At 59.3% G+C, this 57645-nt stretch carries 47 protein-coding genes and 1 pseudogene; 36 read left to right on the top strand and 12 right to left on the bottom strand.

Going from position 1 to position 57645, the window contains the following annotated elements:
• Position 1: 1 nt before the first annotated feature.
• From GTU70_RS00695 to GTU70_RS00680, 4 genes and pseudogenes are all read left to right on the top strand, one after another.
• A complete protein-coding gene (locus tag GTU70_RS00695; protein ID WP_166096824.1) occupies positions 2-634 on the top strand; it encodes a DUF2460 domain-containing protein in 633 nt (210 codons plus the stop codon).
• Positions 631-1515 (top strand): DUF2163 domain-containing protein, encoded by an 885-nt coding sequence (locus GTU70_RS00690; protein ID WP_166096823.1) that lies wholly within the window; start codon positions 631-633, stop codon positions 1513-1515. Before GTU70_RS00695 ends, GTU70_RS00690 begins: the two co-directional genes overlap by 4 nt.
• A complete protein-coding gene (locus tag GTU70_RS00685; protein WP_166096822.1) occupies positions 1512-1937 on the top strand; it encodes an NlpC/P60 family protein in 426 nt (141 codons plus the stop codon). Before GTU70_RS00690 ends, GTU70_RS00685 begins: the two co-directional genes overlap by 4 nt.
• Positions 1938-1946: 9 nt before the next feature.
• A pseudogene (locus GTU70_RS00680) lies at positions 1947-3734 on the top strand (baseplate multidomain protein megatron); the annotation flags it as partial.
• A 432-nt stretch (positions 3735-4166) separates the two neighbouring features.
• Here the strand turns inward: GTU70_RS00680 and GTU70_RS00675 are convergent.
• Complete coding sequence (locus GTU70_RS00675; protein WP_166096819.1) at positions 4167-6113, bottom strand: AAA family ATPase; 1947 nt, start codon at positions 6111-6113, stop codon at positions 4167-4169.
• Between the two features lie 40 nt (positions 6114-6153).
• Entirely contained in the window at positions 6154-6771 is a 618-nt protein-coding gene (locus GTU70_RS00670; RefSeq protein WP_166096818.1) for a hypothetical protein, read from the bottom strand.
• A 923-nt stretch (positions 6772-7694) separates the two neighbouring features.
• Between GTU70_RS00670 and GTU70_RS00665 the strand changes: the two genes are divergently transcribed.
• The 16 genes from GTU70_RS00665 (at position 7695) to GTU70_RS00590 (ending at position 23753) form a co-directional block, all read left to right on the top strand.
• Positions 7695-7889: a hypothetical protein gene (locus GTU70_RS00665; RefSeq protein WP_166096816.1), complete on the top strand. Its 195-nt coding sequence runs from the start codon at positions 7695-7697 to the stop codon at positions 7887-7889.
• Between the two features lie 144 nt (positions 7890-8033).
• The gene (locus tag GTU70_RS00660) at positions 8034-8231 is read left to right on the top strand and encodes a hypothetical protein (RefSeq protein ID WP_166096815.1); all 198 of its coding nucleotides are present in this window, start codon (positions 8034-8036) and stop codon (positions 8229-8231) included.
• Positions 8228-8974: a hypothetical protein gene (locus GTU70_RS00655; RefSeq protein WP_166096814.1), complete on the top strand. Its 747-nt coding sequence runs from the start codon at positions 8228-8230 to the stop codon at positions 8972-8974. The genes GTU70_RS00660 and GTU70_RS00655 overlap by 4 nt, the downstream gene beginning before the upstream one ends.
• Positions 8974-11358, top strand: coding sequence for a DDE-type integrase/transposase/recombinase (locus GTU70_RS00650; RefSeq protein WP_166096812.1), 2385 nt, complete (start codon positions 8974-8976; stop codon positions 11356-11358). Before GTU70_RS00655 ends, GTU70_RS00650 begins: the two co-directional genes overlap by 1 nt.
• 2 nt (positions 11359-11360) lie before the next feature.
• Entirely contained in the window at positions 11361-12293 is a 933-nt protein-coding gene (locus GTU70_RS00645; protein WP_166096811.1) for an ATP-binding protein, read from the top strand.
• Positions 12294-12295: 2 nt separating this feature from the next.
• A complete protein-coding gene (locus GTU70_RS00640; RefSeq protein ID WP_166096809.1) occupies positions 12296-14443 on the top strand; it encodes a TniQ family protein in 2148 nt (715 codons plus the stop codon).
• Between the two features lie 180 nt (positions 14444-14623).
• Entirely contained in the window at positions 14624-15055 is a 432-nt protein-coding gene (locus GTU70_RS00635; protein WP_166096807.1) for a hypothetical protein, read from the top strand.
• A 253-nt stretch (positions 15056-15308) separates the two neighbouring features.
• Entirely contained in the window at positions 15309-16124 is an 816-nt protein-coding gene (locus tag GTU70_RS00630; protein ID WP_235914663.1) for a hypothetical protein, read from the top strand.
• A gap of 165 nt (positions 16125-16289) precedes the next feature.
• Complete coding sequence (locus tag GTU70_RS00625; RefSeq protein WP_322101069.1) at positions 16290-16958, top strand: hypothetical protein; 669 nt, start codon at positions 16290-16292, stop codon at positions 16956-16958.
• 44 nt (positions 16959-17002) lie between these two features.
• The gene (locus GTU70_RS00620) at positions 17003-17149 is read left to right on the top strand and encodes a hypothetical protein (RefSeq protein WP_166096772.1); all 147 of its coding nucleotides are present in this window, start codon (positions 17003-17005) and stop codon (positions 17147-17149) included.
• Between the two features lie 344 nt (positions 17150-17493).
• The gene (locus tag GTU70_RS00615) at positions 17494-18261 is read left to right on the top strand and encodes a metallophosphoesterase (RefSeq protein ID WP_166096806.1); all 768 of its coding nucleotides are present in this window, start codon (positions 17494-17496) and stop codon (positions 18259-18261) included.
• Between the two features lie 74 nt (positions 18262-18335).
• A complete protein-coding gene (locus tag GTU70_RS00610; protein WP_166096805.1) occupies positions 18336-19307 on the top strand; it encodes a hypothetical protein in 972 nt (323 codons plus the stop codon).
• Positions 19222-19524: an OST-HTH/LOTUS domain-containing protein gene (locus tag GTU70_RS00605; RefSeq protein WP_166096803.1), complete on the top strand. Its 303-nt coding sequence runs from the start codon at positions 19222-19224 to the stop codon at positions 19522-19524. The genes GTU70_RS00610 and GTU70_RS00605 overlap by 86 nt, the downstream gene beginning before the upstream one ends.
• A gap of 96 nt (positions 19525-19620) precedes the next feature.
• Positions 19621-22008 (top strand): hypothetical protein, encoded by a 2388-nt coding sequence (locus tag GTU70_RS00600; protein WP_235914662.1) that lies wholly within the window; start codon positions 19621-19623, stop codon positions 22006-22008.
• Positions 22009-22020: 12 nt separating this feature from the next.
• Positions 22021-22527: a hypothetical protein gene (locus GTU70_RS00595; protein WP_235914661.1), complete on the top strand. Its 507-nt coding sequence runs from the start codon at positions 22021-22023 to the stop codon at positions 22525-22527.
• The gene (locus GTU70_RS00590; RefSeq protein ID WP_235914660.1) at positions 22527-23753 is read left to right on the top strand and encodes a COG3904 family protein; all 1227 of its coding nucleotides are present in this window, start codon (positions 22527-22529) and stop codon (positions 23751-23753) included. The genes GTU70_RS00595 and GTU70_RS00590 overlap by 1 nt, the downstream gene beginning before the upstream one ends.
• Positions 23754-23784: 31 nt before the next feature.
• On the opposite strand, the gene GTU70_RS00585 is transcribed toward GTU70_RS00590, so the two are convergent.
• The 3 genes from GTU70_RS00585 to GTU70_RS00575 all read right to left on the bottom strand — a co-directional run bounded on the left by GTU70_RS00585 (position 23785) and on the right by GTU70_RS00575 (position 25915).
• Positions 23785-25173 carry a COG3904 family protein gene (locus GTU70_RS00585; protein WP_197738782.1) on the bottom strand — a complete coding sequence of 463 codons (1389 nt, stop codon included), beginning with the start codon at positions 25171-25173 and terminating at the stop codon, positions 23785-23787.
• Between the two features lie 138 nt (positions 25174-25311).
• A complete protein-coding gene (locus GTU70_RS00580; protein WP_235914659.1) occupies positions 25312-25635 on the bottom strand; it encodes a hypothetical protein in 324 nt (107 codons plus the stop codon).
• Positions 25636-25705: 70 nt separating this feature from the next.
• Positions 25706-25915, bottom strand: coding sequence for a hypothetical protein (locus GTU70_RS00575; protein WP_166096800.1), 210 nt, complete (start codon positions 25913-25915; stop codon positions 25706-25708).
• 280 nt (positions 25916-26195) lie between these two features.
• Here GTU70_RS00575 and GTU70_RS00570 point away from each other — a divergent pair, with 280 nt between their 5' ends.
• Genes GTU70_RS00570 through GTU70_RS00560 form a run of 3 tightly spaced genes read left to right on the top strand, consistent with a single transcriptional unit; the run spans position 26196 to position 31646 of the window.
• Positions 26196-26954 carry an ImuA family protein gene (locus tag GTU70_RS00570; RefSeq protein WP_166096798.1) on the top strand — a complete coding sequence of 253 codons (759 nt, stop codon included), beginning with the start codon at positions 26196-26198 and terminating at the stop codon, positions 26952-26954.
• Entirely contained in the window at positions 26872-28386 is a 1515-nt protein-coding gene (locus GTU70_RS00565; RefSeq protein ID WP_197738781.1) for a Y-family DNA polymerase, read from the top strand. The genes GTU70_RS00570 and GTU70_RS00565 overlap by 83 nt, the downstream gene beginning before the upstream one ends.
• Positions 28383-31646 (top strand): error-prone DNA polymerase, encoded by a 3264-nt coding sequence (locus GTU70_RS00560; RefSeq protein WP_166096797.1) that lies wholly within the window; start codon positions 28383-28385, stop codon positions 31644-31646. Before GTU70_RS00565 ends, GTU70_RS00560 begins: the two co-directional genes overlap by 4 nt.
• A gap of 49 nt (positions 31647-31695) precedes the next feature.
• Here the strand turns inward: GTU70_RS00560 and GTU70_RS00555 are convergent, their stop codons facing one another.
• The 3 genes from GTU70_RS00555 to GTU70_RS00545 all read right to left on the bottom strand — a co-directional run bounded on the left by GTU70_RS00555 (position 31696) and on the right by GTU70_RS00545 (position 33851).
• Positions 31696-32517 (bottom strand): hypothetical protein, encoded by an 822-nt coding sequence (locus GTU70_RS00555; RefSeq protein ID WP_166096796.1) that lies wholly within the window; start codon positions 32515-32517, stop codon positions 31696-31698.
• 355 nt (positions 32518-32872) lie between these two features.
• Entirely contained in the window at positions 32873-33499 is a 627-nt protein-coding gene (locus tag GTU70_RS00550) for a hypothetical protein (RefSeq protein WP_166096795.1), read from the bottom strand.
• A 31-nt stretch (positions 33500-33530) separates the two neighbouring features.
• The gene (locus tag GTU70_RS00545; RefSeq protein ID WP_166096827.1) at positions 33531-33851 is read right to left on the bottom strand and encodes a hypothetical protein; all 321 of its coding nucleotides are present in this window, start codon (positions 33849-33851) and stop codon (positions 33531-33533) included.
• Positions 33852-34077: 226 nt separating this feature from the next.
• On the opposite strand from GTU70_RS00545, the gene GTU70_RS00540 reads away from it, so the two are divergent.
• The 3 genes from GTU70_RS00540 (at position 34078) to GTU70_RS00530 (ending at position 36679) form a co-directional block, all read left to right on the top strand.
• On the top strand, positions 34078-34887 hold the full coding sequence (locus GTU70_RS00540) for a hypothetical protein (RefSeq protein WP_166096794.1): 810 nt from the start codon (positions 34078-34080) through the stop codon (positions 34885-34887).
• Positions 34888-35512: 625 nt separating this feature from the next.
• The gene (locus GTU70_RS00535; RefSeq protein WP_166096793.1) at positions 35513-36085 is read left to right on the top strand and encodes a hypothetical protein; all 573 of its coding nucleotides are present in this window, start codon (positions 35513-35515) and stop codon (positions 36083-36085) included.
• A 336-nt stretch (positions 36086-36421) separates the two neighbouring features.
• Positions 36422-36679, top strand: a complete 258-nt coding sequence (locus GTU70_RS00530; protein ID WP_166096791.1) for a hypothetical protein — start codon at positions 36422-36424, stop codon at positions 36677-36679.
• Between the two features lie 61 nt (positions 36680-36740).
• On the opposite strand, the gene GTU70_RS00525 is transcribed toward GTU70_RS00530, so the two are convergent.
• From GTU70_RS00525 to GTU70_RS00515, 3 genes are all read right to left on the bottom strand, one after another.
• Positions 36741-36923 (bottom strand): hypothetical protein, encoded by a 183-nt coding sequence (locus tag GTU70_RS00525; RefSeq protein WP_166096790.1) that lies wholly within the window; start codon positions 36921-36923, stop codon positions 36741-36743.
• Positions 36924-37502: 579 nt separating this feature from the next.
• Positions 37503-43472 (bottom strand): putative Ig domain-containing protein, encoded by a 5970-nt coding sequence (locus GTU70_RS00520; RefSeq protein WP_166096788.1) that lies wholly within the window; start codon positions 43470-43472, stop codon positions 37503-37505.
• Between the two features lie 393 nt (positions 43473-43865).
• Positions 43866-44180, bottom strand: a complete 315-nt coding sequence (locus GTU70_RS00515; RefSeq protein WP_166096787.1) for a hypothetical protein — start codon at positions 44178-44180, stop codon at positions 43866-43868.
• A 672-nt stretch (positions 44181-44852) separates the two neighbouring features.
• On the opposite strand from GTU70_RS00515, the gene GTU70_RS00510 reads away from it, so the two are divergent.
• The 7 genes from GTU70_RS00510 to hxsA all read left to right on the top strand — a co-directional run bounded on the left by GTU70_RS00510 (position 44853) and on the right by hxsA (position 50763).
• Positions 44853-45359 (top strand): hypothetical protein, encoded by a 507-nt coding sequence (locus GTU70_RS00510; RefSeq protein WP_235914658.1) that lies wholly within the window; start codon positions 44853-44855, stop codon positions 45357-45359.
• A gap of 48 nt (positions 45360-45407) precedes the next feature.
• Positions 45408-45656, top strand: coding sequence for a hypothetical protein (locus GTU70_RS00505; RefSeq protein WP_166096786.1), 249 nt, complete (start codon positions 45408-45410; stop codon positions 45654-45656).
• Positions 45657-46309: 653 nt separating this feature from the next.
• The gene (locus GTU70_RS00500; RefSeq protein WP_166096784.1) at positions 46310-47392 is read left to right on the top strand and encodes a hypothetical protein; all 1083 of its coding nucleotides are present in this window, start codon (positions 46310-46312) and stop codon (positions 47390-47392) included.
• Positions 47389-47694 (top strand): hypothetical protein, encoded by a 306-nt coding sequence (locus GTU70_RS00495; protein ID WP_166096782.1) that lies wholly within the window; start codon positions 47389-47391, stop codon positions 47692-47694. The genes GTU70_RS00500 and GTU70_RS00495 overlap by 4 nt, the downstream gene beginning before the upstream one ends.
• A complete protein-coding gene (gene hxsB, locus GTU70_RS00490; RefSeq protein ID WP_166096780.1) occupies positions 47691-49100 on the top strand; it encodes a His-Xaa-Ser system radical SAM maturase HxsB in 1410 nt (469 codons plus the stop codon). Before GTU70_RS00495 ends, hxsB begins: the two co-directional genes overlap by 4 nt.
• A complete protein-coding gene (hxsC, locus tag GTU70_RS00485; RefSeq protein WP_166096778.1) occupies positions 49097-50179 on the top strand; it encodes a His-Xaa-Ser system radical SAM maturase HxsC in 1083 nt (360 codons plus the stop codon). The genes hxsB and hxsC overlap by 4 nt, the downstream gene beginning before the upstream one ends.
• Entirely contained in the window at positions 50176-50763 is a 588-nt protein-coding gene (gene hxsA, locus GTU70_RS00480) for a His-Xaa-Ser repeat protein HxsA (RefSeq protein WP_166096777.1), read from the top strand. Before hxsC ends, hxsA begins: the two co-directional genes overlap by 4 nt.
• A gap of 567 nt (positions 50764-51330) precedes the next feature.
• Here hxsA and GTU70_RS00475 read toward each other — a convergent pair.
• Positions 51331-54630 carry a DEAD/DEAH box helicase gene (locus GTU70_RS00475; protein WP_166096775.1) on the bottom strand — a complete coding sequence of 1100 codons (3300 nt, stop codon included), beginning with the start codon at positions 54628-54630 and terminating at the stop codon, positions 51331-51333.
• A 221-nt stretch (positions 54631-54851) separates the two neighbouring features.
• On the opposite strand from GTU70_RS00475, the gene GTU70_RS00470 reads away from it, so the two are divergent.
• The 3 genes from GTU70_RS00470 to GTU70_RS00460 all read left to right on the top strand — a co-directional run.
• Positions 54852-56957 carry a baseplate megatron protein TIM-barrel domain-containing protein gene (locus GTU70_RS00470; RefSeq protein WP_166096826.1) on the top strand — a complete coding sequence of 702 codons (2106 nt, stop codon included), beginning with the start codon at positions 54852-54854 and terminating at the stop codon, positions 56955-56957.
• Between the two features lie 18 nt (positions 56958-56975).
• Entirely contained in the window at positions 56976-57197 is a 222-nt protein-coding gene (locus tag GTU70_RS00465) for a hypothetical protein (RefSeq protein WP_166096773.1), read from the top strand.
• 200 nt (positions 57198-57397) lie between these two features.
• The coding region (locus tag GTU70_RS00460; protein WP_166096825.1) for a hypothetical protein at positions 57398-57645 on the top strand (248 nt) is incomplete at its 3' end.

The raw sequence follows: 57645 nt of genomic DNA, 5'->3' as shown, positions 1-57645 counted from the left end.
CATGCCGGGATTTCATGAAGTGCGGTTTCCGCTGCGGCTGTCGCTATCGACCAGCGGCGGACCGGAGCGGCGGACGGATATCGTCAATCTGACCAATGGGCGTGAAAGCCGCAACCGGCGCTGGCGTGCGGCGCGGCGCTCCTACGACGCGGGATCGGGGGTGCGCTCCATCGACGATCTCTATGAGGTCGCGGCGTTTTTCGAGGCGAGGAGCGGGGCGCTCTACGGGTTTCGGTTTCGCGATCCGTTCGATGACAAGTCGTGTCCGCCGGGGGAGAGCGTTTCGGCGATGGACCAGCTTCTGGGAACCGGGGATGGGACGCGGACGGACTTTCAGCTCCTCAAGACCTATGCGGATGCCGGCGGCGGGGTCGAGCGGGTGATCGCCAAGCCGGTGGCGGGGACGGTGGTGGTTTCCGTCGCGGGCAGTCTGACGCCGCCCTGGGATTTTGCCTGCGATCCGGCGACTGGGGTTGTCGTCTTCTCCACGCCTCCGGCGGCGGGGGCGGCGGTGCGGGCGGGGTTCGTCTTCGACGTGCCGGTGCGCTTTGCGACCGACCGCATCGATATCAGCCTGCAATCCTTCAAGGCCGGCCGCATCCCTTCCATTCTCCTGATCGAGATCACGCCATGAGAGAGATCCCGGCCCCGCTTGCCGCCCATATCGCCGAGGGCGCGACCACGCTCGGCCATGCCTGGCGGGTGATCCGCCGCGACGGCACCGTCTTCGGCTTCACCGGGCATGACGGAGACCTGATGTTTGCCGCCACGCATTTCGCCGCCGCCAGCGGCTTTTCCGCCAGCGATGCGGAGACCGAAGCCGGCCTGGCCGCGACGACCGCGGACGTCGCCGGCGGTTTTTCCAGCGAGGCCATCACCGAAGCCGACCTGACGGACGGGCGTTACGACGGGGCGCGGGTGGAGGTCTATCTCGTCAACTGGGCAAAGCCTGAGCAGCACATGCTGCTGCGGGTGCAGGAGATTGGCGAGGTGACCCGAAGCGACGGCGATTTTCGCGCCGAATTGCGCAGTTTTACGCATAAGCTCGGACGCGATCAGGGCCGCATCTATGGGCGACGTTGCGACGCGACGCTGGGCGACCGGCGCTGCGGCGTCGATCTCCCGGCCTATCGCGGCAGCGGCGTGGTGACGGCTGTCATTGACGGCCAGACGGTGAAGGTTTCGGGGATTTCCGGTTTTGCGGCCGGCTTCTTCCGCTACGGCGTTTTGAAATTCACGGGCGGTCCACTCTCGGGCTTGTCCTTCGATATCGACGACCACAGGCTGGAGGAAGGGGCGGTGGCGCTGACCTTCTGGCTGCCGCTGCCGCGCCCGGTGACGTCAGGGGCGGCGTTCGAGGTCACGGCGGGCTGCGACAAGGCGTTTTCCACCTGCTGGGCGAAATTTGCCAACCAGCTCAATTTCCAAGGATTTCCGCATATTCCAGGCTCGGATTTCGCCTACTCCTATGCGGATGGCGAGACCGTGCATGACGGGCGGGCGCTGTTCGAATGAGCAGCGTCGGCGAAAAAGTTTTGGCGGCGGCCGAAATGTGGATCGGCACGCCCTATCGCCATCAGGGATCGCGGCGCGGCATCGGCTGCGATTGCCTGGGCCTCGTGCGCGGCATCTGGCGGGATTTGTATGGCAGCGAGCCGGAACCGCCCACGCCTTACGCGCCCGATTGGGCGGAACGCTGCGGCGAGGAGCGGCTGCTGGAAGCGGCCGGGCGGCATTTCCTGCCTGTCGATGCGATGCGGCCCGGCGATCTGCTGATCTTCCGCTGGCAGGCGGCTTATGCGGCAAAGCATGCCGGCATCTTCTGCGGCGAGGCGCATTTCATCCATGCCTATGAGCAGGCGGCGGTGATCCGCTCGCCGCTGACGCCTTCCTGGCGCCGGCGCATCGCCGGCATCTTCCGCTTTCCCGAACTTTGAGGTGATCCAATGGCGACCATTCTGTTTCAGGCGGCGGGTGCGGCGCTGGGCGGCGTCTTCGGGCCGGTCGGCGCGATCATCGGCCGTGCCGCCGGGGCGCTCGCCGGCAATGTCGTCGACCGGGCGCTGATCAACGGCACCCGCACCATCTCCGGCCAGCGCCTGGCGACGGCGCGCATTCCCGGCGCCGATGACGGCACCTCCATCAACCGTCTCTACGGCACCGCCCGCATCGGCGGCACGCTGATCTGGGCGACGCGGTTCGAGGAAGAGGTGTCCGTCGAGCGCGCCGGCGGCAAGGCGACGGGGCCGCGCGTCGAAAATTTCCGCTATTACGCCAATCTCGCCGTCGGCCTGTGCGAAGGCGAGATCGCCAGCGTTCGCCGCGTCTGGGCAGACGGGCGCGAGATCGACCTGACGAATATCGAGATGCGGGTGCATAACGGCAGCCGCGACCAGCTGCCCGATCCGCTGATCGAGGCGAAGCAGGGGACAGGCAAGGCGCCGGCCTATCGCGGGCTGGCCTACGTCGTCTTCGAGCGGCTGCCGCTCGACACCTTCGGAAACCGCATTCCGCTGTTCCAGTTCGAGGTGCTGCGCACCGTCGGTCGGCTCGAAAGCCAGATCCGGGCGATCACCGTTATTCCGGGATCGACCGAGCATGGCTATTCCACCGTGCCTGTGACCGAAAGCCTCGGGCCGGGCAGCGTTCGCACCATGAACCGCCATAACCTTACGCATGCGACGGACTGGGCCGCCTCCATCGAAGAATTGACGGCCGTCTGCCCAAATCTGGAAAGCGTGGCGTTGGTCGTCTCCTGGTTCGGCACGGATTTGCGGGCGGGACATTGCCGCATCCTGCCGGGCGTCGAGACACTGGGGCGCGAGGACGAAAGCATTCCGTGGATCGTCTCCGGCATTCCGCGCAGCGATGCGCATCTGATCAGCACCAGCAATGGCGGGCCAGCCTATGGCGGCACGCCGAACGACGCCAGCGTCGTGACGGCCATCGCCGATCTCAAGGCGCGCGGCCTGAAGGTGTTTCTCTATCCCTTCCTGATGATGGACGTGCCGCTCGGCAATGGCCTGCCCGATCCGCATGGCGGGGCGGAGCAGGCGGTCTATCCCTGGCGCGGGCGCATCACCTGTCATCCCGCGCCAGGCCGGCCGGGCTCGCCGGATCGAAGTGCGGCCATCCGCACGGCGGTTTCCGCCTTTTGCGGCGATACGGCGGTCGGGGATTTCACGGTCATGGGGACGGAAGTCACCCATACCGGGACGGCGCAAGGCTATCGCCGGCTGGTGCTGCATTATGCCCACCTGGCAAAAGCGGTCGGCGGGGTCGATGGTTTCATCATCGGCTCGGAATTGCGCGGGCTGACGCAATTGCGCGACGAGACCAATGCCTTTCCTTTCGTGCAGGCGCTGGTGACGCTGGCCGGCGAAGTGCGCGGCCTGCTGGGGCCGGCGGCGAAGCTGACCTACGGCGCCGACTGGACCGAATATTTCGGTTATCACCCGCAGGATGGCAGCGGCGACGTTTATTTCCATCTCGATCCGCTCTGGGCCTCGCCGGCCATCGATGCGGTCGGGATCGACAATTACATGCCGCTCTCCGATTGGCGCGATGCCGATCTCTTGGCGGAAAACCCGGATGGCGCGCGCACGGCCGACGATCCGGTGTCGCTGAAGGCGGCGGTGGCCTCGGGCGAGGGGTTCGACTGGTACTACGCCAGCGACGCCGACCGCAAGGCCAGGCTGCGCAGCCCGATCACCGATGGTCTCGCGGCAAAGCCCTGTGCGGCCTGGCAACTACCCTTGTGAAAATGGCAACTGAACTTGAGAGGAGTGCGTATAATACGTCACAATGGCGCTATGTCAATTTTTTATATTTTGCAGAAAACGCGGCTCGAACGCCAAAAACTGCCCATCATGGTCTGCTGAGTAGGGCTATCCAATTCGCCTCTGATTCGCGAATTTTCGCGGATCGTTGGAAGGAAGGGCACAAAAAAACCGCCAGAAAGGCGGTTTTCCAGATCGGTTCAAAATAATTTTGGTGCGGTTTCTTTTTGGTTTTTGGCGGGCTCTTGACTATCATCCCTCTTGCTCTGACCGATGAGGCCTCGATCGGCGTTAACTATTTACCCGGAGTTGGTGGCCAAGAATCCGGGGTTGTCGCCACAGATTCAAGCACTGAATGGAGCTTCTCTAAGTAAAATTGAAGTCGCTCTAATTGAAGACTTCGTTGGAGCGATCAATGGCGAGTTCTTTAATTGAACGGTGTGATCCGAATACGATCTGACGGACATCGTCGCCGGTTAGCGATCGTTGCCTGACCAAGGCGTCGGAAACCTTTCGCAAGACCCCGATGCGCTCGCTGAGCATCTTCTCAACTCGCGTGTACTGCGCCTTCAATCTAGCCTCGACGTCTTGTGCCAACCTCGGTCTTACATCACGAAGTCGCTCAAGTTCGCCGGTCCGTTCGGCCGCTTGTGCGGAAAGCATAGACCCGAAGCCCCATTTGACTTCCATCATTGTCGCCAGTTCGGTAGCCCTAACGAGGTCGGATTCCATATGACCACCGGACCCGTTCGTATGTTCTCCGAAAACGAGTCGCTCCGCAGCCATGCCTGCCAACAGAACCGCGATCTTGTTGTCGAAGAAGGTTGAAGTCCGTCTTTCGAACAAACGCTCTTCGAACAGAGTTCCGCCAAGGCTTTGCGTTCTGATCGCGCTCGATACCGCCTCGGAAATTGTTACTGACTGCAGTCGGTCCGCGTCCACCATGACACCCACAATCGCATGGCCGGCCTCGTGGACTGCAGCGATTTTCAAGACATCGAGTGGGATCAGTTTCCTCTCCGGCATCGCGGCCATTAGGTCCGCCACGGTCAAAGGACGCTTACCGCGGCGCGCCGCTCGACGGGCCGACCTTACACACTTGGCAATGTCCGCGCCCGACCAACCCTCGGACCATTTGGCGGGTTCACCCAGGTCGGCATCGAGGAGGTCGATACCGAGATGAAATCTAAAGATTTCAGCGCGGGTCACCGCGTCTGGCATTTGGATTTCGAACTGCCTCTCGAGCCGGCCCGATCTCAATAGTGCCGGATCAATCAGCTCTGGGAAGTTGGTTGCCCCGACAACCACCACGCCTTCCAATTCCTGCGCGCCATCCACGCACTCCAGCAGGGCGTTGATGACTTGCCGTTGATAAGACGCGTTGTCGCCCGACGCCGAAGCCCTGTCGCCGATACTGTCGAACTCATCGATGAAGAGGATCGTCGGCGATTCCTTCCTAGCCTCGTTGAATGAGCGTCTCATCGCCTTCAACATGTCGCCGAGATGACCGTGGCTCTGCCACTGAGCTGCCGAGGTCGCGACAAACGCCGCGCCACAGGATCGCGCGAGAGCTGAGGCGAATTGTGTCTTTCCTGAACCTGGTTGCCCAGAAATCAAGACCCCGCGATCAATCGCGCTCCAGTCAAGTTTTCCCGTCCTCCAGTCGGCGAGGTCTTGTGCCAAGCCCATTCCCCATACCATCGCCTCGCCGTAGCCGGAGAGTTCCTCCAACCTCGGGCCAGCCGTGTCCGGTGTTGAATTGGACTTTTCGCCCAGAGTGTTCAGATGACGAAGTCTTCCGATAACCGCATTTGCCGATCGCCCAATCCGGAATGCCAAGGACACCCTGTCGAGGTCCTGAGTTGCAAGGAATGCCGCATCTTCTCTGCTGATCCTCCCGAAGCCCATACGCCAAGCCGCAATCATGAAATCCGCGCCTGTCGGAGGAGGAATGGCGACGACGACGTCAGATGCTGCGACAAGTTCGTCCGTCATCAGGTCCTTATGCTTCAACAGGACGATGGCTCGTTCGCAATACCTAAGCTTGCCAAGTTGGGAAGCTGCATCTTCAACGGTGTCGATACTGACGACGTCGAAGCTGTTGCCGAAATCCAATTCATCTGCCGCCTTGGGCTTGTCCAAGGCACGGAGGCCTGCGACGCGAAAGGCTCCGTGGTTGGCATCGTCGTCGAGTACGAGACACGCGACGAACCGACGTGACCGCTTGAGCATTGGCCTGACCGCACGTGAAATGATTGCTAGGGCGACATGCGACGAAAGAGTGAGTTCCTCGTCGATACGGGAACGACGACGAGCATTCGAAGAGTTTTGCATTGTTAGACCTCGAGCAGGATTCAGGAATGGCGTGCAGCTGTCACCCAGCTATTCGCCGCACCGCCGTCCGAGGTCCGATAAGCTCGTCATCCAATTCCACTTGCACGAACTCCCGAAGGATCATCGAGGCAAGTCCCGCCATGGGTTTGACCTCTTGGAAAGCGCCCAGGCATTCGGCGACCGTGAGGGTGGTGTGCTCGTCAAGGGCCGCCAATAACCGCACACGATCGTTAAGGCCGACTTCGTAGTTGCCGTAGCGCAGGAGATCACGGGCGTTCTTCAATCGAAAGCCCGAATAGACTTCGTTCGCCAAATAGCCCCGATATCCGCATCCCATTTTCTCGGCCGCTCGGATAGCCACGAAGGCATCGCGGCGACGCGCACGGTCAGGCGCATCCACCACTTTTGTGTTGCCGAACCGGTCTCTGATGATGAAGTCGAAAGGAGGCTCGTCGAGGTCCTCATCATCGACCGGCGTCGCGGAAGTCCAAGAAGCAATGTCCGGATCAACGTCAAGCAGGCAGGCGAGGTCTCGGGTAACTTGCGATCTGAAAGAGATGTTACCCTCCGCCTTCACAGTGGCCCGAGGATAGAAATCAGTGATCGCCCGACCTCGCTGGGGAGCTACGATTCCATTCACGCGATATAAGGTTCCCATCGGATTACTCGCATTTGACATTGACGACGATCTGCGGCCCACCTTGGGCGGTAAGATCAATTTATTCGCCGAGCGATGTCTGTCCGGGTCCTGAGCATGGGGCATTCGTACCGGGCTCGGAGAACTTACGTCAACGCGGGCGTTCCATTTTCACACGCGGATACCTTTGGGAGTCGAGGCATCAGGAATTCCAGACTTCGCGAGGAAGACCCGGCTAGGACGCTCAAGACGCGTGTACGACCTTTTCGGGGAGACGCGTTAACCTTTTGGTCGGGCAGGCGGTCGCAAATCGCCAAGTTGCATCAAAACGTAAAACCACCTTTACGCGCAGAAGCAGCCTTTGGAATATACGCTTTGTTAACCAGCTCCGGCTTCACTCGGCTTATCCGCTACTCTAGGCGGGTGCCGAAAAGGGGCGGCGAGACACCCGAAATAGGAGTAAATGATTGCGGCACCCGAAAATGAGAAAGGGGCCACCTTCAGAATGGCCCCTTTCTAGTCGGTGTGGCTGACCTCTCTGCAAATCGGTCGAGACACAAACAAAGACAGTTGGACGGTAATCCAGAACGGTTAGCACCGCGTTAACGCGTGCAATCTGCGCGCCGTTGGCTGCTGACAATTTATCCGGGAGCCCGGTTGACTGCAGGTTGCGTTCTTCTTATGTTCCACCTTCGTCGGAGCGAAGAACCTATACCGCCCGACCGAGAGAGACCACGATGACGAAAGTTTGGACAGCCCGGCACCGAATATGATCAGCGTTCGTTGATCCTAGTGGTGGCCGTGCGATCATCGTCGATCCCGACCTTCATATACTTGCAGTAATTCAGAGTACCCCGCCGAGTGCGGGTGCCTAGCCGCATGCCAGATTTCCGATTTCACTCATCCGCGATGGCCCTGCGCCCGCGGAACAGGAGACGTATGTCATGTTCGTTCCCAAGGACGCCTTCAAACCTGCCGAGGAATTGTCCACCGACCTTTGGGCCAACTACGGCATCCCGGAGGTTCTTCTAGTTGATAATTCGGGCGGTCTCATCCGCGCGATGTTCACAAACGGCGATGTCCGGCTCGAGACTGACCTTTGTCGCCGAGAGGAAGCGGAGGAGGACGTGTCCTGGTGAATAATTCCTCCGCCTGCGGTCGCGGACAGTCGTTGGCCCATCTCGCTCGGCCGCCGCCTTAGTCCGTCAGGCCCCCAACCGCAACCATTCTCAAGATCATTCAGCAGCGACGCAAAGCGTCTGCGGCATAGGAGAGTCATCGGCATGAAAACGAAAACCACCGCTCTTTTCACGGACCAGCAACTCGACATCGACAGCACGTCAGTTCTTGGGTGGCAGGTCACCTACGCAATCGATCCCGCCACTCGGTGCGTTGTCGCCTGCCATGTGGGGAGGCCCAGCGAGAAGGACTGCATCGAGCGTTTCTTCGCGAGTCTCGCATGCACGAGGAGCGGTCGATGAGGACAGGCTTCGAACCCGACCACGTTCCCGTACACACAGTCCCTGCCGTGGTGCACAACGGGGCTATGCCCGTGAACGTACCGAGCTCCAAATGCCGCGGCACGTCGATCCGGGTCCGCCAGCCTCTTTCCGAGGATGCTGTCATTTTCTGGGAGACCGATCCTCGCGTGGATGCGATCTCGCACTATCCCGTCGAAATTAAATGGTCCCGGACGCGGCGCGACGGCTCGATCAAGGAGATGAAGCATAACATCGAGTTCGCCATCCGGTGGAAGGGCGGCAAACGCACCTACATCGATGTCGAAAAGGCCTCCCATCACGGCGAAACATGGTTCCAGCTTCGGACGCAGGCCATGAAGTACCGTGTCCCGTGTCAACTCGACGCCATGTACACGGTGGTCAGCGAGAAAGTGCTGCACGGCCGACCACTGCTCTACAATCGTCGGCACATTTACAGTCACCTCCATGTCCGCGACGAGCGTGCCAAGGCGCGCATTCGATGGCTGATGACGGAGCTGACCCCTCCCATGACCATCGCCGCTCTGTCTGAAGCCGCAGTCCTCAGGCGAGTCGGATACCGGATGCTCGACCCCGGAGGTCGACCATTCACCGAGCTGCTTCCCGACGTTGATCGGGCCTACACCGCCATCATGCAACTCGCCGCCGCCGGAGAACTCCGGATCGATCAACGCCGCGAGATCACCGACCAATCCCTCGTTACCTGGAAGCAAAGGAGCATCTGATGTCCAGATTCGAACCCGCCGCCTCGTTTGTGAACTTCGAGGTGCTCCGCCCTGCCATGACGGCAAAGGAGCTGAAGATTCCCACCGACGACGGCCAGCACGCCGACGTACAGCCAATCGATCTCCAAAAGAACGAAGTCATCAGCATCCTCGGCGAGAAGAAGCTTAACGCCGCCGCCTTCCAAGTCCGGTCGATCGACTACGATGAAATCCTCGGGCGAGTGTTCACGATTCAGCATGTGAAGACCGACAACCAGACCCGGGTAACGGATTGGCAACTCGCGGTGCTAGAAAAAGCGGGACGTCTGGTCGTCAACGGGCAACAGAAACCAGGGCGGCGTCCGCCCCCCGACATGGGGCTAACTCCGGAGCAGACCGCTTCCGCGAACAGGATGCTGGATTACCTCAACGCCGTCCACGAAGCCTCGGATAGCGGCAACATCCGCATGACGGAAGCCAAGATCAGGGCGGCATTGGAGGACCATGCTCGCAAGACCGGCGACAAGCCGATCTGCGTGACCACATACAAAAAGTACCGAGACATCTACGAGGCCGCACCGTTCGACCTGCAATCTTCACTGGTGCCTCCGACCTCCAGCGGGAACACGACCAAGGCATACGGCGAGGCTTTCGAGCGTCTTGTGACGAAATGCGTCATGGCGACATGGAGCCAACCCAAGGGGAGTTATCGCACGCTCAAGCGGCTTGTACGGAAGGAACTCAAGAAACCCAAGTACGAGGAGCTGCGCAAGCATGTCCTCAAGCCTTCGGGCGAATTGAAGCCCCATGACAGCTGGTTTTCCAGAAGGCTCGCAGCGCCGGATCGCTTCACCAAGGATGAAATGCGCTACGGCTCGAAGGTCGCCCGCCGGAACAATCCTATGACGACGAGGCGTCCGCTGCCCGACGCCATCCTGGACGAAGTCGAGGCGGATTACACGACCCTGAACATCTTCGTCATCGATGACAAGAGGCCACTTCTGTACGGTCGCCCGAAGATCATCCTGTTCCGGGATCGCAAGTCGGGAGCCATCCTCGGCTTCTCGATTTTCTTCGGAAACCCGTCTTACGAGGCTTTCATCCACGGCCTGAGGCACGCGATCTACCCGAAGAACATGTCGAGGTACCCGGGCTTGTCGTGGCCGATGTACGGAAAGCCTCAAAGGCTGCTGATCGATAACGATCCTCATTTGCGCGCCGCCGACGTCAAGCACGCCTGCGATGTACTGGGCATCAGGCTCGTACAGACACGCCCAGGCGAACCCAACACCAAGGGCGGCGTCGAGCGAATGATGCTGACCCTCGAGAACCTGGTCAACAACATTCGCGGGTCGGTCCAGCACAATCCGACAAGGCGCAAGGACTTCGAAGACAAGGAGGCAGGAAAGCCGATCCTGACGCTTTCCGAGCTGGAGCACTTCATCACCGTCTTCATCTGCGCTGACTATCACGTAAACCCGCACATCGGCCTTGGTGCCACCAGGCTGATGTCAGGCATCCCCCAAGCCATCTGGAACGAGGACATCCGCAATGTGAAGGCGCGACGCCCGATCAATCCGCAGACCTTCGTCCGTCTGACGGGCAACCGGCGGGATGACATCACGATTCAGGACGGCAAGGTTCGCTGGGACTGTATCACCTATTACAGCGAAGCGTTGCTCGTTCCGAGCTTCGATCATAGGCACAGGTCCGCGGTTCCGGGCGTCGATACAACCAAGTTCGTCGGTTACCGTGATCCCTCCGATCTCGGCCGCATGTGGCTGGTCGACCATTTCAACAGAACCGTAATCGAGGTCCCCGTCTGCGACGGAGACAGGGCGTACGCCAACGGCCTGCGTCTCTATCAGCACAACAAGGCCAAGAAGCACTTCAAGCGGAAGATGAAGCGCGCGGCCGAGAATACCGTCGAACTAATGGACGCTTTGAACGAACACATGGACGTGCTCGACAAAATGCACATGGAGCGCAAGAAGGCAGGTACCGCCCACGCGCTCGCTTCCTACCACCATGACCTCGTCGGCAGACGTGTCCACGGCGAGGTTGTGGAAATGCCCTACAGCGAAGACCTCGGCGACATGGAAATCGATTGGGACGACCCGTTCGAAATCGAGCCGCTGGAAAGCGCGTCCGACGCCGACGCACCATCGGTGCCGCCTAAAACCCCACGTGCCGAGGTCTCCTATTCTGACGGCAAGGCCCGTACCAGTGATCCCGTGTCCCGTAAGGCGAGGGAAAAGGCAACCACAAGCTCCAACAAGACGGTCGCCGCCTCCAAGCCCGAGAAGAAACGCAGGGCCGCGACATCCATCCGTGCATCCCTCGACCTCGAACAGGGCGACCTCACGGAAATGGTTCGCCGCCTCGAAAACAGCAGGAAGGGCTGAAAATGATCCACTTTCCCCAGTTTCACACCACCCCGTTCGACGAGATCACGAGGAAAGAGGTCTTCAAACTTGACGATGGCGAACGCCTCCGTCTCGTTCGAGACCTGCTCTATCCCTACAACCGCTTTCTTGACGTCCAGGACGCGGTTTCGGAGTGGCACAAGCCCGTCGGCGACGCTGGTCCGGCCGAAATCGGTGAGTTGGGCCTGCTCCTTGGAGATTCGGGTAACGGCAAGTCCTTCATGCTGAAGTCCTTCTATCAGAAGGCAATCACCCCACCAAAGGGCGACCGCATGCGGTTTCCTATCATCTACATCGAGGTGCTGCCGGGGTGGAAGGCCGGCGGATTTGCACGCGCGCTGCTCGCCGCCACGGGCAAGACCAACGCAACCAAAAGGCATAACGCCGACCAGTTGGCCGCATCGGCGGTGGACCGGCTACTGGAGTATGAGACCGTCTTCATCATCATCGATGACGCCCATTTCCTGTTTCACCAGAAGCGATACTACGACGAAAACTACAGCTTGCTGAAACAGATCGCTGACGCGCAGTTTGCCAACGTCCTGCTCGCTGGTCTTCCTCACCTCGAAGAGGTCGTCAAAGCCGAGTACCAGTTGGCCAGACGGACAGGTTTCCGCGAACCCCTTCCCAAGTTTGACGCCACAACTGAAGCCCGCCACTACCAGGCGTTTCTGGTAGGCGTCGATCAACGCCTTCCCTTCGCGAAGGAATCGGGTCTTGGCAAACCTGCGACGGTCGAGCGCCTCTTTCTTGGGAGCGGTGGCTCGGTCGGCCTGACGATGAGCGTCGTCAAGCGGGCGGCCAGAGCAGCCATCACGGCCAAATCCGCATGCATCATGGATCATCACATCGCAGCCGCGGTCAAACACGTTCTGCTGTTCGACCAGGATGCCTTCCAAGGGAACGGCGGGTGACGATGTCTGAGTTCGATCCGCGCCGACTACCCTTCATGCGCTGGGACCTCCAATTCGAGCGCGACGAAAGCCTATTGGGCTGGTTCGCAAGGACTGTGGGCCAGAACGGCGATGAGCGCATCGTCGATTTCAACGCCTCCAATGACCTGAGACTGTTCTCCTTGTCTCCAGAGGAGGCACTGCGCAAGACGAAGCGACTGCCGCTTTCTGATGAGACGCTTCTGAGAATGGAATGGGCGACGCCAATCCGTAACGGCAGGCTTTTCGATTTATGTGGGGAGCGTATCCGCCCTTCGGACCTATCGTTCAACTCGCCTCGCTGGTGTCCGGCCTGTGTCTCTGAGCAGCCATACAGGCGGGTTTGGTTCGATTTCCTGTCGCTGAAGCGCTGTCCGTATCATGGCGACGAAATCGTGGACAAAGATATCAATGGTAACAAAGTACCATGGCACGCAACGGAGTTCTCCCGAAATGCAGACGGCACTCCGCTTGGTCGACCCGGTGCAGCGCGCCAACTCGAGGTCGGGACCTTCGGCCACTATCTACTTGGCAGGCTTGGCTTCGAAGAGAGGCTGCCTGCTCCAGTCTTGGACCGCTTCGATCTTCGCGATGTGTTGCCCGTATGCGAAGTCCTGGGCAAGGAAGCGAAGAGTGGAACTGAGATCACCCTGGAGGACGCCGAAGTCGGCTTCTCGATGATCCGCGGGACGCATGCGGAGCTCGCAGAGGCTCTTCGACCGCTGGTCAGGCGCGTACCAGGCTTCGGTGCGAGCACTTCTATTAAGGAGTGCTTTGGTAGGGCGTACGCGACTGCGGGCCAGACTTTCAGCGCCAAGATGCGAACGCTCATCGTCCGTGCGATGGAGGAGGCAGTGTCTGCCGAGTTGCGTGCCCCAGGAAGCATGATCGCCGAGCGGGATGTAAACTCGAGACGGGTCACGACGCAGGAGGTCGAAGATCGTTACGGAATCGATACCGCTTCCGTCGCTCAGATCGCTAGGATTATTGGTGTGCATCGCTTCAAGAAGCGAAAACCTCTCATTGAGGCCGACATCCCGCCGATCCTGGATTTTGTCGCCAAGCTCATCGATCGGCAAGCCGCGGCAGACTATCTCAACATCAGTGAGCACGGTATGGACGCCCTGATCAGGGCAGGGTTCGTCCGGCGTTTTGTCAAACTCCGCGTCGGTGAGTATCTCGGACCTCGCTTTCATGTCCCCGACCTGGATGTCGTCCTGAGACAGCTCGACGCGCTGCCCGCAACGGGTAACGTGCTGACGTCCAAGCCTTTCCATGCCTATGCCCTCGCCAAAAAAGGGCTTCAGCATGGTGATCTCGCGATCAAGGTTTTGAAAGGCGAGGTTAAGATCGCTGGTCGCAAGCCTGACGTCCACGGGTTCCGGGCTCTCGTTATCGATACAGGCAAAATGAACAAGCGCCCGCGCGTGACGGCCGATCCCGCCTGGTTATCACTTGCACACGTCCAAGCTCTTCTGAATTTCCGAAAAGAGACGGTATGGGAGATGATGAAGATGGGTATCCTGGTGCCGCAAGGGGATTATGTACGCCTCCTTGCGTTCAAAAGGGAGGACGTAGAAGCCCTCTACAGGACGTACGCCCGTAGCACAGATATTTGTCGCGGGCTCGGAATTACCAAATACAGGCTTCGCGATCTCATGGCGGAAAAGGGCGTGACGCCACTCGTAAGATCGGCTGCGCGGAGCTTCGTCGATACGATCTACAATAGGGCCGAGGTGATGGAGGCGTTGGACCTAACGGACGACCCAGCGGTCGCATCGGACCCCAGGCTCATCGAATTCTGGGGACAGTTGAAAGCTGTTGCGAAAGCTCGGTTCCCCGCGCTCCTTTTTTCGGACCGGCCAATGGCAGGTGGGCAGGTAGTCGGGATGACGACAAGGCTGTCGGTGATGCCGATTAGCTATGATTTGAAGACCCGAACCGTAACTGCGGTAGTCGCACCTGCAAAGGACGGCCCGATCTTCATTTTCGACCTCGATGCCGCCGACTGGACCGAAGGTCTCGACGAGCTGTTTTCCAAGCTGCTGGAACGCGAGGGCGAGTTCCTGAAGCGACGTTCCGACTACAACAAAGAGAAGAGGAGGTCGGACAGGCTCAAGCTGACCCTCTAGCCCGAGAAACAGGATTCCGGAAGCGGGCCAGATCGTCGACTTGTTTTGTGCTTCACATTCATCCGGAATAAGCAATCGATCCGGAATGCCTTTAGGCGTAATGGACCATTCAGCCGCCGGTTTAACAGTTGACGACCTTTGCATTCTCCAGGAGCATTTAGTGGCAACCTGGAGATGAAAATGAAACGACTGGCCCTAAAAGCACTGTTAATATCCCTCGGGACGCTCTCTTTCGTGTGCGCATCGGAGGCATCTGCCTTTTCGGACAAAGGGCGCGTAACACTTGAGGGTTTTCTCAAGAACGGCGAGGTGGTTTTCGCTGACGGCGATCCGAGGCGTCTCAATGATCGAGCATTCCAGGAGAATGCATCGTGCCAAGCGTACTTTATGATGAAGATGTGGGAAGAGGGCGGCGTCACTACCGACAATTCGGTGAACGCTCGATCAGGCAATCACTACTTCTTGGCGAACTTGGAGCTTGCTGAGGCCAAAAATTATGACAGCTGGGAAGTCTGGACCTACGTCTTCTGGGATATTCAGACCAAAGGGCGCGACGCACTGGCAGGGAATCTTGCTAGGCCCGCGAATTGCGCCCCCGTGTCAGTTAATTAGCCCGTGTCCACGGCGGACGGTGCGTTGGTTCACCCCACCAGCGCCCGCCGTCAGTAGTAGAGGCTGTGAAGCCCAGTTCTCGATAGATCGACCCAAACTGGGTCGCAGCCGTCATCAACGGAGGCGGCTTCGCGCAGCATCCACACGTTTTAGATACTCGTGCTTCGAGTTCCTCATATTTGAACGGACGCTCCTCACATTTCATTGGGAAGCATCATCAAAACAGCGCGTTAGCAAAGGGGATGGTCTCGCCGTGTCCGCAGCACCCATTCCGGACGGACGTGAAGTTTGTAGCGACCCAATCCCCATCGATGTGAAGTCTATTCCGGCTGGAAATCGATTGACGGTCCGAATTTACGAAGAAAAACAATGCAAGTCATTCCGGATGGATTTGACGCTCAATAACTTGGATGAGGCGGACGAACGGTCTCCATATCGTCAGCGACCACTAGCGGAGGACGCTTTGCTTCCATTGACGGATTTCATTTCTCGCCTACCTGGGGTCAAGCCCCGCAAAACACGCACCCTGATCATGGATGGTGATTTGCTCTCGAAAGACGAGAGGCGGGACATCTTCCCGAGAAGTGACAGCATTTACGATACGGTCTACGTCGTCGGACCGGATGCAGCCTCCGCCATCCTGAAGGCATATCGCGCAGGTGCGCTGCCAATGGACCGGGGCAAAGTCGTGCAGGAGACCCCGCTTGCTGATCAGTATCTGGAAAACGCCGATGTCCTTAGAGCGCAGATCGCTGAACGCAGACGAAAGCAGGCCGCGGTGAATGACATAGCCTTGGTCGAGGAGCGGGATTTCTTGGACAACAAATTGCTCGACCGCATCTTCTGGAAACATGCCGGGAAAGGCGAGGCGACCCTTACGCTCGCTGGCATCGACGTCACAAAATCCCTCCGCGGGTATCCGACAAACAGTGGCAAGAATACCGACTACGAGGTCTCGTTTCATTGGGTAGGCTCTGACGGCCAGCGGCGCACGTCTGGAACAGGCAAACCTTCGACGGCTTTCAATCGCCGGAACGATGCCGATCGAAACTGGGGCCTGCCTGAGTAGAGCATTCGCTAGCTCCCAATCGAGGGATTGGGCCATGCGAGATGACAGGGGACCGCCCTAAATCACTGCAGGAGCACGATTTTTCGCCTGGGCCCGGTTGACTATCCGAAAATGTTCTTTATTTGTTCTACCCATGATCACAACGAGCCGGCTCATACGAATACGTTGATTTTCCGTCGCGACGAACGCGACGCCGAACAACCGTGTTTGCGTGAGGTTGTCATGGGTATGGGCAGGCAGTCGGCGTCGATTCAGACGGCCGTGAATTCCACATCGATCCGAATTTACTATCCCCTGGCGGCGATGCGCTGTGAAGGAGGCAAGGTCTTCCGTTCGCAGGCGGCCCGGGACGTCGGGTGTCTGCTCGACGTCGATCCCACGGTGGTATCGTGGCGGTGCATGCCGACCGCGTTTGGAGACCTCTCGCATACGGTCGATTTCGAGGTCATCCGTGACGATGGGCATGTGGTTCTCCTCGATGCTCACGATCGCGAGCTTCCGCGTGATATCGCCACCTTCGAAGAAGCTGCCCGGCTACGCCTTGCAGAATACCGCTACCTGTCTCGCGAGGATGTCTACGGTGGCTTTCGCCTAAGGAACGCCAAGGACCTCCTGCGCTACGGCAACTACAATGTTCCGCTCGGGGATCGCCTGCGCCTGCTGGGCGCTCTCGACGAACATGGATCGATGCCGATCGGGCAGTGCCTGAATGCTTTTCAGGAAGTAAGGCCAGTTGCTGGTCTCGCCGCCATGATCCTCAATCGCTATCTCGAAGTCGATTTGGACGACGCCCCGTTAGGACCGGAAACGGTGGTCAGGCGCATAACGCAGTGAACGGAAGTCGCTGCCCTATGCCCAGATCACGAAAGAGCCCTCAGATGTCTTCCAGTTCCTACACGCTGTTCAGACGCCAGCTTACCGAAGCGCTGGTCGAGAAGGGTCATGTCGTCGGCGACGATGTTCGGGCGCTCCTCGGCGTGACGTCGGGGAACACGAATCCGCATCCGTCAGGACGTGACGGCTAGCGGTCAGGCTCCGTTCCTCGCTCGAGAGAGGAGCGGAGCCGCTCACGGATTTGTCTGCAACCTGCTAGCGCCGCTCTCCCGAGGCGTTATCAGATAGGGGCTTACGGAGTTTTACGTGATCGATGCCAGCCTTGATTTTCACCCGGCGACCGAGCGGCTTAAAGCCGATCTCGTCCAACGCAGAACCGAGCGAGGGTTCCTTTGCGGACTTTGGTTTACGGCGTGAGGGCCGTGCCATTTCTGCCTCCTCAAATTGGATCAGGAGCACCTTGGGCTCTGCGTGCAAATCCGGCAAGACAGAATATGCGCGTCGAAATAAAGCGATTTCAGGAGGCGATTAAACCATGAAACTCTGGGTCATCTCCGATCTACATTGCGAATTCGGCCAACCGTTCGTTCATTCGCCGCCTGCCGGGGCGGATGTTCTGGTCTGCGCGGGCGATCTTTTGACACGCGGCATCGTCCCGAGCATTGAATGGTTGGCGGTCAATATCCCGTCCTCGATGCCAGTAGTGGTCGTTGCGGGGAACCATGAATTTTATCGAGCCGCCGTGCTGGAGAGCATCCGCGATGCGCGGTTGCTGCGCGACCGCTATCCCAACATCCACTTTCTCGAAAACGACATGGTGGACATCGGAGGCGTCAGGTTTTTGGGCGCGACCCTGTGGACCGACTTTCGCCTGAACGGCGGCGATCCCGAATTGGCAATGGCGGCGGCCCAGAGCGGGATGAACGACTATCGCCAGATCAAGTTTTCCAAGCTTCCCTACAGGAAGTTCGCGCCGATCCACGCCTATCGAAAGCACCACGAGTCCAGGGCGTTTCTTAAATCTGCGCTGGAGAACGCCACGGCCCGGAAAACGGTCGTCCTAAGCCACCACGCTCCGTCGCCCAGATCAATTCCGCCCGAGTTCCATGGCGATCCGCTGTCTGTCTGCTACGCCAGCGATATGGAGGACCTTATCGTCGAACGGCAGCCTGCATTGTGGGTGCATGGTCACGTCCATCAGAAGGTCGATTACCGGGTCGGCGAGTGCAGGATCGTCGCCAACCCCCGCGGATATCCCGGAGAGGCGACGGCCTTCGATCCGCAGCTTGTTATCGAAATCTAGGATACCCAATCATTCTTCCCTAAAACGAAAAATTGTGGCTTGTTTCGCTCGGGCGAACGACGAGGGAGCATACAGTGGATTTCCACATCGATCGGCGGGTGATCCTGAGCGAGGAGTCAGAGCACAAGAACCTATACGCCTGGTCGCTGAAAGAAATCGACGGCGACGGCAAACAGCTTGGTCGCGATCTAATACCGTGGCCCTGGAGTGTGTCGTTCACGGCACGTGACCTCGTCTTGGCCGAGACGCTGACCTTGTCATCGGAGACGCTTCCCAGTTCAAGGGATGATCACGATCCTAACACCAAAAGAGAAGCCACGAAACGACAGTCGATCCGGGCGACGTTACAGCCCTGGGATTTAGAACCATACTGCCAGACTGACTTCTCGATGTTCGGCACGGCCCGATCGCTCTCAAAGTTCGAACTCGTCATCTATGAGCTTTCGGAAGCAGACGGCGAGGAGCGATGTGTCGCCTGGGGCAGCGTCAGCTACACGTCCGAAATCGATTTCAGAGAAGAAACGACAGATGACGTACTGATCTTCAACCTCTTCGTTCGTCCTGACAGGTTCGCTCGATATGCGGAGAGGATTGCCGGCACGACTGTCGACGAGGTCGTGTTCCGTGTGCGAGGGGTGGCGGGCTTCTATTCAGTCTGGTCGCCGTCGATAACGGCGGACAGCATCAAGGTGCTGACGAATTCAGAAGAACACAAGATTCAGATTCCAGGCGATTGCACCATCAGGCCACCTCGGCTCGGGGAGGTGGCGGAGGCCGAGCTCCATTTTCACCGGATTATTCGGTTGGCGCGGACGAAACCGAAGGAATCTGACGAGGACGAAGAGTCCGTCGTCGAACCTTTCATCGAACCTCCGGCCGAAGAGCCGGACACATCGTGGGAACGCGAAAAACCCATCCCCGCCGACCCGCCCGTTCATCAAGGCCCGTTGAAGGTCATGGATGAACGAGTGGTCAAGCTTGTGTCCTCGCTGCGGTTTGCCGCTTGGGGAATCGCATTCCTATTGCTGCTGCTTCTCTTCAAGTAGTCGCTATGCCGTAACCTGTCCCCCGCAGCCACCTGGCGAACCGCGCTGGCTGTGGCATTGCATTGGGACACACCTCTCGAAACAGTCAGCCGACTTCGATGCTCGAAACTACGGCTACGCTAGGCTTAGCGATCTGGCGGAGGCTTCTGGCATACTCGAGGTGGAACGGGTAGGCGGACAGAATAAGGTCGTGACGGTAAAGCTGAAGGTCGGCTGAGAACACGCGGGCAATTTTGACGGGAGTAAGCCGCGACAACTCTCGGAAATCATTCGACAACCTGTGAGCAATCCGGCATGAAAATGCGGGTGCTTGATGGGGGATGATTTGTACGTACCGCCGTGGACGATTTTCGCTGGTCTCGGGGCGCTTGATCGCCGAGAACTGAGCAATCTCATTGCAAGCTTCGAAGCCACAACGCTGTTGTCGATGTCCATGGACCGCGTCACCGATGTGTTGTCTCGCTTCCAGAAAGATGGCCAGTCGTCGGATTCCACGGCTTTCGCCCGCCGTTTGAAGGATGCTGCGGACGCGTTGTTCTCGTCCGAAACCTCAGATCGTGCGTTGCGAATTCGCCTGTGGGTCAGAATAGCAGAAGCACTCGATCTGGACGCGACACTCCCTTTGTCTTCGAGAAGAGCCAATTCCGTCGGCGCAGGCGTGGCGCACAAAGCGGCGGCGGTGATGGCTTTGCCCATGGCCGATGAAAACGAGGAGTTGACGCGGACAGGGATTCAGAACGCCTGGAGAACTGTAACGTCGCTCTTGGGCCGTCCCCATCAAGATTTTCCTTCTCTGGTTGCCGGGCAGGCGCAACTCGTCGCGAAGGCTGTGGCCAAGGCCGCGACATCGGGTGAGATTCCAGAGGAACTAGCGAGCGCTCTCGGAGAGCGTGTTCGTGACCACATTCGAAGCCTGCCCCCCGAACTACGGGATGACGCCATGCGCGATGCCCTGACGGCAGGAGACCGTGCAGCCTTTACTGTGCTTGCCACCGGGACTGCGGCATTCTCTATCGGCATGGGCGTGAATCTGGCCGGGTTCAGCGCTTACATCCTCGCCGCCCAAGCATCGGCGTTTATCCCGTTCATGAGCGGGCCAGCCGTCGTATCGACGCTCTTCATGCTCGCGAACCCGCTTTTCAGTATCCCGGCCGTCCTCGGTATCGGATACCTGGCAAACAACTATGTAAACGGCGGGCAGGCTGCCAAGCTCGCCGCAATCGTTTCGGTCCAGTTGTCGCTTCGAGGGCTATCATCTGAGAGGGATGGCTTGGCGGTCCTGCTGAATGATTTCCGGACAGCGACTGAGATCGACCTGTCATCGCTACCAACGGCGACCGCCGCGGATACAACATCTCGGAACTCGACTATCGCGAAACAAGCGGGTGGGCGGTTGCCAAATGCGCCCGGCGATCTGAAGACTGCGGCGCTTGCCTCCGAGCGGCAAAGCGACCTGCTTACGGGCGTACTCTCGAAGAACCGCGGCGATGCGCTGGAAATGGCCGCTGTAACGGCTCTGTCGGCGGGTGACATGCTCTACAACGCGGTATCCATCGATCCGATGGTTCTCGCCGCCGCCGATTTCTCGCGATCGGAAGACCTCGGAGACATCTTCAAGTTCGGTGTGTTTGCCGAGCGCGTCGGATCGATGAGCGAGGCCGCTGCGGCGGGAGCAGGCAATAACCTGCGTGGTTATGCCTCCGAACAGTTGGTGGCGGCCCGTCTTTCGGACGTCGGCCACGTGGTCAGTTTTCCGGAGACCTCTAACAATGCGGGGTTTGATCTCCTCGTGGACGGTGTCCCGTTTCAGGTGAAATGCCTGCAGGGCCTCGAAGGCCTGCGAACGCATTTCGCCAAGTATCCCGACATGCCTGTGTACGCCAATGCCGAATTGGCGGAGGCCGTTATCAGCAGCGGGGAGGAATGGGCGAAACTCGTCTTCTATGTCGATGGCTTTGATCGCGAGATCGCCGACCTCGTCATGACCACCTCCCTCGAAGCGGCCGAGGCGTTGGGCGACCTGAACGTGCCGTTCTTTGCCATGGCGGTTTCCTCGGCGCGAAACCTCCACAGTGTCTGGCGCGGCCGCATGCCCCTGTCGGACCTGCCGTTTTCGGTCGTGATGGATGCCAGCGTCAAAGGTGGACTTTCGGCCATTGGCGCGCTGTCGGGCAAGGCTATCGGCCTGATGGCTTTCGGCCCGGCTGGAGCGCTGGTCCTGAGTGGTGTCGGGGGTGTCAGTGCACTGGTCGGCGCGGGCTGGACGAGAGAGCAGGCAACGCGATTGCTGTCTTCCGACTGGCTTGCCGACCTTGAGGCGTCCACCGAGCGGTTCCGTGCCGCGCTTCTGGCGATTGTGCAGGCCAAGATCGCGATGCTCGAGGCGAAGAAGTCCGCCGTTCCCGGCACGATTCCCGAGATCAACGACTGGATCGACGCGCGCTTCGCGGACGACATCGTATCTCTAAGTGAAGTCACGTACGATATCGAGACGGCAATTCCGACGCTCAGCCAGCCAGCGAAGGCACAAGCCTGCCTCGCTGCTATGGATGCTGCCAAGGTTCACCCCCTTGCGGTCGAGGCGGAGTTAGCGGACCTTTTGAAGGTGCTTGGGTCCGAGCCGTCGAAAGCCGCATCCGCTGGCAGGAAAGTCTCGGACGCATGGTCCGCGTTGAAATCGAAGCTGCCCAGTGCGGGCTAATGGAGGTATTGCATGCAGGCGTTGATCGGGGTGGCGAGGTCCAGGGTGATGTTGTTGATCGCCGCAGCAGGCGCAGCGGGAACGTTGTCTATCATTCCCGCGCGGGCGCAGGACGATCACTCGATCTACTACGGCTCGCGTGCCGGCATGCACGTGACGACCGTCTCCAAATCCGGGATCGGTACGTCAAAGGCCGTTATCATGATCGAACACACGCCCAAGGACGCCAAGGCGTACTGCGTTGAATACGAGCAGGATTATTCGATGGCCTGCGTCAAACGCACGATGGCATCGGTAAAGGTCGGCGACAGGGTAACGGCGAACTGCAAAAAGGGGACTTGGACCGACGTTTACGGCGAGGGGTATGTCCTTGAAGGCAAGTCGAGGTCCACTGACCTCATGGCTGACTATGTCGTGCGCAGCGTAAAGTCGGGCGAAGTACTCGACGGTTCGTCGGCCTCTGGCTACCCGACCGCATTGAGCGTCTTCCAGGAACTTTGCCCTGGTGTCGCTGAATGATGCGCCGCCTTTCCGTCGTCACCATGCTCGCATGCTTAGGCTTGACGGCTCCGGTAAGCTCCCATGCCGCCGACGTTAAGTTCGAAGGGATTACGAGCGGGCAGTTCGGTCCAGAGGCACGCTTCAGGCTCGAGGGCGAAATCGTCGAGGCCGACAGTGCTCGTGTGAAGCAAGCATTGGCGCAAGCCAACATCTCAGTTCAACAAGACCCGTGGCGACGGATCGTCATCGCACTGAATAGTCCGGGCGGCGATTACCACGAGGGACTAAACCTCGCCTTGGCGTTCCGTCGCCTCGGTCTCGCCACCGTCGTACGTGAGATGGACGCCTGCTACTCGGCCTGCGCCGTCGCATTTCTGGGGGGCGTCGATCTTCCGAAAGACCCGACCCCTGTCGGCGACGATGATCCTCTCCCCGATCAGAAGCCGTCGCGCACGCTTGAGAAGGGAGCAAAACTGGGATTTCACGCGCCGTATCTCTCCGTCCCCGAGGGGAGTTACGACGCAGCCCTGGTACAGGATGCCTACAGAGCGGCGGTTCTGGGTATCGCGCGATTGGTAGCGGTCGCGGATCGCCTCCATCTCGTTCCAGCCGAGTTGCCTCGCTTGCTCGCTCCAGGCCGTGACGAAATGTACATGGCCGACGACGTAGATGCAGTCCGTGTTCTTGGCATCACTTACAATGACTTCTCGTACCAAATCCGGGATGGATATCCATTTTCGCATTCCATGATCCTGAACGGATGCGTCAACCGCTACTACCATCTCAGGCGTAGAAGCAGTTCCGACGGCTACCAGATTGCGTTGTCTTCGCTCGAGGAGTTTATCGAAGGTTCCCAGCTGATGGAGAACGGCGAGGACGCTAATGCGTTCGGCGTTCGCTCAATCGGGCAGGGGACGGTGTCAACGTGGCTGGCCTACATGCCAATCGCCAAGACGAAGGACGGTGATCGTTTCGTATGGTGTTTATTCTCGCCAGGCACCACAGGGCCAACGACATTTTACAAACCAGCAGGGACCATCGAAGAGCTGTTCTCGGAGCTCAAGGGAAAGGGCGATCTCTGGGACTTCACCTCATCCCCAACGACGATCACGCTTTCGACAGGTGATTGGGTTGACGATATGATGCGCGCAATTGACCTCGTTCCGCCACACACGAAGTTGGACGATGTGGCGAGCCAACTCGAATCCTATCGCAAGTCCGAGCAGGCGATCACTCCTCGGTAAGCTATTGTTACGGTTTGGGTCCGAGGCGCTGTTACAGCTTGAAGCAGAAGCGATTCCGTGTCTCGCTGTTAAGCGCGCACAGCGTATATCCATCGTCGGCGTAAGGAATGGACGGCTTGCCGTTTATCGTGAGGAAGTCGCCGTCGCGTGCAAGAATGGTCTTGTTGCCCGTCGGCCATACGAATTCGTAACGATCGGATCGCCGATTATCTACGATGACATTGATATTCAGAGTAGCTTCACAGGGTTCAATCTCCCGTTCGCCAGTTTTACTGAAGACGGCACACGTGGCGGACGCTTTCGCACCGATTATCGATCGTGGGGATGTGGCATCCTCACTGGTAGCCGCTCCGCCGAGCTCTTTGAGAGTGAGGCCTGGGCGATATGAAGCAAGTTGGTTGATCCCCCAACTCCGGTCGGCGAAATTATCGACAGTGCAAGCTCCCTGACCCAATAGGACGTTGTACATCCCGTTGTACCCGCAACCTTGCAGGCCGTTCCCATTGACGGCGATCACGCATCCCGCTTCGGAATACCCGGCATCGCTACTCGTCACCGAATAGTATTCGGTGCCATCCGCGGTCTTCAGGAGTTTGACGATGGACTCGTCCTGCGTGACGAGTTTCGTGAATTTCCGCACATCGACGGGGTCCTTCATCAGGCCCACTTGCCAATGGAAGGAATTCTCGCACGCATAGTACGCGCGTTCTTCAGGTGGGGCCGATTGTGCAGGAAGTCCTATGAGTTCGATTTCGAAGCGGCCAGCTTTCTCTACGGTATCGATGTAGAAGAAATCGTTGCCGATATGGCGGAGCATCTCCTGAATCAGGTCAGGGCGCATCATCGTCGAATTCGACCAAGGGACCAGATTGTTGGCGAGCAGCATGATCTTGCTCATGTCCTCCAACGCAACGTCGTGGGCGACGGCCAGCGCTTTGGTACTGATCAGGCTTTCCTCCTTCAGGGCCAGGAACGGGCGATGAAATCCGAGCTTACCGGTGACGTGGAGCTTGCGATTGACGAAGGTCACCTCAGGTCCCTGTGCAATTCCCATCATGAACATGATGGCGCACATGGAGTAGCATTCCGCACCTTCGTCGATGACCGTGCCAATGCCGTTCTTGTAGAAGAATTCAGCGAGTTTAACGCCCTCGGTGACGTTTCCTCCCGGACTGTTCAAACAGATCGTGTCTCGCGCCGAACTCTCGCCATCGACACCGAGAAACTCCTTGGCGGCGATTTCGACTAGACGGGAGAAGTCGCCTGAGACGATCTCTCCTTCAAGGGAGAGAACACATGTCTCTTTGGAGGACTTCCTTATGTCAGCACCAGAGGCCGCGCCTGCCTGAAAGAATACCAGTGCGACAATGGCCATCCACGACAAACAAACCTGCCACGATGACCTGTACAGTTTCCCCATCTGCCCCTCCTGTAAAGGTCGCGTCATTGATCCGCCTCGATCCCCTCGGGCTGATCGCCTCGAACCTCTGTTTCTTCTGCCTACCTTATTTCCTACGTCGTTGCGGTGAAGTTTCGGTTGATTGGTTCGATCGTCTATTCAGGCTTTTGCCAGTAGTGATCGATGATGTGCTAGCCCTTTGTTCACGATACGCTGGCCAATTTGCGGATCACCGCCCTTCAGCGTCTCAGGATCACCACCGCACAGACGCACGAACAGAACCTGCTGGGTCGCGAACGTAAAATAGTCGCGCCTGGTCGGCTCGAACTCGAGGCCCGCTTTCGCGAAGCCGTCCGCCACTTCGGCGGCCGCGTCGTCGATGGCGTTGAAGACCTTGTTGAGCATCGCGCGCTCGGCCGCCTCCCGGATTTCCAGACATTTGCGCTGTTCCGGTGTCGGGATCGCACAGGTGTTCTCAGTCATGTCTTCTCCGTCGGCAGCGATTGGCGGGCCTGGCATCCGCGCTATTTGTTCGAAGACAACATAGGAGCAGTCAGATGATGGTCCAAAAGTTCTGCGTCTCGGACGCGAAGATGGTCCAGTCGCCCGGACAGGATGCGGAAAGGCCGCCCACACTGTCGACGCCTGGCCGCACCTTGATGCGGGTTCCCCGTGATTTGAACCCGATCTCGTCAAGCGAGGCACCCAGCGACCCGATGTAGGCGGCCTTTGTGGCGGTCTCGCGTTTCGACGGTTTGGCCATCTCACTTCCTCGCGGACGGAGCCGACTTTGAGCTCTGGGGTCGTCCGTCGCAAGCCTGTGCAGACGAGCACTGAAATATATTCAACATTGCCGGTCACTTACGCGGAACGATTAGAGTCCTGATTCATCTATCATTTCGATCTACTTGGTAGTCCCTGAGCGAAAAATAGGCGTTTCGAGCCGGCTTGACTCGGCCCTTCTATAGGAACAGATAGAGAACATCAGCATTCTTGGGCATGAAGCCCGCATTTCAACGCGAACCGAAGGAGGTCCGTGAACGATGTCGCACGCCCGGACTTCCCGGCTTATTGACGATCTCCGTGAGCGGATAGCCCACTTGGAGGGAAGCTCGGTACGAAAGGCAGTTGTCTTGCCGTTCGGTGTATCGGCGATCGACGACCGCCTTCCTGGTGGAGGCTTGGTCTGCGGCGCAATCCACGAAGTCGCAGGTGGCGGCTCTGGTACAGTAGACGGTGCTGCCGCTGCTTTGTTCGCCGCGGGAATAGCCGCGCGCGCCAAGGGGAAAGTCCTGTGGTGCCTGACTCGGCCCGATCTTTTTGCTCCGTCCGTTGCACAGGCAGGGCTCCATCCGGACCGTGTTGTCTACTGCGAAGGCGACAAGGACGAGGATATCCTGGCGTCGATGGAAGAGGGGCTGTCATTCGGCGGTTTCGCTGCCGTCGTCGGCGAACTGGTCCGATTGCCGATGACCGCGTCACGTCGTCTGCACCTGGCGGCCGAGAAGACCGGGACCTTGGGCCTAGTCGTCAGAAGGTGGCGAAGACAGAACGAGGCTTCGGATTACGGGAACCCAACGGCCTCGACAACAAGGTGGCGCGTGAGCGTCCTGCCGTCGGAGCCGTTGCCAGTCGCGGGCGTGGGAAGGCCGCGGTGGCTGGCGGAATTGATGCGCGTGAAAGCGGGCGAGTGTGCTGAGTTCGAAATAGGAGCCCCCGATGCCAAGGGTCGTATCTGTCTTCTTCCCCTATCTGCCGACCGACCGGATACGTCGTCATGGAGAGGGAGCCGTGCCAGCTGACAAGCCTCTCGTCGTCATATCGCGGTCGGGATCGAAGCGATGGGTGTCCGCGGCCGACACGGCGGCGCGGAAAGTCGGCCTGCGCGTCGGCATGTCCGCGAGCAAGGCGCAGGCCGTCATCGCCGGCCTGACGATGATCGAAGCCAACCCCGCTGCGGATGCAGCCGCTCTCGAACGCCTAGCCCTGTGGGCGCTCCGCCAATACAGCCCTGTCGTCGCTGTCGATGGCACGGATGGCATCGTAATGGATACGGAAGGCGCTGATCATCTTCGCGGCGGCGAGGAGATGATGATCAGCGGACTCGTGAACATGCTCCGAGGGCGTGGTCTGACTGCAAGGGCGGCCGTGGCCGACACCTGGGGCGCGGCCCACGCGATCGCGCGACTGGCGACCGCCGAAACCACCGTCGTTCCGGTGGGCGGGGTGGCGAAAGCCGTCGTCGGCTTGCCGATTCATTGTCTTCGCTTGCCGTCCGACACCATTCAGGGCCTACGTGTTCTCGGTGTCGAGACTGTCGGTGAACTGTCCGCCATGCCTCGCGCGCCGCTGACCCTGCGGTTTGGGCCCGAGCCGGGGCGACGACTGGACCAGTTGTTCGGGCGGGTGGCGGAACCGATCGAGCCACTGCGAACACCCGAGCTGGTGGTGGTCTCCAGAAATTTCCAGGAACCGATCGGGGCGGCGGAGACCATCGAGAAGTACGTCCGCCGCCTCGTGGGCCAGCTTACGACGGAACTGGAACGGCGCGGACTTGGTGTCCGTCGGTCTGACCTCGTAATCCATCGCGTCGACAACACGCGACAATGCTTGAGGGCCGGGCTGGCGAAGCCCGTGCGCGATCCCGCCCGTCTGTCCAAGCTGCTCTGCGATCGGATCGAGAAGATCGACCCTGGGTTCGGCATCGAGCGTCTGGACCTCGTCGCGGTCATGACCGAGCCTCTTGAGGAGCGGCAGGCTGCTTCATCGCTTATCGAAGAGGATGTCATCGATATCACACCCGTCATCGATGTTCTCGCAAATCGAGGGCAGCGCCTGTATCGCCTGTCGCCTGTGGCATCCGATGTACCCGAACGTTCAGCCATGCGTGTCGCGCCGACAGCGCCGGAAACCGGGGCGGACTGGGCCGTGAAATGGCCGAGGCCCTCGCGCCTGTTCGCCCACCCGGAACGCATCGAAGTCACAGCACTCCTGCCAGACCAGCCACCAGCGGTCTTCACTTGGCGTGGGAAGCGTCGCCGCGTGAAGCGGGCCGACGGCCCCGAACGAATATTCGGCGAGTGGTGGCAGCGTCCCAAGGAGATGCAGGCAGTTCGGGACTATTTCGTCGTGGAGGACGAGCAGGGCGAGCGCTATTGGGTCTATCGAGCCGGCGACGGCGTTGACCTCGAGACGGGATCGCATCACTGGTACCTTCATGGAGTATTCGGATGACGACGTACGCCGAACTTCAGGTCACCACCCATTTCTCGTTTCTGCGAGGAGCGTCGAGCCCTGACGAGCTATTCGCGCGGGCCGCCGAACTTGGTATCGAGGCAGTCGGCGTCGTGGACCGCAATAGCCTCGCAGGGATCGTCCGAGCATGGGAAGCCGCCAAGACGACAGGGGTCCGCCTTGTCGTCGGATGCCGTCTCGACCTCGCGGACGGCATGTCGATCCTCGTCTACCCGACCGACCGACCCGCATACTCGCGGCTGACACGCCTTTTGTCGCTCGGGAAATCGCGTGGCGGCAAGGGCAAGTGCATTCTCGATCTCGCAGACGTCGAAGCATACAGCGAGGGGCTGATCGCTGTCCTTGTCCCAGACGAAGCCGACGATGTCTGCGCGGGTCAGTTACGCAAAATCGCGGCCGTATTCGGTGAACGGGCGTACGTGAGCCTCTGTCTTCGCCGCCGACCGAACGACCGACTGCGCCTGCACAACCTCTCGAACATGGCCATCCGGCACAAGGTCAAGACGATCGTTACCAATGACGTGCTGTTTCACGACCCCTGCCGTCGGCAACTCCAGGATATCGTGACCTGCATCCGGAACCGAACCACGATCGACGACGTCGGCTACGACCGGGAGCGCCACGCCGACCGCTTCATAAAGGCCCCGGAGGAGATGCACCGCCTGTTCTCCGAGTATCCGGAAGCTTTGGCGCGGACACGCGAGATCGTCGATCGCTGCAAGTTCGATATGTCGGAACTCCAGTATCAGTATCCCGAGGAGGCAATCGTTCCAGGTCTCGATGCGCAGCAGTCGCTGACGAAATTCACCTGGGAAGGTGCGGCCGACCGCTACCCCGAGGGAATTCCCGACAAGGTCCGTAAGGCTATCCTCCACGAACTCGAATTGATCCGTGTCATGAAGTACGCCCCGTATTTCCTGACCGTCTACAGCATCGTCAGGTTCGCGCGGTCCAAGGATATATTGTGTCAGGGCCGTGGATCGGCCGCCAACTCGGCGGTCTGCTATTGCCTCGGCATCACGTCTATCAACCCGGAAACCTCCGATCTCCTGTTCGAACGCTTCGTATCCATGGAGCGTGACGAGCCGCCGGACATCGATGTGGATTTCGAACACGAGAGGCGTGAAGAAGTCGTCCAGTGGATTTATGAGACCTACGGCCGCTCGCGGTCAGCGCTCTGCTCCACCGTCACCCGTTACCGCGCGAAGGGTGCGCTGCGCGATGTCGGCAAAGCCCTCGGACTTCCGGAAGACCTCATCGGACAGCTGTCGTCTGGCATTTGGGGTTGGTCGAAAGACGGAGTCGGTGAGAAGCAGCTCCGCGAAAACAACTTGAATGCGTCTGACTACCGTCTCCAGCTCGCCCTTGATCTCGCGGGCCAGCTCATGGGCGCGCCGCGCCACCTCGGCCAGCATCCGGGCGGTTTCGTACTCACACAGGATCGCCTCGACGATCTGGTGCCGATTGAGCCGGCCGCTATGGACGACCGACAGGTGGTCGAGTGGGACAAGGACGACATTGAGGCGTTGAAATTTATGAAAGTCGATGTCCTGGCGTTGGGCATGCTGTCGTGCATGGCGCGCTCGTTCGAGCTACTCAACGAGTACAAGGGCATTTCGATGGGGCTGGCCGATATCGAGCATGAAGACCAGCGCACCTACGCGATGATACGGAGGGCCGACACGCTTGGGACTTTCCAAATCGAATCCCGCGCGCAGATGGCAATGTTGCCCCGTCTCAAACCAAGGACGTTTTACGACCTGGTCGTGCAGGTGGCGATCGTCCGCCCGGGTCCCATCCAGGGCGATATGGTGCATCCGTACCTTCGCCGCCGCGAGGGCAAGGAGAAGGTCGAGTACCCCACGCCGGAACTCGAGGCAGTGCTCGGGAAAACGCTGGGAGTCCCGCTTTTTCAAGAGTCGGCAATGAAAGTGGCCATGGTCTGCGCGGGCTTTAGCGCCGGCGAAGCCGACCAGTTGCGACGCGCCATGGCAACCTTTAAATTCACAGGCGGCGTTTCGCGGTTCAAGGACAAGTTAGTCAGCGGCATGGTCGATAACGGCTATACGGCCGACTTCGCCGAGCGGACGTTCAGCCAGCTCGAAGGCTTTGGCAGCTACGGTTTTCCCGAGAGCCACGCCGCTAGCTTTGCCCTCATCGCTTACGCGTCGTCATGGATGAAATGCTGGCATCCCGACGTATTCTGCGCGGCATTGATCAACAGCCAGCCAATGGGCTTCTACTCGGTCGCGCAGATCGTCACCGATGCCCGCCAACATGGCGTCGAGGTACGCCCCGTTTGCGTGAATTTCTCGCGATGGGACTGCACGATGGAAAGGATCGGGGAGACCGACCGTTTTGCCGTTCGCCTTGGGATGCGGGTGGTCAAAGGGCTTTCGCAGAACGATGCCGCGCGGATAATTCTGGCGCGCGGCAACCATCAGTTCGAGTCCGCAGACGACATGTGGAGACGTTCGGGCGTGCCGACGGCTTCCTTGGTGAAGCTCGCCGAAGCGGACGCATTCCTGCCGTCCCTAAAACTGGAACGCCGTCAGGCGCTTTGGGACATCAAAGCGCTGCGCGATGAGCCGCTGGAACTCTGGGCAGCCGCCGCCGAGCGGGAGGCACGGACGGTTTCTGAAATGCAGGAACCCGAGGTCACCCTGAAATCGATGACGGAGGGCAGGGAGGTCGTTGAGGACTACTCCCATACAGGGCTAACCCTTCGCGCGCATCCGATGTCATTTCTGCGCAATGATCTCAAGGCCAAGCGTATCGTCACGTGCGCGGAGGCGATGGGCGAGCGTGACGGTCGGTGGCTCTGGACTGCCGGGCTGGTTCTCGTGCGCCAACGGCCTGGATCGGCCAAGGGCGTCATGTTCCTCACGCTCGAAAACGAGACAGGGATCGTGAACGCCGTCGTGTGGCCCTCGCTATTTGAACGCCAACGCCGGATTCTGATGACGGCGTCCATGATGGGCATCCACGGGAAGATTCAGCGAGAAGGCGAGGTAGTGCATTTGGTGGCCCAGCGTCTGTTCGACTTCTCGGACGACCTATCGAGCCTGGATGAACGGGACGGGGACTTCCCGCTCCCGCATGGCCGTGGTGACCAGGTTAAGCATGGTGGCGGGCCTGACCCGCGAGACAATCCGAAACCTGCGGTGCAGGCAAGGGATATTTACATCCCGGACCTACACATCGACACGCTCAAGGTGCGATCACGTAATTTCCATTGAAGCGCCATCAAAAGAAGTTGCGTGGCGGCGCGATCCATCGACCGCTCGACTATTGAAGTTCGGTGAGCGCCTTACGGAGAATTTCTACCTGGCGCGCCATGTCCACGAAGAGATGAAGAAGCACAAAAACCTGTTGCCTGTTCACTGCCTTGGCCACGGGATGTCCAGCGTCGTTTCGGGCAGTCCGAATGATCGACTGGATGGCCGTCAGGACTTCAAGGTTTTCCGTGCTTTCCTTGGGCAGATTAGCGCGGATCGTCTCCAAGGCCGACCTAAACCTTGTGGCCTTGGTTCCAATGAATTCGGCCTTTTGCGCTGAATGGAACCGACTGCCGTGTGTCGAATTAGCCGCCGCAGCGTCCACCATGCGGATGAACTCGGCCTCCGCTGCTACGCCCAGCATAACGCAGGCGGAAAGTGGCAGATCGGCATAGAAGGCATTGATCGCCTCAATCAGATAGCCTTTCGCCACCGAGCTTAAATCCGGGACTTGTGCCTCCACGTGGCCCAGGTAGGACTTGGCATCATGAAATCTGAGAGGATATCGACTGAGCAGTTCGGTTCTCCCTAGATGGGAGAGACGGAAAAATGGCCATTTGTCGTTCGCCCCGTCTAGGCCGATCGTGACCATGCCTTGCCTGACCAAGTCCCAGAAGGCATCGCGCGCCAACTCCTCATCGTGCTTGCTTAGATTGGGACCGAAGGAATTCGGGCGATCGGACCCCGTGCCGCTAGCTCGCCGCTCGAGCTCGTCGCCCAATGCCAGAGTAAGTGAAGTCCATTGCTCAGGCGAACCAGTCTCACTCGTGATGATGTCGACGATCGCTCCCCTGATTTCCTGGTAGCTATGTTGTTGGGTGTTTCGGCTCATTCGCGCTACCATTCCTGTCTGATATCCGATCAGTCTTCCGGATAGTGTCTCCTTAGTCTACCCATTCTGGGAACTTTACCGAAACGCCTCAGTCCCTTAATTCCACTGGCTACACAACCAGAGTATCGGGAGATGGCATTAAAATCTTTCGCGACAGCGTGTTTCCCCTGTGACACTCATGTGCGCTGCCTGGCGGTGTTCTTCGGTTTCCTTTATCTGACAGGCCACGATCCTGATGAACGCCCACGGACGCTGACCGGACGAAAGATCGGAGGCACGCTGATCGTCATGGATCGCACGGATTAATTGTGGTTTCGAGAGGATACGGCCGACGCTCCGACACTACTATAAATCCCTACCGCAATAGCCCGTCGCTGTCGAACTCGGCCCAGTCGTCCAGGGATGGGGACACGTCGTCCAACTTCCCGCTCGCCGCGGATTTCTTCGCCCGCTTTTTCAAAGAGCGGGTCAGCTTCGCCTTGTACGCCGCTCGACGCCTGTTCTCCGCCGCAGCCGCAATGTCGTCCTCCCGCCACTCGTCGACTGCGCCGTTGTTCAGGAGTTCCTCGACGACACGCGGATCGAAGACATGGAAGGTGATTTTCTTCGCCCGCCCGGCCAAACGCACAGTTCGCGTACCTGCACTGGGCAGACGTCCGTCGGCGAGCCAACGGTGCCTCTCCCCCTGCTTGATCACAAGGATGTCCTGGATTTCCCGAGGAATGACGGGCAGGCTTTCGATGTCCTTCATGGCCGTCGAAACGATGCCGACGGCTGCCTGAAACTCCGTTTTCGCGGACGACGGCATTGCGAGAACGATCTCGCCGCTATCGAGAGTGAGCGACTTCCTCGACGCTAGGGGAAGCCGCGCGCGCAGTTCCAGCAAGATGCCTTTGGCGCGCACTCCTGATCCGAGGGTTGCTGCAGGGGTCAAGTCCCAAGTCCTGATGAGTTCGATATCTCTGTTTTCGTCTTTCGGCATACGGGAGAAATGGGTGTCTGTGCGCGTGAAGTCAACGAAGATTGATAAGGCGAGAATACCAATCGGCGTATGGCGTGTTCTCGACCATATGTCGGTTGAAATCGGGGCTGCCGTCGCTCCACCACACTGGTCCGCGCTCGCCGAGAGCGACTTTCGCGTCGTCTACCCGCCTGCGGGCCTTTGCGGTCTCGTTCGAATTTCCCTTCGCGTCCTGCACGGCGCGGCGCGCGGACATGAGGTCGTTGACGAGGCGCTGGCGGTCGTCTTCGGCGAGCGCGGGATTGCTCTTGCGCCAGAGGCGGCCGCGCACGATGAAATATCTGCCGTCAGGCGTATCGGGGTAATCGCTCAAGTCCACCTCCTGTCTCCGTAGGAACTTTCCGGTGAGCGATAGGTTTCCGCGAACGAGCCGCTTTGCGACCATGCCGCCGATGCCCGGCAGTAACGCGACCGATCCGCTGACCAAGCCAACATCGTGTCGGTGTTCATCTGGAAATGCCTTCGGCGGCTCCAGAAAAATTATGGATACTTGCATGTCCGGATGTGGTGGTTAAACCATCACATGGCAAGGAAACACGATGCACATTCTTGATGAGCGGCTCTTCGGTAGCGAGCAGTATCCACTGGATTACGCCTCTGGCTACAACTGGGTTGAAAGTATCGACCGCTACAGCAAGGCATCATTGTCTTCAGGCGTCGCACTCTTGCTCCACGAAGTCCAGAAGCATGCCGAAGACTTCGAGCGGGGTGGATTTGTCGCGTACTTCGAGGATCGTCTACAGACAGCGGTGGTAAACGCATTCCGCACTGAGGTCGAAGACATCCCCTGCTTCGCTGCCGAGTTGGTCGAGAAGGTTAAGGGCGTCCTTCCAGGTCTCGAACGCCTGGATGCGAACGCTGATACGGCACTGCTGTTGAGCATCTACGGCAAGGTCTGCAACAAACTGCCCGAGCATACGCGGGCCCGTCTTGTAACTGCGGACGTCCAAGGCGGCGTCGCTGCCGTCTTCAACCAGGAACGCCCCCGCATGGAGGTGATCAGGAAAGCCATTCGCAACAGAGGTGTGGTCAAGAATGAAGCTCTCACCGTTCGCGACGTGGTCGAAGCAGCACTGGAAACCGTGACGGCCTATACCGCCCACCTCGAAAAGTTCGACATGGGCATGACGGAAGAGGATGCTTACTACATCAAGGATGTCGTGGTGAAGCTGCGCAGCCACCTCGCATATCGTGGCGAGCCAGTAGACGACATCGACGCGGTGATGACCCGCTTCGAAAATGCGGCGAGCGCGGTCGCCGGAACGACAGCAGTATCGGGCCGTGGAAACCACCTGAAGCTGGCGGTCGACAATACCGCAGAAACTGCATCGACTGCCCTCAGTTTCTGATTGAAGGCGGGGTCTTACTTCCAAAAATCACTTAACCCCGCCCCTCAGCGCCTTGCCCGCCTGCATCGATTTTCCAGTGGCGTGATCGACTACGCATCCAGAACGCTTGTCTCCGCGCCTTGGGCGCTCGTCTAGGATGGTGAGAGGCGTAGCAAAGGCCTCACGACGCCGCCAACCGTAACGTTGCCAAGGGGGCATCGTTGCTCGCGAACAATTTCCGCCGCGACCCCGTGATCTTCGATCCGATCGGGATATGGCGCAGGTAACCGGCGGCGATTTCGCCAGGTGACAGGCTCGGCGGGTGGACGTAACGTCGGTTGCGGCGCTCCTCGCCCGGCCGCCTCGATGGCAGCGCAGGACGTTTCGGCTGCCGCCTCCGGTATCGGTGCCTCCTCTCTTTCCGACGGATATCGTCGAGAGCGTCGAAGATATCACAGCCGTTCTCGAAAGCGTACTTCTCGGCACGCTTCAGCCGTGCGTGAGCGCCAGATGTGTTTAACACCTGTATGAACAGAATCAGCTATCAAGTACTTTTCAATGATACTCGTTGCGCAAGTAAAAATAATACTTTTATATTTATTACTTGCTGTAATATCGTTATTTGAGCAGATGGAGACTTATTTAGATGTATATGTTTAGAACATTACTTGTAGCGACATCGTTGGCTGTTATCGCCGGTTCAAATACGCTTGCGGACCCGCTCTACATCGTCAGGCCGATATCGATGATGGGAGGACAAAATGCAGGGGTTCTTCCTAATGATGCGTTTTCAAACGGAAATGAACATGTCGGCGGCGGAACGGGCGTCGGTGGAGAAACACAGACTCCAGGAGGGGGATCGGAAGAGTCACTAGAATCTCACCCCGTCGGCCCCGAACTCCCCTTCTCGTGGACGTCAAATAGCTGGAAAGCCGTGGTAAACCCCATTAGGTCCGACGGTGTGACCCAAGCAATCATGGTCGTACCGCCAGTAATGTCGGCTAACGCTTCTAATTGCGTTCTCGAAAACGGAACTACCGATCACACACAAATGTTTTCGTTGTATAATGATTCCAAGTTGATTCAAGTCCACCGAATTGGAAGATATGGCTTGGTCATTCACTGCGAAACAACGAATGGAGAGCCGTCACCTGCCACTTATGCCGTGGACTTCCATATTCCGAGCGAGCCGGAACAAGCTCCCGACTCCCAGGAGTAAGAGCAGGACCCGCACTTCGAAGATCGCGCGGAAGGCCGAAGGCTTATCCCGTTAAAACAGGGACATACCGCCGATTGTAGATGAGCGAATCCTAAACGGAGCGCATAAATCACGGGTCATTCAATTTTGAGTTGGTCATCATGATTTAGGTCGAGCCGCTCGTGTGACTAGAGCAGATTCGGCGAGCGTAGTCGCGCCAGGGCATCGGGGCCGGATAGCCGTCCACAGTCGAACTTATGCAGCCGCCAGCGATGTCTAGGCTGATCCTTGCAATGTCAGCTGGCAGACTCCCCGAAGTCGGGATAAGCCAGACTAACCAATGCAGGGGAAATCCAAATGACGCTCTACGAAGTAACTGTGCGATTTGTTGCAGAGAACCAAGTGTACGGCACTGAAACGTTCTACGTGCAAGCTGACAACGAGCAGCTCGCCAACGACTATGCCATGAAGCTATCTGAAGACAGCATCTACTTCGACGACCGCATCGATTTTCGTCGTGAAGAAGAGACGAACGAGGCCGACGAGCCAGACAATATTCCTGAGGACGTCGTTATTCATCAGACTCCGAGAGAGGACAAGACCTTCGGCATGTAGGATTGGCAGTAGGTCCCCATCGCGCAACGCTTGAAGTTGGAGAAGACGCGGTGGACCCACTTCAGCACAATATGGGCGGGCAACGCTTCTTGGCGCTCAGGTTCTGCGCCTTGTGCTTGCGTTCCGGCGGTAGTTCACAGGCGCTGTACCCATCGGTGACGATGAGCGTTCCCCGCGCCGTGTTCTGTGTCACGAAACGCCGGAGCGTCTCGCGGTCGGCGACCTGGACACGTTGCAACCGCAAGCGGCCCGCATAGTGCTTGTCGACGATCTCGAACCGCCCCGACCAGAACCATCTTGCCTATGGGGCTACGGCCCTTGCCGCCGGCGACGGTGTCGGTCTTCTTTCTGTACGGCGCGTTCGTCTCGTCGATCTCGACAATACCGGAGAGCCGCTTTCGATCTGGATCGACCATCGCTCGGCGGAGCTTGTGGAGCAACAGCCATGCGGCCTTGTAGCTGGCGATCCCGAGCTTCGCCTGGAGCTGGAGTACCCAGGTGACGGATTACCGCCTCAGCCGGGCCTTGGGAGGAGGGCGCGCTCGAGCATCTGTTCGACATCATCCAGCGATCCTCTATCGAGGTCATCGTCGCCACGCTCAAAGGCGACATCCCGCCTGTGGCCTCGACGACAAGGCCACAGGCTTCCGACGTTTACGGCATGCTGGCGCTGGACCGACTCGCGCCCTGGCGACCACGCGGAACATGGGCGAAGGCATGCCGCTACAAATATGCGGGCGAGTCCAGGTCGCAGACCGCGAAAGGCTCCGGCGTTTCGTGACACAGAACACGGCGCGGGCAGTTATCTGGCTTCAGATTGCGATCAGTAGCCATAGACGTCAACCTCCAGGTTTTGTCCCAGAACGGGGTTGTTGGTGACCGTTTTTTGCTTTGACCATGTTGCTTTATTGTCAAAGCTTCTTTCGATAGTCATCTGCGATGGCACGCAATGCGGATAACCATCTTGTCTTGGCGTGAATCGAATATGTGTCAGAGGTTTGCCTGCTGGTACAACGATCTCTATGGATTTTGGCGTGATGTCCTGTATACCGTACCACTGTGTGAATGGATTCCCGTCAGTAAGGTTGCCAGCCGGATAAGCGGCATCAGCGTCGAATACCGAAATCGCGCTTGCAGCCGTTACATTCACACCGCCTGAGAGAGCAACCATTTCCGCCCAGCCAACACATGCGGGAAAGCTATGATGCACATACCATTGGTCAATAACAACGCGCCAGACTTCCTCGGCATTTGGATCGTAGAAAGTCAATGTGAAGGGTTGGGAACGAACACTTCCAAACTTGTCGGTGAGAGTTACAACAAATGATGTGCTTATCGGTGTTGACGCAGAACCTGAGATGATCCCAGTTGAGGCATCGATGTCGAGGCCTGCCGGAAGTGCCGGCGAGATGGAGAACACGCCACTCTGCGGGACGTTGGTTGCCGTCGGCGTAACCGACACGGCGCTGTTTATCTCGAGCAGTGCGCTCGAGTAGGCGACCGTGGGAACGCTGCCGACGTTGACGTTGTAGGTGAACTCGACCGAGCGGCCGAACTGGTCGGTCGCCTTGACGGTCATGAAGTACGCAGGCCCGACCGCGATCCAGTCCGGATAGGTGCCGGAGATGCGGCCGTCGCCAAGAAGCGTGGTGTACCCGGCGAAGATCGACTGGTAGTGACCCTTGGGCTGTTCCGACCATCCAGGCGCAGCGGGGGTGACTCTGGTGAAGGTCATCGGACCGAACGTGTTCAGGAACTTTGGCGTTTCCGTCACCATCTGGACACCGACGCGGGCGTCGTAGTCGAGGACGGTGGTCGGGTCGAGCGTCAGCGGCCCGGACGGAGGCACGGTGACGGTGAACGCCCCCGACGTCGCGGTTTTGCCGCCCGCCGTCGTCACGAGATAGGTGTAACCGGTGTAGATGCCGGGATCATTTGAAGTCCCCGATATTTTGCCCGTCGCAGGATCGAGCGTCAGCCCGGCCGGAAGCGGCTTGTTCAGCGTGAACGTCAGGCCGCCGTACTTCCAGACGCTCGCGTCCTGCGCGTCGCGAACGACGGGCGCGGTCGAGACCGGGGTCTGGTCCGAGACCATGAAGTTCGGCACGGCATCGAAGTACGGGTTGCCGACATACGGCGTCACCTTGAGGGTGAACGCGTTCGACGACGCGACGTCGGTGACGCCGAAGAAGCTGTCGGTTCCTTTGACTTTCAGACCTGGATAGTCGCCGGCTACGGCGGTGACCTTTCCATTTATGCGTCCCGTCGTTGTGTCGAGATCGGCACCTGCGGGCCACTGCGTCCCGTCCTTTTCGAACGTGACGGTTCCCGCGACGAAGCTGACGTCGGGCAGCGTGTTGAGGGTCTGGCCCTGCGCGACGTTGATGACGGCGGGAACCTGGATCGACAGGTTGGGCAGAACCTCGACCGTGACGGGCTTCGACGTCAGGCGGCGCGTCTCGTCGCTGACGGACAGGTTGAAGGTCACCTTCCCGGGGGCGGTGAAGTTGGAACGCAACGCCACGCGGCCCGTGGCCGGATCGACCGAGACCTTGTCCTTGATCGCCGGATCGACGATGTCGGTGTGGTATTCCACATCGCCGTAGGTGTTGGAGCTGGTCGGGACCATCCAGAACGGCTTGCCGACCTTGGTCTTCACGTTCGCCACGTCCAGCAGGATCATGTCGGTCGGCTCGATGACGCGCATCGCGATCGTCGGGTTGATCACCCGCCCCGCCGCGTCACGGGCCGTGACGGCGATGCCGCCGAAAGTTCCCGTCAGCGTCGGCGTGCCGGTGATGCGTATGCCGCCGGGCTCGACTGCATACGACAGGCCGGGCGGCAGCGCGGGCGTGCCGTTGACGGTCACGGTCGGGGCGACGCCGTAGGCTTGCGTCTTCGTCGCGATCAGCTCGTTGTAGGCGCGGCTTGCGACGAAGACGCGCGGGTTCGCGGTCGCGAAGGCGAATTCCTCGGCGGGCTTGACCGCCAGCGTCACCTGTTCCGACACGGCGGTGTTGTAGGCGAGGCGTGTGGCGTCGCCCGTCTCTTCGTATGCGGAGGCGTGACCGTCGGTGGCCTTTGCCGCCAGCGCGAACGATCCGCTGGACGAAGCAACACCCTCGACCAGACCGTACTGCTGGTCTACGACAATGGCGTCGAGCGGCAGAGCCGACACATCGGTCGTCTGACGGGCCGCGCCGTTCTCGGTCCAGCGATAGACGACGCCAGGAACATGCGTCTTGCGCACAAGGGTGCCGGGGACGGTTCCGACCACGTCGTAGGTGATCTCGCCGATGACGTTCCTTGGTTGCTTCATCGCGAAGCGGAACGGTTTTGCGGGATCGTACTGGACCGCGTCGAAGTTGACGGGATTGAGGTGCTCCATGTCGATGGCGAGCGGCGGCACGACCTCGAAGCTGAACTGCGGGTTGCGTTCCAGACCGCGGTCGTGTTCGTCCTTGCCGCTCACGGACAATGTGTAGCGCGTGGTTACGGCCGAGTTCTCGATCGACGAGAAACGGCGCAGCGATCCGGTCGCCGGGTCGAAGTCGAGCGTCTGCGGGTAGCTTGCCGGTGAAAGGGCGAACACCATGGAACCCACGCGGTTCCAGGTGTCGAGCGCGGTGGTCGAGAAGCTCTCCTTCGAACGCAGCACGCGGTTGACGTCGGCGTTGCCCCTGATCTTGACCTTCTCGGTGAGCGTCGCGAGAACCTCGAACTGGAAGGTGGCGCTGACACCGTCCGCATCCGTCGCGCGGGCGGTGACCGTCCACTTGCCGACGGCCGGCGGCGTTCCGGTGAGGATGCCCGTCGTGGCGTTCACACCCAACCACGGAGCGGCAGGGGTGACGTCGACGATCGCGAAGGTCACCGGATCGGCGCTGGACCCCGTGACCTTCAGCCCGGCGGCGGCTGCGTTGGAGTTGAGGTACGACCTCGCCCCGCTCTCCTCCTCGACGAAGAAGAACGTAGGCTTGTCGGCCGTCTCGAGTTCCATCGCGACGCGTTGCCCGACGATGATGGTGATCGGCCGGGTGGTGCCGATGAGGTTGGAGCCACCACGGTCCACGGCGGCGACGACGATGCCGGAATAGACGCCCTCCGGCGCGGTCACCTTGCCGACGATGCGGCCCGTCGCGGGATCGACCGTCAGCCCCGACGGCAGGGGCGCGGAGTTGCCGGCCAGCGCGAAGGCGGAGGGCACGCCGCGAAAGCCCTTGTTGGGAAGAATCGGGGCGATGTTGTCGATGCCCGATGCATAGCGCGGGATGGACTGCGACGACGCGATGTCGAGGCGCGGATAGGGACGGATGTCGGCGGCGATTAAGACGACGCCCGAACGTCCCTCGACGTCGGTGATGACGATGCGGACCGGACCCGCGTATTCCGCCTTGGGTTCGCCGCTGATGACGCCCGTCTTGGGGTCAATCGACAGTCCCTCGGGGAGAGAGCTTTCGGGCGAGAAGGTCACGTCGCTCTTCGCGCCGTAGATCGTGTTCGCATCGATGTAGTCCGAAAGTTTCGGCCCGGCGAAGTAGACGGCGGCCTCGCCCGCCTGGGCGTCGCCGGTCACGTTCGAAAGGATTTGGCCTTGGAACGCGGTGATCGTCGGCAAAGGCTTGTCGAGCACCCTGACCTCGAACTCGTCGCTCGTCGCGGTCTCGCCGTCTTCGTCCACGACCGACAGGCGGAACTTGCCGTAGGACTTCACGTCCGGCAGCGAGAGCGCGCCGGTGCGCGCCGTCAGCGCGCCGGTGTCGGCGTCGACGGTCAGCCAGGACGGAACGGTGCCGACGATGCTCCAGGTCTGGCGCAACTTGGCCGCACCGCCTGGCTGTTTGATGGCGATTGGCGACTTGGTTTGAGGCGCGGCCGCTCCGGCGTAGAAGTCGGCGTCACCGACGACATTGAGTTCTATGGCGTCGCGGGCGGTGACCTCAATGGAGAAGGGTGCGGACGTGGCGGTCTCGCCCGAGGCGTCGGTCATGGTGACGCGATACGGGCCGTAGGTGCCGGCGGCGGCCGCCGCCGATCCGGCGAAGCGGCGCTGGGCGCTGTCGAGGACGATGCCGTCTGGCAGCGCCGGGCTTCCTTCGGCCATGGCCATGACCGGATAGGATACCGTTCCCGTCACGTCGGGAATGACGCTGTCGGCGTCGTATGGGATCGAGACGCCGAAGAGGTCGTCGCGGCGCTTGAACGAGACGCCGGCGAGCGGACCGACCGACAGGTCCGGATGGGCGAAGACGACGACGGGGGCGACGTCGTGGGTTTCGCCGTCGCCGTTGGCGACGCGTACCGTCCACTTGTGCGGCAGGCCGATGTCGGGAACGACGCCGGAGACGTCGAGCCGCTTGGGGTTGAGCGCGTCGCCCGTCAGCGTCACCGGGACCGACGGGTCGGCGAACGACACGGTGTAGTCCGGGATGGCGTCGGCGATCTCAATCGCGCCGGCGTATTCATGGCCGACGCGCACGTGCTGGCCCTGCAGGCCGGCGAGCGTGTCGCGCACCGACGGCATCTTAGGCTTGACCTCGACGGAGAAGAAACAGCTCGTGGTCTCGACGTTTTCGCCGTTGGCGACGCTGACGCGGAACTCCAGCGCCCGTGTAGGCTCGACCTTAACCGGAACGCCGGAGATAAGGCCGGTCTTCGCGTCGAGTGACGTTCCTTCCGGCAGTTCTCCCGAGACAAGCTCGAACGACAGGTCGCCGTACGCGCCGCTCGGAACGGGAACGGGGAGCTTGGGATCGATGCCTGTGAAAAAGGACAGGGTGCTTCCCGACTGGTATGAGCAGTTCGGCGTCGGATTGGATGAGCCGTAGCGGAACCAGTTGGAATAGCCGACGGTTCCGTCGACGTCGACGGCCTTGTACCGGATCAGCGCCGTCTGGTAGGGCGTGACCGTGTTGAAGTCCATGGCGACGGGCGGCGTACCCCACTTCTTCATGACGCTGGTGAACGGCAGGGTCTCGCCCTGCTTGACCTCGTAAGTGTATTCGACCCGCGCGTCGCCGTCGATGCCGTAGTTGACCTTGTGCGCCGGCATCGCCGAGCCGAAAGAGAACTGCAGGCTCGTCTGCGACGGGATCGGCTTGACGATGTCGGCGATGGTTCTGAACGTCGGGCCGTCCTCGACGACATACCGGCCGATGAAGCTGACGACTTCCTTTCCGGTGTAGTCGAGGCCGCGGATGAGCAGCGGGTATGTTCCTTCGGCGGTTGCGGTTCCCTCGATCAGCCTGCCATTCTGGGAAAAGCCCGTCGGCATGGGCGTGAGCCGTTGCCAGGTCGCGACTTCGACGCCCGACGGCAGCGGCAGGGCGTATGACCTGAACTTGTTGGTGTGCGCGTAAATAAGGACTTCGGCCGGCTGGGTCTGGAGGTCGAAAACCTCGAAATTGGCTTCGGCCGATCCGACGCGTTCGCCAGCCTGGTCGTAGGCGATCAGGTTGACGACGCTCTTGCCGGTCTTCGAGGCCCTGCCGCTGAACTTGCGTGTCACCGGATCGAACGAAATCCCCTCCGGCAGGGTGCCGCTGACGACGGTCCAAGTGTCGCGCTCCCATTTACCCTTGAGCGGCAGGAGTTCGGCGAAGTCGAGTCCGACGCCGGCGACGAAGTACGCGGTGATGTCCTTGGCGTATTCGCCGCTGTCGTCGTTTGCGGCCACCATAAACTTGTAGCGGTAGTAAAACGTCCCGTCGTCCATCTGTGCCGATGCGGCCGGAGGCAGCGCGATCGACGCGGACAGCACGATGGCGAGGGACTTAGCGAATACGGACTTCATGATTGAAACGCCTTCGTTACAATAAAAGTAAGCTCTGTCAGATTGTAATAATATAAATGTGAAAACTACAATATAAAGTCTTTTAAGAATAATCTGTAAGATATGTCGATGTTTAGAAACTGCGACTATATTTGGTGGTTCCTCAATTAAACCGCATGATTTCGACGCTTGTTGCTCATGCGTCTTCTGGAGCTGCGCCAATGTCAATTTTGAAGTCGATCGATAAGCATCTCGATGCCGAGATGTTATGGATTATCAACGTGAAAGTTTGCCGCATCATGCGAGCAAGGCCAGCCCGGTGAAGTGTTACGGTAACGAAGGGAGGCACGCCATTTTCGCTGTTCTGGATGAAAATGGCGATGACGCTTGCTACATCGTCACGGGACCGGGCGGCTACATGGTGCCGGGTTCGTTCTCTCTCGATGAGGCAATGGAGCTGGCGGCGACGCTCGCAGCCGAGTACGACACTCCGTCGCCCTCTTCTGAACCCTCTCCAGACTGATCAGGATACCGCTTTTTGAAAGCGCCTGCCGCCAGCAATTTTTTGTTAAAGGGGTCGCTCCAGTCCATCAGCGCGCCGCGACCGTGATCGGCCTCGTAGTCGTTGGCCTTGATGATCCTGATCAGCAGACGTGCGAATTCCTGGAGGGTTTCGTGGCCCGCTAGATTGATCATGTCGTCTGCAGTCGCGTCGAGGTGAGTCCGCATCGTGGAGAAGTCACCCCGTTTTTCGCACCTGAGCATGGCCTGTAGCGCTGATGTTTCCGTGTTTGACATATATTGAACTCCCGTTTTCTCAAGCGTGCTTCACGGTGAGAGCCGGCGCAATCTCACCGCTCGAGGACGAGGGGTCGGTCGGTCGGTCATTTGAGGTCGCGAACGCGACTTTGAAGTCTAGTCGCAGTGCTAGATAAGGTAAGGTTATTTTCACCCTTCAGGGTCCTGCCTTTGTTAAGGCTATCCCGGAACTTACTCCCAAGGTTCGCTCCATACGGTAAACTCCCCCTCCGGAATTCTTCAAAATATAAGATGACCTCGCGATTGTCGGCCAAGGAGCATTCGGCTCCACGGGGTTACTTTATTTACATAGGGGCTGACATTGGCACGAACTCACAGGAAACCACTTCCTTTCAAACACGGCTGCAAAGGTGCATTGTTCGGCGTATACGCCGTATTGGCTGCTGTTTCGGCGACTGGTGCACATGCGGCTGAATTCGACATTAACGGCATGAAACTGGGTATGAATGCCGATCAGGTCCTTGCCAGATATCAAGAACATCGTCCTGAAGTTACAGCTTCTCGAAGTGGAAGCTCCCAGAAGGTTCCGAATGGGTTGCGAACGGCCGGACGCTCTACAACGATATCGCCAATCCGGATGACATGGAGCACGAACGCATGCAGTTCGCGTTCACGGGTCTCGGAAGCGGCAACCAGTTGTTCGCGGTGCGTCGCGAGCTGAAACTCAGGCCTTCGCAGCGACCCACGACGGAGTCGATCTATGCCGCCGCCGTACAAAAATACGGCCAGCCTTCTATCTCAGACAGAAGTGATACAGGGGCTTGGGCGGCATGGAAATTCAGCACCGTAGATGCGCCGGCCGATAAACTCGAGTCGCCACTTGGATGCATCGGGACATCGGATTTCCCTGTGGGTCTCGATGACCACACGGCGGGCAAAGCCGAAAAGAGCGCGGAATTCTGTGGCCTCTATATCGAACTCACGGTTCGGGGTGACCAGACAGGCCTCGCCAACGAAATCGACGTGGCGATGATGAACCACCTCGACCTCGTCCGTGATTTCGACGCTGATAATCAAGACGCCAGAAGGCGGATCGACGCGGCAAAGGCGAAGAACGCCGACAGTGCAGCACCCGCTCCGGAACTCTAATACCGGCATCTTCAAAGCAAGCAAGTCTTCGCAAATCAGAGGTCTTGCTTGCTACGACGCCGTGGTCAGCAGTTGCACGGTCGCATTGACGCCCGTCTACATACGGACAAGGCTATCGCCGAGGCTTGGGTCACGGCCCTTGCGACGCGATACGCGCCGACGAGGGTGCAGGATGTTCTATCGGCGTTCCAGGGCACTTCGACGACAACGATCAAGGGCGATGGCGTAACGCTCGAATATACCTACTTTAAAGGACCCGCGATCGACGAACGGCTGATTACGATCACCGCTCCGTAAAGATGCTCGCCCCCGCCTTCTTTGGTCTTCCGCAGTCTTTCCGGAACGTGGGCCATGGCCGTCATCGCGCGGACGGAGCGACTACGGCCATTCGGAAACAATGGAACGGATCAGCTTCGGAAGGTTCCAAGCCCAGCGCCCGCGCGGTTCAGACCATCCTTGTTTCGCTGCGAATTCTTTGCCCAGCTCGATCTTCGTCTCAATCAATGCCGGGTTCTACTGATTTGTTGAATATCTGGCATATAGTGCAGTCCGTTCGGTCGTGCCGCCGGAGTCGCGCGGCTAGGAGCCGAAAAAAGTCTGCTGTCTTCCGGATGGGTTTCAGCATCGTCTCGTTAAGTGATCAATCAAAATGACAGGGTGAATTACCTTGGTTTCAAGTACCTTCCAGAAACATCAAAGCTTTCACGGACGCGCAGATGACGGGGTGCAGCCACCGCTTCAACGGTTACATCGAGCTTCTCCCCTAGCGCGTCCAAATGAACGGCTTGTTTCCAATTATCGTGATGGTTGACTGGCTAGCCGACCGTTTTGCAACCGGGTATATATGAGGCTGAGGGATGTGAGTGGGGTGAATACCGCAGATGCTTAGGAATAGAATTGTAGACAGCCCTAGTTTGTGCGGTCGAACGACCGCATTTTCGAGCTGCGTTATGGTCGCCGTCACCCTTGCGCTGACGCAACTGTCTCATGCCCGAGCTCAATCACTTTCGGGCGTCAATATCGGTAGCGATAAATCGGCTCTGAATCAGCTTGGTGTCGCGCCGAGTTCGTCGCAGGCTCTCGGTCCCCATACGGCTGTTAAGTTCGCGCTTCCAGGCGGAAACTCGCTATCGGCGACCTTTCTGCGTTCGAGCGGAAAGATCGTCTACGCGGAAACCGACTGGGGCGGCCAAGGGGCGGGAGCCTATTCCGATTTCGAGGGTTTCAAGTTTGGCGAAACGACACTCGATGACGTGCGTGCCAGGTTTGGGCACAATGGCCTCATATTCGGGGAGCGACCAGCCGTTACGGTTATGGATGACGGTACCCTGGCATTGCTCAATTCCTACGAAATCGCCGGCCGCAACGAGATTGCCACGTTCGTCACCAGTATCTCGCCACCTGAAATGGCAGCTCTTCAGGCCACGAACGGTAGTTCGAAGCTTGCTGATATCGTCGGCCAGCATGCCAAGCTCACATCGCTCATACTCGCTGACCGGGAGTACGCAGACACGATATGGGGAGCGAACAAGACATTCGACGCTGGATACGCGCCGATCTCATGGGGAGCGGTTTCCGCGAAAACGGTGGAGTTCAGCAAGAAAGCTGACAACGGTTACGACGTCTCGGACATCTACACGGGCGTCACCAACTACCCGGATTTCAGAGGAAGGGACGTTATGTTCAAAACGTTCCGGACCAGGATCAAAAACGGAATGAAGGCAGGACCGAGTTTTGCGGGGGAGTACTCTGTAATCCAGATCGGCTGTGGATCGGGCTGTTCGTTCGTCGTCGTTGCGAGCAACCGCACGGGGCAGGCATTCAACTTTCCCCGCGGTGGTGAGGAGAACATGTATCTCGCGTTGAAGTATCGCCTGTCGAGCAGGCTCCTGACTGCCCAGTGGGCATCTTACGACGACGATAAATGCTACGTAGAGCGCTTTGAATTCTCGGGGTCTGATTGGAAGTCCTTGTCAAAGGATGCCGTTGGCAATCTGGAAGCCTGCTACAAACCAATTGAGGACAACCTGTGAACACGGATGCCGAGGGTGCGGCGGCAGGAGACGCAGGTGAGGGGGCCGGTACATTGCTTTTCCGGGAGGTTCACGTCGATGACGGGTTCCTGCCTTACCTCGAAGTCGCGATCGCGAGGTTCGCCTATCTGTATCCTGGTTCGTCGGTCGAGCGCGGACCGCCACTCTCTATTGCGGTCTCGAAGGGAGGCGACATCGACGCCGCCGTCCGTGACTTCAACTTTGTCCTTTATCGACAGAAAATCTATGCCGACACATTCGCGGTTCGCGAAGCCATTGTCAGAGGAGTGATGGGCCGATGAATGTCTTCCCGCTCAAGTTCCGGCAATGGGATGACGGCAGCTTCCTGTTCGCGGACGATGCCGGTGGTTTCTTTCGGTCTGACGAAACCTTCCTGATCCGCTACGCGAAAGGCATGCTCACCGACGAGGACCTCTCCTTCCTCGAGGAGAACGGTCACGTCTATCGGCAAATCGACGACTACTCCTTCAATGCATTTATGTATCGATGGGCGAAGCGTCTCTACGCGCCTGGCGACCTCGACTACGTTATCCTCGTACCGACGCTGCGTTGCAATCTGTCTTGCGGTTACTGCCAGGTGTCGAGAGTGAACGAGAACACGCCGGGGTTCGACTGGGACGAAACCACGCTCCAAGCGACCCTGAAGTTCCTCGACAGCCTCAAGACGACGAGAATGAAGGTCGAGTTCCAAGGCGGCGAACCGCTTCTTCGGATCGATTTGTTGGAAAGGGTGAGGGAGTTCTGCCGCAAGCGCTTTGACGTAGTTGAGTTCGTCGTATGCACAAACTTGCATCAGTTGGGCACCCGAGAGTGGGCTTTCATTTCTGCCGACGATACTTATGTCAGCACCTCTCTGGATGCGAACGCATCAGTGCATCAACGACAAAGAACGATAACGGCCGAGCGCACGGCGGAATTCTTTGGCAATCTGCGTCGCGCTATCGACATTCTCGGCCCCTCGAAAGTGTCAGCGTTACCGACACTCGACGTTAGGAACCTGCCCGACCCGCGTTCGGTCATCGAGAGCTTCACGAGCTTTGAAATGCGCTCGATATATCTCCGTCCCGTCAATTACCAGGGGTTTGCCCGTAAGCAGTTCCAGGCTTTGGACAGCGCTGTGAGATGGAATGCCTACCATGCTGAATTTATCGATGCGATGATCGACTACAACTGGACAGCAAACGAACCCGTGGAAGAGTACTATTTCGTCCACTGTCTGAGGCGCGTGCTGCGATCGGGCCACAACGGACATTCCGACCTCAGAAATCCGAACGTGCTTGGCCAAAGCTACCTCGTGATCGATCACGACGGCGTATTCTACCCAACCGACGAGGCTCGTATGGTTACGAGGATCGGCCGCATCGATCTATCCATGGGAAATGTTCGTACCGGTCTCTCTTCGGTGACGGTTGACGCGCTGAATGCCGAGGCGACGAACAACCTCCACCCGGATTGTGTCCACTGCAGCTATCAGCCGTTCTGCGGCGTCGACCTGGTCGACGACTTATCCCGTTATGGTCGCATCGACATGCCCAAACACGATACCGACTTCTGCCGACGGCATACTCATCTCTTCGACAAGGTATTCGAACTGATCTATTCCGAAGACCCCAAGGTCCGCAAATCTGTCGCCATCTGGGCTGGAATGCCGGAGTACGACCCTGCTATCGCCAAAGTCCACGCATGATCGATCTCCGGCTCAAGATCGAACCGTTCCCGGCGGTTGAACCTTTGGTTCTACGGCTTCGCTATGATGCGGCCTCAAGCGAGGACGATGCCATCCTCGTAGACCGAGAAGTCGGTCGTTTCGAGTTTGACTACAATGGATTTTCGTTGGTCGTCCATGCGCCGGATGGCATGGACCTAGACGGCGACGTCATCATGGTTCTGCCTGAACAGGGCAGCGCGCACCGTCTCGTCAGAGCGGCCTCGCCACACAATACCTTCCTGATCACCGAGCAGTGTGACCAGCTCTGCGTGATGTGTTCGCAACCGCCGAAGAAGCACCATGTCGATCTCTTCCCGCAGTTTCTCAAAGCCGTCCAACTAGCGCCAGATCGTGCTTACATCGGTCTTTCCGGCGGTGAGCCGATGCTCCATAGGGAACAGATGCTCTCCTTCCTGGAGGCGGCGGCGATCGCACGGCCAGATGTCCGCTTTCATATCCTCACCAATGGACAGCATTTCGAGGAGACCGATGCGGAACGCCTAAGGGGCATTGGCGTCGAACGCGTGCTGTGGGGTATCCCGCTGTATGCCAGATCGCCGGAGATTCACGATGAGATCGTCGGAAAACGGGGTGCCTTCGAGCGCTTGCAGCGGTCGCTTTCGAACCTCATGCTGGCTGGGGCATCAGTAGAACTCCGCACCGTAGTGATGCGCCAGAACTTCTCGGAGCTACCAGCATTGGCGAACTACATCTGCAATCGCCTACCGTTCATCTCGGTGTGGGCTTTGATGCAGATGGAACGCATCGGCTATGGCCGAATGAACTGGACCTCTAGCTTCATGGACACGTCGTCTGACTTCAGCGCGCTCAGGTCCGCCATCAATACGGTGTGCGCGCGCGGCATCGAGGCCGCATTGTATAATTTTCCGCTTTGCTCCGTCCCGCGGCCGTACCGCCATCTCGCTCCGTCTACGATCTCCGACTGGAAGCGAAAGTATCTGGCGTCATGCGAGAGCTGTGGTGCGCGCGCAGCTTGTGGCGGTTTTTTTGAATGGTATAAACACGATGAGGGATTTCGGGGGATTTCACCATTATGAAAACACGGATATTCGCCATTCCGTCGTTGCTTGCGGCGGGCTTTTTACCGAGCAAGGCGGACGCTATGCCCCTCGCGGGTGTGGTCGAAAAGAAGAGCCTTTCCGTTTCGATCTTCGAACGGTTAAAGCTTGAACACGTCTATACGCTGGCGGGCCACCGGTCCCATTCCAGCCACCGCTCCCACTCCAGCCATCGGTCTTCCAGTGGCACCGGTTACGTCTATCGTACGCCAAGATACTATGAACCCCAGCAGGTGCTCCCCGTCCTGCCCAAGACCCGTACATATCAGGCGCAGCCTGATTATACGCCGGATAGTTCGGTCACCGCTTCGGGCGACTTGTCGGCGGTACCATTAAAGCAAGAGCTCAAAGTCCTTCCGGGGAACTCGGACAAGTTCAAGCAGATCGTGATCCAGGTGCAGAACGCGCTCAGCCTATACGGCTATTATGACGGTGTGATCGATGGCAAGATCGGGCCGCAGTCCAAGGTCGCGCTGGCAAAAATGCAGGAGGACTACGGCCTGAAGGTTACAGGGACTATCACGCCAGAGGTGCTCAATGCTCTCAGTATCAGAGCGTATTGAGACTGTTTGCCCTAGCGGACAATCGCTGTCGCGTTGACGGACTAACCTATGAATACCCAGCCAAGCGAGCCGAGAACTACGAAGGCGACGACGGCAAGGACGAACAACGTCCCGCCTGGTCCGAGATCAGGTTCGTAACTGGGGTCCGGCGGGTTCTTGTCGTATCCCGAAACCAAGCTGTCCTCCACCCTCAATTGAAATTCCAACGATAGATTATAAGCTCGGAAAATCAATCTCAGAGTGTGGCTTGATCCCAAGGGGCAGGTGGATGGCACGGATTTCAATCATTCTCTCGATAGTCGTCTTCTCATATTTCAACACTCAGGCAAGGGACTTGAAGGTCGCGACCTGGAACCTTGGCTGGCATCGGTCGCAAGTTGAAGCTCGATTGATGGGTTTGAAATTCGAGCGGGCGAACCCATTTATGGGGCATCACCCGTTTCGATGGCCTGTCGCAGTCAGTTCGGCGAGCGCGGGGCCGCCTGGATACACAAAGGGCGCTCTCCAGAAATGGATTGAGCCCTTTTGTGTATCCAGGCGGCCCTAAACGGACTGGGATGGGTATGCTCAAGCGCTGCACTGGAACGAGAACGGGATTGCCCACGTGTCCATTAGAAGGGATTGGGTTGCCGCGAGCACTTCAAGCTGCCCCTTATCCTGCTGACGAATAGCCTCGGCTTTCGAGTATCCTGGCTGCACGGCTGTCATCTCGAAACGGTAATCGAACTCGCTCCAGCGGTTATGCCAGTTTATGAGGTCAGTGATCTTTCCCTTTTCCAGTCTCGACACCCCGTGCCTTTTGAGGCTGTCTGCCTCTCGCTTACGCAAGCGGGCCAGTAGGAGGTCCGGGTGTTCCCGCCAGCGAATTGACTTTTGTGTCTGGCCGCAGACTTCGTACAGGTCATCGACACGAGCGCCTGGCTGCGCGCCGCCCGAATACTTGCAGTGGAACATCGCGACAGTCAGGACGTCACCCTCTCTCTTGATGGCTACCACGTCCGCGGACTCGCCCGCGCCGTCATCGTCAAACACCACGTCGTAGTCGCCGGCCTGAAGCAGTTCGTCGATGACCCGACGTTGAATGCTCTTGGGGTCTTTGCCTTTCCCCTGGGACTCTTTCTTGAGGTCGACACCGACCCAGCTTTTGGGCACCAGTTTTTCCGGGTTAAACGCGGGCGCGTGGTCGTCCGGCAGCTTGAGCAGCTCGGAAGCCAAGAGCATGTTGCCGTCGGCGTAGTAGATATGCGGCGGGTCTTCCTTGAACCACGCAACAAGGTCCATCGTCTTCTTGCCGATGCGGACGCCGCCATCGGTGTTGCCCGAGTAGTGTGCGCCCATGTCGTCCACGGTCATCGTCAGGTCGTTGAAATGGGTATCGTTGCCAATCCTCATCACGATGTCCGAGCCTGGATTCTGGTCGATAACTCGGATGTCGCAGTCGTAAAGCGGGACTGTTGTATCCCCGAACGTGAGATCGATCTTGTCGTCATTCGTGTGCAGGATGGCTTCCGGCCAGCTTATGGCGATCGCGTGCTTGGCTGGCAGTTTGTCGAGCTTCACTGGCTGCACGAGTCTGCGGAGAATGCCCTCTTCGGTTATTGTCGAGTCCTGTAATTTCCTGCCGAGTTCTTTGCACCAGTCGATCCAGCCCGCAAAACCGTGGACCGATTCGTAGGACCAGATTTTCCCTTTCATCGAGCAGCCGATCGTCGACTTGCCGGCACTCGTGTAACCCTGACCAAACAGGTTGGTCTTCATGCGGCCACGGTTCGCTGGGTCATCGGTCAGTTGCGGCGCGATGTCGGTACCCATGAACTGGGAATACCGGATTGGCTTCCTGACAGCTTCCGAGAGGCCGAGATGGCTGAGTATGAGGCGCTTGTAGCCGTCGAGAACCCTAAAGACCTGATTGCCCCGAATTCGTTTGACGTCCGATCCTGCGACTTTTTCGGCGAGCCTGGAATGCAGGTCGCTCAGGTCCGAGCTGCTGACGTACAGCAAATTCCGTTCGTCATCCCAGTGGCACGCATAAAGATGGAAGGCGGTGTCGACCGGTTGCTTCAGCGGCGTCCATCGGAGCTTTTCCTCCTTTCGAAGAACCCAGATTGCAAGCCGTTCTGCGTGGTTGATGGACGGCCCATCAATGATCCAGCCAGCGGGATAAGCTTCTTCGATTTTGCTCGGGTCCCATCGGTCGCATGATGTTTCGTAGACGACGGCACCAAGCCGCGGATTAAGCTGTTCCAGCGGGAAGGTGGTCGGAGGCTGGTCGAACCCCTCGAAGACTTCCTGCCGCCGTTCCTCCCGGGCGGTGTTACGGGTCCCAAGCCCCTCCAGGATGAAATTCCAGTCCGCGTCTTCAGCATAGAGCGCTTGGAGGCTCTCCTTCATGCCGGCGGCGACCACGTTGGCGATGATCGTTGCGTCACCGAGGTCTTTGCGGGTGCGGGTAAACCGTCCTACGAACTGGACCGTGATGGCCTCGCTTTTGTGCTTGTCATGTAACGCCGCGACCTTGAGGTCGGGAAGGTCGAAGCCCTCGCCAAGCATGTCCACGCAGACGATGATCCTGCTTTCGCGTGTTCGAAGCTTCCGGAGAACCTCGGCCTTTGCCTTTCCAGAGAGCTTGCTGTGAACGACCTGCGGATTGAATTCGGGGAGCATCCGACAGTACAGCGCATGCAGCTTGGTCGCGATCTCAATCGTCCTGCATCGGGCCATCGCGAGGTGTACATGCCCCTTCGCTTCGTCACTGCGCAGGGTGTTCTTGACCTCAAGAATGATCTGCTCGTCGCCGGCGTCCCTGTCGAGGCCATATACAGGCTTGAAGTGGATTTTCCGGAAGTACCCTTCGGCATAGGCCTTTTTCAGAGGATACGTGTAGATGAATTTTCCATCAACTCGTCGGCCGTCCGTTCGGTACGGCGTCGCTGTAAACTGAAGAACAAGGCTGTTGCCGAACTGGGCTTTGAATTCCCGCCATGTCCTCGCGCCAATGTGGTGGGCTTCATCCACGAAGAGATGGCTTGTCAGTTCCGCCATGCGCTGCTGAACAGCCACGTCCGCTTTGGCTACCGCGTCCATGGTGGTGACCACGACGTTCGCACGGAGGAAGATATCATCGATCTCCTGCGAGGACTTCGGGATTTCGTCGAGCGTTGCAACGACTGGAAGCTTGGCGTTCGCAGCGACGCTACCGCACTCCTTCAGCACACCGAGTTCGAGGAATTTATCGGAAATCTGCGTGCGAAGAGCGTCGCTCGGGACGACGACCAAAAGTCGCTCGATCTGAGCGACGACGAGCAGTGCCAACATGGTCTCGGTTTTTCCGGTCCCTGTCGGCATCACGATCGTGGCTGGAATGCTCGACGAGGTCCAGTGGCCGAGGGCAGCGTGTATCGCGCCGATCTGCGGAGTACGAAGCCCCTTTTGCTGGACGACACCGTCGACCACGAGTTCTTCGTCGTACCGAAAGGCATCGCGCCAAGACTGTCGGATCGCGGCGAGTTCTATCTCGAATTCCGGAAGTCCGATAGCTGTCGGCTCCGCCGCTACAGGTCTCACCCACACGCCGACCTGAGACGAGGCGCGCATTGCCGAGAGCGAAGAGGCTTCGGGGTGACGGAGGACTTCCGCTGCGTCTAGTTGGACATCCGTTTTCCGCGGAATGACAGCGATCTCCCGCTGCCCGTCAAGGGATCGAAGAAAAACGCCTTGAAGACGTTGTCTGGCAAACTCGTTCGCGTTCAGTGAAACCGTCCGCTTGGGGTGTTTCACCTTGCGGACGACTGCTCCATGCACCTTTCCCGCGAGATCGAACTGCGCAGGCAGCGAGAACTCGAGTTCCTCTTTAAATAACGTGTCCACCTGATCTCCGGGGCTGCGAGCGTCTCTGAATACGTTTGATGGTAGTATCGGATTTCGACGCGGGCAATTCGATTCGAATGCTCGGCAAACTTGTTGACATAGCGAACGGTGATCAGGCCGATTTAAGCTACGGACCTCACAAAGGAATGGCAGAAACTGGCCGTTTTCAACGCGGGAATGCCAGAAGCCTTGCAAAGGGTTGCAGGAAATCGATCATCTAAATCATTGATTTTCCGTCGCCGACTCACAAGGGTAGGCAGGACGCCACACCCTGGGTCTTCCGTTACAAGGACATCCACGGCTGGTGGTCGAACCGGCATTATGACCGTATCGGCGGCGCGGAGGCGGGAACGCCCACCGCATGGCTTGCGGGCATGAAGCCGGTATGGCTGACCGAACTCGGCTGCCCGGCCATCGACAAGGGCGCGAACCAGCCGAATGTTTTCGTCGATCCGAAATCCTCGGAGAGTTTTGCGCCCTATTTCTCCAACTGGATGCGGCTCGACAGCATGCAGCGCCGGTTTCTGGAGGCCCATCACGATCACTGGACGGGGGCGGAGGCGCCGGCCGGGATGCTGGATGCGTCGAAGTCCTTCGTCTGGACCTGGGATGCGCGGCCGTTCCCGGCTTTCCCGCAGGAAAAGAAGGTGTGGAGCGATGGTAGCAACTGGACGACCGGCCATTGGATGAACGGCCGTCTCGGGGCCGGAACGCTGGCGGAGGTCATCGCCGCCGTCCTGCGCGATCACGGCTTTTTCGCTTTTGACGTCGAGGAGGTCAGCGGCGATATTCCGGGCTATGTGCAGGGCGAGATCGCTTCGGCGCGGGCGCTGATCGAGCCGCTGATGCTCGCCTTCCAGGTCGATGCTTACGAGGATGGGCCGATCCTGCGGTTTCGTTCGCGGCTGAAGGCGAGCCGACCGGCCAAAGTGATCGACGTGCTGGCCGACATCGATGGCCAGCCCCTCTGGACGGAAAACCGCAATCACGACGCCGATCATGCCGGCGAGGCGATCATCGGATTTTACGACCAGTTCCTCGATTATGAGCAGGCAAGCAGCCGCTCGCGCCGGGTGGCTGTTACCAACGACCGGGTGCTGCGCTGCGATCTCGCCGCCAGCCTTGCCAAGGAGATGGCGCTGGCGGGGGCGGAAGCCTTGCTGCGCGACCAGTTCGTCGCCCGCCGCTCGGTCAGGTTCGATCTCGCGCCCTTTGATCTCGATCTCCAGACCGGCGATGCGGTGGAACTGCCGACCGGGCCGGGCGGGCGTTTCCTCGTCACCCGCATCGAGGACGGCAAAACGCGGCATGTGGAAGCCCGCGCCTTCGCCGCCTCCACCGCCACGCGCCCACCCTCGCCACAGGACGAGCCGGCGCCGGGTGGCGGCGGGGTCTTTCCCTTCGCGCCGTTGCTGGTCTTTCTCGATCTGCCGCGTTTCGAGGGAGGCCCCTCCGGCGATTTCGCCCGCGCCGCGCTCTATGCGAAGCCGTTCCGGCGCAGCGTGTTGTCGTCTTCGGCGGGAACGGAAGGGTTTCGGCCACGCGCGGCGCTGGAGCGTCCGGCGCGGATCGGGAGCCTGCAAGCGGCGTTGTCGCCGGGCGTGCTCGGGCGTTTCGACCGGGCGAACAGCCTGACCGTCGACCTGCCCTTTGGCGCGGCGGCGAGTGCTGCCCGTGCCGCCGTGCTGGCGGGCGAAAACCGTCTCGCGGTGCGGTGCCGCGATGGCGGCTGGGAAGTGCTCTGCTACAGCGCGGGCGAGGAAATCGCCCCCGGCCGCTGGCGTCTCACAGGCCTGCTGCGCGGGCTGGGCGGCAGCGATGTGGCGATGCGGGCAGGCGCGGAAGCGGGAGCCCGCGTCGTTTTCCTCGATTCGGCCGTCCGGCCGCTCGGGCTGATGGCGGAAGAGATCGGCCTGTCGTTGAACTGGATTGCGGAAGCCGCGGGCGGGCAGGGCGCGACCGCGCCGCAGGCCTTTGCCGGCGGCATTCGCGCCGAAACGCCGCTGGCGCCGGTGCATCTGAGCGGCCGGCGTCTGGCCGGCGGCGACATCCGCTTCACCTGGGTGCGGCGCGGGCGATACGACGCCGACGACTGGGATGCGGCCGATATCGCGCTCGACGAGCCGGAGGAGCGTTACCGGGTCGAGATCCTCGATGGATCGCTCGTGCGCCGCAGCGTCGAAGTGACCGCTCCGGTCTACAATTATCCGTCGGCATTCGAGGCGGCGGATTTCGGCGGGCCGCAGGCGGCGCTGTCGCTGCGCATTCGCCAGATGGGGCGCCGGGTGCCGCTCGGGGATGCGGCGGAAAAAATGGTTTCACTCTAATTTGAAGGGAGACGCGACATGAACGAATCGAAGCCATGGTATCTTTCCAAGACCGTCTGGGGCGCGGCACTTGCCATTCTCGCCTCGCTGCTGCATCTCGCCGGCGTCGAGATCGGGGTGGAGGAGCAGGGGGCGCTGGCTGATCAGCTCGTTGCCTTCTGCGGGGCGGCGGGCGCGCTGCTGGCGGTTTACGGGCGGATTTCCGCCCGTCACGCCATCGGCCAAAGCCGGCGGGAATGACAGGAAAACGGCCCATTCATTTGCCATTCAGGCGGGGTTGGTTAAGTATGCACTATGGAACATGGCGCGCAAAAGCGTGATACGGGCTTGCGATACCGCCGTGATTTCGTGAAAAACTTGAAGTGTCGTCGCATGCGGTTGTGCCGGATGCGACGGGTTTTTCGACTGGTATCGACGCGTTTTCGGTGGAAGTAGAGGCGATGGCATCTCCGGCGATCTTAGCAACCCTGGCCGCCGGGCTTTCGGCGGCGGCTCCGCAGGATAACGGCATGAGCATACTGGTGGACGTTACCGGTGACTGCGCGGCGGCGGCCGAGCAGGTCGTGGCCGAAACCGGCGGCCAGCTTCTGTCCGCCCAGCCCTCCGGAGATTCCTGCGTCATCACTGTGCTGATCCAGGGCAATGGCAGCGAACGGCCGCGCAAGGTCCGCGTCAAGGTTCCGATGTA

This window comes from Rhizobium flavescens (assembly GCF_011319365.1).
The sequence above is the reverse complement of the archived record's forward strand: the minus strand, read 5'-3'. Positions and strand labels throughout refer to the sequence as shown.

Excerpts from the sequence above, each read along its gene's own strand:
- GTU70_RS00675 (WP_166096819.1), bottom strand. The coding sequence starts at position 6,113 with ATGCAAAACTCTTCGAATGCTCGTCGTCGTTCCCGTATCGACGAGGAA.
- hxsC (WP_166096778.1), top strand. The coding sequence starts at position 49,097 with ATGATCGATCTCCGGCTCAAGATCGAACCGTTCCCGGCGGTTGAACCT.
- GTU70_RS00540 (WP_166096794.1), top strand. The coding sequence starts at position 34,078 with ATGCACATTCTTGATGAGCGGCTCTTCGGTAGCGAGCAGTATCCACTG.
- GTU70_RS00620 (WP_166096772.1), top strand. The coding sequence starts at position 17,003 with ATGTCTTCCAGTTCCTACACGCTGTTCAGACGCCAGCTTACCGAAGCG.
- GTU70_RS00690 (WP_166096823.1), top strand. The coding sequence starts at position 631 with ATGAGAGAGATCCCGGCCCCGCTTGCCGCCCATATCGCCGAGGGCGCG.
- GTU70_RS00535 (WP_166096793.1), top strand. The coding sequence starts at position 35,513 with ATGTATATGTTTAGAACATTACTTGTAGCGACATCGTTGGCTGTTATC.
- GTU70_RS00615 (WP_166096806.1), top strand. The coding sequence starts at position 17,494 with ATGAAACTCTGGGTCATCTCCGATCTACATTGCGAATTCGGCCAACCG.
- GTU70_RS00685 (WP_166096822.1), top strand. The coding sequence starts at position 1,512 with ATGAGCAGCGTCGGCGAAAAAGTTTTGGCGGCGGCCGAAATGTGGATC.
- GTU70_RS00530 (WP_166096791.1), top strand. The coding sequence starts at position 36,422 with ATGACGCTCTACGAAGTAACTGTGCGATTTGTTGCAGAGAACCAAGTG.
- GTU70_RS00655 (WP_166096814.1), top strand. The coding sequence starts at position 8,228 with ATGAGGACAGGCTTCGAACCCGACCACGTTCCCGTACACACAGTCCCT.
- GTU70_RS00570 (WP_166096798.1), top strand. The coding sequence starts at position 26,196 with ATGTCGCACGCCCGGACTTCCCGGCTTATTGACGATCTCCGTGAGCGG.
- GTU70_RS00590 (WP_235914660.1), top strand. The coding sequence starts at position 22,527 with ATGCGCCGCCTTTCCGTCGTCACCATGCTCGCATGCTTAGGCTTGACG.
- GTU70_RS00595 (WP_235914661.1), top strand. The coding sequence starts at position 22,021 with ATGCAGGCGTTGATCGGGGTGGCGAGGTCCAGGGTGATGTTGTTGATC.
- GTU70_RS00665 (WP_166096816.1), top strand. The coding sequence starts at position 7,695 with ATGTTCGTTCCCAAGGACGCCTTCAAACCTGCCGAGGAATTGTCCACC.
- GTU70_RS00640 (WP_166096809.1), top strand. The coding sequence starts at position 12,296 with ATGTCTGAGTTCGATCCGCGCCGACTACCCTTCATGCGCTGGGACCTC.
- GTU70_RS00510 (WP_235914658.1), top strand. The coding sequence starts at position 44,853 with ATGGAGCACGAACGCATGCAGTTCGCGTTCACGGGTCTCGGAAGCGGC.
- GTU70_RS00660 (WP_166096815.1), top strand. The coding sequence starts at position 8,034 with ATGAAAACGAAAACCACCGCTCTTTTCACGGACCAGCAACTCGACATC.
- GTU70_RS00550 (WP_166096795.1), bottom strand. The coding sequence starts at position 33,499 with ATGCCGAAAGACGAAAACAGAGATATCGAACTCATCAGGACTTGGGAC.
- GTU70_RS00580 (WP_235914659.1), bottom strand. The coding sequence starts at position 25,635 with ATGACTGAGAACACCTGTGCGATCCCGACACCGGAACAGCGCAAATGT.
- GTU70_RS00465 (WP_166096773.1), top strand. The coding sequence starts at position 56,976 with ATGAACGAATCGAAGCCATGGTATCTTTCCAAGACCGTCTGGGGCGCG.
- GTU70_RS00645 (WP_166096811.1), top strand. The coding sequence starts at position 11,361 with ATGATCCACTTTCCCCAGTTTCACACCACCCCGTTCGACGAGATCACG.
- GTU70_RS00500 (WP_166096784.1), top strand. The coding sequence starts at position 46,310 with ATGGTCGCCGTCACCCTTGCGCTGACGCAACTGTCTCATGCCCGAGCT.
- GTU70_RS00565 (WP_197738781.1), top strand. The coding sequence starts at position 26,872 with ATGCCAAGGGTCGTATCTGTCTTCTTCCCCTATCTGCCGACCGACCGG.
- GTU70_RS00635 (WP_166096807.1), top strand. The coding sequence starts at position 14,624 with ATGAAACGACTGGCCCTAAAAGCACTGTTAATATCCCTCGGGACGCTC.
- GTU70_RS00650 (WP_166096812.1), top strand. The coding sequence starts at position 8,974 with ATGTCCAGATTCGAACCCGCCGCCTCGTTTGTGAACTTCGAGGTGCTC.
- GTU70_RS00555 (WP_166096796.1), bottom strand. The coding sequence starts at position 32,517 with ATGAGCCGAAACACCCAACAACATAGCTACCAGGAAATCAGGGGAGCG.
- GTU70_RS00600 (WP_235914662.1), top strand. The coding sequence starts at position 19,621 with ATGGGGGATGATTTGTACGTACCGCCGTGGACGATTTTCGCTGGTCTC.
- GTU70_RS00695 (WP_166096824.1), top strand. The coding sequence starts at position 2 with ATGCCGGGATTTCATGAAGTGCGGTTTCCGCTGCGGCTGTCGCTATCG.
- GTU70_RS00605 (WP_166096803.1), top strand. The coding sequence starts at position 19,222 with ATGAACGAGTGGTCAAGCTTGTGTCCTCGCTGCGGTTTGCCGCTTGGG.
- GTU70_RS00520 (WP_166096788.1), bottom strand. The coding sequence starts at position 43,472 with ATGAAGTCCGTATTCGCTAAGTCCCTCGCCATCGTGCTGTCCGCGTCG.
- GTU70_RS00585 (WP_197738782.1), bottom strand. The coding sequence starts at position 25,173 with ATGGGGAAACTGTACAGGTCATCGTGGCAGGTTTGTTTGTCGTGGATG.
- GTU70_RS00560 (WP_166096797.1), top strand. The coding sequence starts at position 28,383 with ATGACGACGTACGCCGAACTTCAGGTCACCACCCATTTCTCGTTTCTG.
- hxsB (WP_166096780.1), top strand. The coding sequence starts at position 47,691 with ATGAATGTCTTCCCGCTCAAGTTCCGGCAATGGGATGACGGCAGCTTC.
- GTU70_RS00515 (WP_166096787.1), bottom strand. The coding sequence starts at position 44,180 with ATGCGGACTCACCTCGACGCGACTGCAGACGACATGATCAATCTAGCG.
- hxsA (WP_166096777.1), top strand. The coding sequence starts at position 50,176 with ATGAAAACACGGATATTCGCCATTCCGTCGTTGCTTGCGGCGGGCTTT.
- GTU70_RS00670 (WP_166096818.1), bottom strand. The coding sequence starts at position 6,771 with ATGGGAACCTTATATCGCGTGAATGGAATCGTAGCTCCCCAGCGAGGT.
- GTU70_RS00575 (WP_166096800.1), bottom strand. The coding sequence starts at position 25,915 with ATGGCCAAACCGTCGAAACGCGAGACCGCCACAAAGGCCGCCTACATC.